Raw genomic sequence first — 55102 nt, 5'->3', positions numbered from 1 at the left:
GAGAGCTATCGCGAGGTGCGCAATCATCTCGCCGAGCTTATCCAGAACCGTCTATTAGACCGAAGTGGTATCGCCGCGCAGTCCGCATGAAACAAATAAAGGAAACGCGATCAATTTGGTTCACAAACCCCCGTTGATTGTGTAGTTTCCGCCCAAATTTTGAGGCGGCCCCAATCTTGGCCAATGCCGCCATCTCAACCGACAGGAAGAAAACACCTATATGCCTAAAGAAGAAGTCCTCGAGTTCCCGGGTATCGTCACCGAACTTTTGCCGAATGCGACGTTCCGCGTGAAGCTCGAAAACGAGCACGAGATCATCGCCCACACGGCCGGCCGCATGCGCAAGAACCGTATCCGCGTTCTCGCCGGCGACAAGGTTCTTGTGGAAATGACGCCATACGACCTGACCAAGGGCCGTATCACCTACCGCTTCAAGTAAGCTTGATCCGAAAGCCCTAAGGCTTTCGCGTCCGTCTGCCCGGTAGTCGAGGTTCCATGGCGCTCAAATACAAGCTCATTCTGGCTTCGGGTTCCCCCCGCCGCGTTGACCTGCTCAACCAGGCAGGGATCGAGCCCTCGCGCCTGATGCCGATGGATATCGACGAGACGCCGAAGAAGTCGGAGCACCCGCGCTCGCTGGCGCGCCGCCTGTCGACGGAAAAGGCCGAAGCAGCGCTCGCCGCCATCAAGGGCGACATGACCTGGAAGGGCAGCTACATCCTGGCCGCCGATACCGTTGTCGCCGTCGGCCGCCGCATTCTCGGCAAGGCCGAGTTCGCAGACGAGGCTTCGGCCTCGCTCTATTTGCTCTCCGGCCGCAGCCATTGGGTCTACACCGGCGTCTGCCTGGTGACGCCCGATCGCAAGATCCGCCAGAAGATCGTGGAAACCAAGGTGCGCTTCAAGCGTTTGTCCGGTTTCGAGGTCGAAAACTACCTGGCCTCCGGTCAGTGGCGCGGCAAGGCGGGTGCCTACGGCATCCAGGGGCTGGCCGGCACCTTCGTGCAGAAGATGGTCGGCTCCTACACCAACGTCGTCGGCCTGCCGCTGTACGAGACCATTTTGCTTCTGACCGGCGAGGGCTTCGACGTCCACAGCCGGTGGCCCGAGGCTTGAAGCCAGCGGGCCGAAAACCCGAAGGAATGACCATGCCCGATGAAACCAGACAGAGCGCCAAGATCGAACCGCTGCGCAAGGCGCACCCGTGCCCGGAGTGCGGCACGCCCTCGCAGCGCGAGCACTATCCTTTCTGCTCGAACCGTTGCCGCGAAGTCGATCTTTCGCGCTGGCTGACCGGCTCATACGCCATTCCCGTTGCCGAAGATGAGACGAAGGCCGAGTACCCGGACGAAAACTGATCGCGTTTCCCGCTCGGGAAGCTGTTCAATTTGTTCAATAATTCGGAAAATTCACAGGCCTGTCAAAAAACTCTCATTTGGCGCTTGCCATGGCCGAACAAGATGTTATAACCCCGCTCGCTTCCGGGGAAAACCAAGCCCCTACAGCTCTCGGAAACGAGAGATGTGCCGAAGCAGGAATGCCCAGATAGCTCAGTTGGTAGAGCAGCGGATTGAAAATCCGCGTGTCCGTGGTTCAAATCCGCGTCTGGGCACCACTCTTTCTCCCAAGCAATAAAACTCTTCCTTTCGTGTCTGCTGCCGAAGCCATCTTTTGATTTGGCGGCAAACGATCGGGCTGCTACAGCGATCCATCCCGCAGGACCAGCAGAGAGTGACATGGCCAAGACAAAAGAACCGAAGCTCGAGCATTCCGAACTCGCCGGCGAGTTTACCGATGATGGCGTGACCGTTCTGGTCGATATCTTCCGCCCTGCCGGCACCAATGGCGACTGGAAGATGGAAGTCGTGACGCAGGACGACGACCTGATCGAATGGGAAGAGGGCTTCGAGACCGATCGCGACGCTTTCGACGAGTTTCTGGCCACGGTCGAGCGCGACGGCATCCGCACCTTCCTTGATGATGCGGACGAACCGTCGGTTCACTAGGCGCCGGCCAGGCAGACTTTGACGCCGTGACACTGCTGTGACTGTCGTTTTCAGACTGGAAAATGTCGCTTGCGGAGACCCTTCAAAATAAACCGAAACTAAAGTGGGCCACTCCGAAAGATAAGTGCGCATAAAGCGCGCCGGGAACAGCAAACATGAAAGCTTTGGAATACAGAGCCGCTCTGGCGGTCCTGGGATTGACCACTGCTGGAGTGGAAAATCTCTTTGGAGTCGATCAGATCACCAGCCGCCGGTGGGCGACGGGAGAGCAGGATGTGCCGCGCGCTGTGGCACTATGCCTGCTCCTGATGGCGTCGCATAACCTGTCGGTCGCCCAGGCGCAGATCCTGGCCGACAGCGTCGACGTGCCGCTGGCGAAATCCGCCTGACAACTGGGCCTTACAACTGAGGATTTGGCGAAAGCCCTCAGGCTGCCGGCTGCTGAATCATCTTTTTCAGAACATCGAGAAGCTGTTTGGCGTCGTCATTGGCACCGAGCACGCGCAGGCGCTCTTCCGCGAGGCTGATGATTGCCTCCATGCTTTCGCGCTCGCTCCAGCCGGAAGCGACACAGGCGCGCGTCAGATCCTCGAACGCGAATTGCATCGCGTCCTGGCAGCGCACATCCCGATCGGGATCGTCACTGGTGACAAACGGCCTGTAGATCTCCCGCATCTCACTTCTCCGCAACTCATTCGCACGCGCCATGCTATTCCGCAGGCTTTAACGAAGTATTCATGACGATATCCGGCAATCTGGGCGGAAATTCGTGACACATCCGATTTCTCTGAGAAACGACGCAAGTTGTCTCGCCGCGCATGTCGCAACCTACTGATAAGGGCGTCGTTCTCAACTCGCCTCTGCAGTGGTAATATTACCCTTGCCGAAAAGAGGGGAGATTCACATGCCACGCATCTCGCATCTATATTTCAAGACGGCCGTTCTGTTCCTGATCCTTGGTATCGGAATGGGCCTGAACATGGCAATCTCGCAGGATCACAGCGTGATCGGCGCTCATGCACACTGTAATCTCTTGGGTTGGGTGACGATGGCGCTCTTCGGAGGCTATTACGCGCTCAACCCGCGCAAGGCCGAACGTCGCATTGCGATGATCCAGTACGGCATCTATACCGCGGGCGTCACGCTGATGGTCCCGAGCCTCTATCTGATGTTGCTCGGCAACATGGCGATGGAACCCGTCGTGGCAATCGCCTCGATCATCACATTCATCGGCGTCCTGTTGTTCGCCTTCGTCATCTTCTCCGGCGAACAGGTGGCCATGACGCCATCGACGCCGTCCTATCGCTGAGTCTTCTCTTGCACCCGCGGCGCTCGTTCTTGGGGACGGGCGCCGTGGAAGCTTTGTCAGTGAACAACCTGAACGCGGATATGCTCTTTGGCTGCATAGGAATGGCAGTCGATCGGCGCATCGCCGACGAAGATCACATCGCCATCCTGGTCGAACAGGCCCCAACAGGCTTCATCATCGACATAGACCTTGCGGACGTAACCGAACGGCGCGCTTTCGAAGACGACGTTGGGTGCAACAGCAACTGTCTCAAGTTCTCGCATGGATCACTCCGATAGTCATTTCTGTTTTAGTGCGACATCATATTGCATTGCGAGGCGGATGCCGGGCTATCCCTAGAAATGGGGATGTCTAACTCAGCTTGACGTTTCGCCTCTCAGGGTGTGCCGAATCGGTATTTCATGCCGATTTCCTTCCTTGGTTGCAGCGCGTCGTGCCTTTGTGGATTGCGATTGCATCAGCGGCGAAAAGCGCGTTGCGCCGGCCAGTCGAAGCTCCTATCTACAGGCACGAATCATCTCCGAGGAATAACTCATGGCCGACCTAAAGGTTCGCACTCGTCCCGTTGGCGCCAGCGCCGTTCTCGGCCGCACCGGCTTCCCGCATGTCACCTCCGCCACAGGCGGTGAGATCGACATCGTCACCAGCCCGTCGCAGCCCGGTTTCAACCCGCTGGACCTTCTCTATTCCTCGCTCTCGGCCTGCCTTGTCTTGAGCGCCCGCATGGCGGCGAGCCAGCTCGGCGTTCTCGATCGCATCACCGAACTCAAGGCCGACGTCACCGGCGAGAAGGCCACCGAAGGCCTGTCGCGGGTCAAGACCTTCAACATCGTCTTCTCCATCAAGGGCGACATCGACGAGGAAACCCGCCAGAAGATCGCCCACGCCGCTGAAGACGAGATCTGTACGGTCAGCAACACCATCCGCGGCAATCCGGAATTCTCGACGGTCATCTCCGGCTGACCCTTTACGTTGGTGCCGGTGTAGCGCGAGCCACGCCGGCGACGATATCGACCGCGCCTGTCGTTCCCGGGCTATTCTCAGGCCACCGCTTCTGCTACTTGCGGTGCATGATGGCGCCGCTCGATCGCACCCGACGCCGCAAGCACGGTACGCCATGTCGCAAGTCTCCACCGCCCTCCCGCAGTCCGCTCCCTCGCACCGTTTCGCGCTTGCCGCGCTGATCCTCGGTGGCGCCGCGATCGGCGGCTCGCCGATCTTCGTGCGGCTGTCGGAAGTGGGGCCGATGGCAACCGGCTTCTGGCGCGTGGCGCTGGCTTTCTTCCCGATCTACATCTTCTCGCTCATCAAGGGTGGCGCGACCGGGCCGAAGCCCGAGACCTGGACAGATCGCGGCCTGCTCATCCTTCCCGGCGTCATTCTCGCCGTCGACCTAATCACCTGGCACCTGTCGATCACGATCACATCCGTCGCCAATGCGACGCTGCTTGCCAACCTCGCGCCGGTCTTCGTCACCATCATCGGCGTGCTCTTCATGGGGGCTGCCGTCACGCGCGTATTCGTGGTCGGGCTGGTGCTGGCGATCGTCGGCGTTGTTGTTCTCAAGGGCGGTCCGGCCGCACTCGGCCAGGGCGATCTGCGCGGTGATGGCGGCGCCGTTCTCGCTGCAGTCGCCTACGCGCTATACATCCTCGCCATCGGCAGGCTGCGCACGCGCTTCGACACGGTTCGCATCATGCTGTGGAGCACGGCGTCGGCCGCGGTCTGCCTGTTTCCATTCGGCTTCTTCGTCGAAGGCCATCTCTTGCCCGCGACGGCCTACGGCTGGGCCATGGTCTTCGGTCTCGCCTTCATCAGCCATGCCAGCGGGCAGGTGGCGATCACCTATGCGCTGGCCTATCTGCCCGCCGCCTTCTCGTCGCTGACGCTGCTCCTGCAGCCGGTCGTGGCCGCCATCCTCGCATGGATCCTGCTCAGCGAGCCGATCGGCCCGATGCAGGCGATCGGTAGTCTGGTGGTCCTCGCCGGGATCATGATCGCCCGGCGAGGCTAATTGCCTTAGGCGACAGCGGCCTGCTTCTGCATGCGCCGTGCGTCGAGAATATCAAGCGCCTCGTCGACGGTCGCCGCCAGTTCCGCCTTCTCCGTGTTGCAGGTGTTCCAGGCATCGATGAAGCTGCTGGTCTTACCGTAGCTGTTGTCGAGCACGCAATGGTCGGCGCCGATCAGCACGCACATGATGTGCCCGTGCATGCGGTCGGTGATGACCTGCCGTGCCGAGCCGAGCAGCGCCACGCCGCGGTCAAAGCGCTGCTGCGCGCGCTCGCGGTAGGCGAGTTCCGTCATACGGGCGCGACCGCCGATCTTGCCTGAGAGCAACCCCTTCAGGATTGCCGCGTGCTTGGTCTGCTTCTGGAAATCGGCGGGCTCATCCGGCCAATCCGACTTCACCGTGCCCGGGCGCTGCGTCGCTGCCGTCAGGTCCTGCGGCGTGCCGACTTCCTGGTCTTCGCGCAGGTTGAGGAGCAGTTCATGCTGCGGCACCGGCTTTGCGACCGGGCCGATGCAGAAGGCCATGTCGGGGCACAGGCGCGTCTCGCACTGGAACCAGCGCTGGGCAAACGCAAGGCTCTTCTTGTCGCGGACCAGAAGCGTGAACTGGCCGTGCTTCTCAATCGCCCGCGCCGTGCTGTCGACGTTGGCCTGATCCTTGAAATGGATGGTCTGCGGCAGCTGCACGATCGGCCGCCCCTTATGCCGCTCCAGCATGTTCTCGCGGAACTGGCGGTAGCCCGCCCAGATGTCCCCGAAATTGCCGCCGCCATGCAGGAAGATCCGGCCGTCGCCAATGGCGCCGAGCATGCGGTCCTCGTCGAAGGTCGGGATTTCGGTCACATAGGACGGGCGCGAGCGCTTCTTGTCGAAGTATGCAAGCTCACCCAGCCAGATCGCGCTGTCGCCGATATTGTAGTGGTTCGGAAAGTCGAGAAGCGCATAACGCTCCGAGGGGTCGAAAACGTCCGACAGGTTCTTCTCGATCACGCCCTGCAGGCGGTTGATGATCGTCAGGTTAGATTCCATTGAAGGCTCCTTGTTTTAGGGACAAGAGGTCCGAAAGTTATTGCGCGGGCTCAGGCCTGCGCATGTTTGCGAAACGGATTGAGCGACATTGCAAGCGCGATGTAGGGGCGAATGACCGACCGGCCGAAGATCGGCAGGAAGGCGAGGTAGATCACCGCGCCGAGGCCGATGCTGAGGCCGAGCGACAGCCAGCGGTTCTGGATATGCTCGACGATGACAGGATGAGCGAGCCAGACGCCGGCGGCCATCAGCAGCGAACCGCAGAGCGGCAGCGCCACGGCCTTCAGCGTGCTCATCGCATCGATGCTGGCGAAGCGCGCCAGCACGTACTGCTGGTAGGGCAGCGTCAGCCAGGCGCGCAGCGTATAGCCGGCCGCAACGGCAACCACGCCGTAGGGCACGAGCAGCCAGGTGAGCACCAGCGTCGCGGCAAGCTGCAGGGCAGCCACCGAGAGGATCGATTCCGCGCGGTTGACGGCGGACAGCGCCGACGAGGCGAAGAAGTTCATCACGAAGGGCACGGCCATCAGCACGAGCACCGTGGCGATATCGCCGGCATTGCCCCACTTGTCGCCGAACAGCATGGCGATCATGTCGTTGGACAGAGCGCCGAAGCCGAGTAGCAGCGGAATGGTGCCGAGTGCGGCGGCGCCGACGATCTTGTTATAGGCGTTGCGGAAGGCGACGCGGTCGTTCTGCAGCCGCGATAGCGTCACCAGCGCGACACTGCCGATCGGCGCCAGCACCGCCTGTCCGATCAGCTCGATCAGCCGCCAGGCAATACGATAGCGGCCGACTTCGACCGGGCCGTACCAGCGCGAGATGAAGATGTCCTGCACGCGGGCAAGCAGCATCCACATCAGCTGCGTGACGACAAGGCTGATGCTGAACAGGAAAACCGAGCGGAACAGCGGCACGTTGAAGCGGAACTTCGGCATCCAGGGATAGGCGACCCAGCCGAGCAGCACCGTGACGACGGCGTTGACGGCGGTCTGGGCGACCAGCGCCCACACGCCCCAGCCCATGAAGGCGCAGGCGACGGCGGTGATGCCGGAAAGCAGGCTGGCGGCGATCGCCTGAGCCGCGAGGTTCTTGTGGCCGAATTCGCGTGCCAGCCGCGCATTGTGGATGACCGCGAGCGACGACACCGGCAGCAGTGGCGCCAGCCAGCGCAGGATCTCGGCGACTTTCGGGTCGCGGACAAGATCGCCGTAATAGGGCGCGAAGACGAAGACGACGGCGGCGACAATGGCGCTGAAGGCAATGGTCGCCCAGAAGGCGGTATCGGCCAGTTCCTCGTCGAGATCGAGCTGCCGCGTCACCGCGTCACCCAGGCCGGCATAGGCAAGCACCCGGCCGATCTCGACGAACAGGCTTGCGAGCGCGAAGGTGCCGAAGTCGCCGGGGCCTAGAATGCGCGCGAGAATGACGAAGATCACGAAGGTCGCAATCGTGCTCCACGCAACGCGAATGACCGACCAGAGGACGGAAAGCGCGGTCTTCTTCTTCAGCTCGGCGTGGCCAATTGCCGTATCTGTCATTCAGTATCCAATCGATTGGGCGCTGAGGCGCAATGCTTCCGGGGCTCGGGACCGCTCAAGCGGCCCGGCCCGTCTTCTGGCCGCGCCAATAGGCGACCATGCCGGTGAAATTGTCTCTGAGCTGGCTGCGATAGGTGAGCCCCAGCTCGTCGCTGAGCTTGCGGCGGCCCATTGCCTCCAGCACCGCCTGGCGAATGTCCCAGCGCAGCATGCCGCGCATGTTGGAGCGGCGGTCGAAGAGGTATTTGGCGTAGAGCGCGCCGTTGCCGAAGGCATAGCCGCTCTGCAGCTTCTTCACGTCGCCGAGTTCCCGGCGCCCATGAAAATGCTTCACGGCGAAATCGGGGATGTATTCAACGCGGATCCCGGAATTGAAGGCGCGGTGCACGTAATCTGTGTCCTCGCCGGAGCGGAAGGGCGAGCCGGCGCCAAAGCGGGTGTCGAACAGACCGACCTTGTCGATCAGCGCGCGTGGAAACGCCATGTTGGCGCCATGGATGAACCCGCCGGCATGCAGCTCGTTGGTCAGCACGGCAGGCTCAAGCTCGGGCTTGATCGTGACAGGCAGATCGCGCACGTCGCCAAGCTCGATGCGGCCACCGCGCATGACGATGTCGGTGTCGGCGGCAAAGAGCGCTGCAATCACCCTGAAATAATCGGGAAACACTTCGCAATCATCATCCGTGAAGGCGATGATCCGGCCCGTGGCGGCAGCCAGTCCGCTATTGCGCGCAACCGAAAGACCGGGCTTCGCTTCGTAAACGAGATTGGTGCTGATCGGCGCGGTCTTTGCCCATTCGCTGACGATCGCGGACGTGTTGTCGGTGGAACCATTGTCGACGAAGACGAGTTCCAGGCTCAGATCGCTGGCCTGGCGCGCGGCATTCGATACGGCATCCAGGCAGTTCGTCAGTCCATAAGCCCGATTTCTCGACGAGATGATCAGGCTGATGTCCACGGGCTGAGGAGGCATTCGGGTTCCCTTCTGCAGTCGATGTCGGGGAAAGGGTAGGGCGCTCCCCCAACCTCGGCAAGAAACATTTTGCGTTGCAGCAAACCAATACAGTTTGCTGAAAAACCAAAACAATGTGGTGATTTCTTGCTGGTATATTATTAATCGCAGATGGGTGATATTAATGCGATATTATTTCCGGAATGAAGAAAAGTAATTGTAATAATTCGTGTTTATTTAATATTCACGAAGTCGAAATTCTGTTTGTTTGCTTCTGATTGTTGTAGAAATAAATCCGATTTAAGCATTGCGAATATAAAAATATATAGAATTGCAATAAAGTTGCTTGCGTCGTTTTCTCATGGCCGCATTGCGCTTCTTCGCACTGGCGAAATGGCTGAGAGGTAAAAGACAGCTGTTCTCGCCGGGCCAATATCGACCAAGAAGACCGGCCGGATCGGACGTTTTCGCAAGAGAAAAACCCGCCGCATGACTTGGAAGAATGCGATGGGTCCGAGTAGAAATTGCAGAATACGACCAGCGGGTGTGCCGTGGCGGCAGTGGATGAAGCTCCGCTGGCCAAGCCGCTGACGCGCTACTCCTCGTGCGTCAGCCACTTCTGAATGACCGGAACATCGTCGTCGCCAAGCAGGTGCCCTGTCGGGATGACGGTCGAATCGACGGTTGCGCCCGATGTCTTCAACCGTGTTTCGAGGTCGCTTGCATATTTCCCATAGGCGTCCGTCTTGCCGCTGATGACAAGCAGATCGGTGCCCTTCAGGTCCGCATGCGGAAATTCGCTGAGCACCGGCATGGAGCGCAGTAGAACCGCTTTGTGCACCAGGTTCGGGTGCAGGTAGAGAAGCGAGTTCAGGAGATTGGCGCCGTTGGAGTAGCCGACATAGACGAGCTTCTTCGGATCGAGCCCATAGGATTTGACCGCGCCGTCGATGAAGGCGGCGAAGGCCTCGGCCTCGTTCTTGATGTCCTGCTGGTCGAAGGAGAACGGCGTGATGCGCTTGTACCAGCGCGGAATGCCCTCTTCCGTCGCGCGCCCGCGCACGCCAAGCAGCGTTGCGCGTGGCGCCACCTTGTGCAGCAGCGGCATCAGCGTCGTCTCGTTGCCACCCGAGCCATGCAGCAGCACCAGAACCGTGCCGTCAGGGTTCGGCGGCGTATAGAAGCGGTGCACGAAGGGCAGCTCGCGATAATTGACCCGAGGTTCGCCCGGCATCGAGAACTGCGGCAGAACCACTTTCAGGTCCTTGAGATCGGTAATCGGGTCCTTCGGCACGAACAGCTTTTCGCCAAGCGTCGCCGCCGGCTCGTCCACCGTCATGCCCGGCTTGTCAGTCGCAAGCTCGATCAGCGTGCCACCAGGCTCGCGCACGTAGAGCGAGCGGAAGTATTTGCGGTCGTGCACGTTGATATCAGACGCGCTAGCGCCCTCACTCTTCAGCGCATCATGAACCTTTGAAAGCGCCGCGTCGTCCTCCGCGCGGAAGGCGACGTGGTCAAAGGTGCCGGTCCCCGGCGCGCTCGACCAGAACCCCTTGGCGTTCCGGATGTCGACGATATCGCCGGACTGTGAAGCCAGCCGGTCGATATTGCCGCGGTTCTCCTGGAAGCGGTATCCGAAGTGGCTCTCGATGAAGGCGCGGCTCTTCTCCGGCTCCTCGGTCAGCATCGTCGTCCCGCGCACGCGTTGCACGGCATGCTCGACCGGAATTCCGGCGCCATGCCAGGGAGCAGGCGATTTCAGCGCCGGCGTACCGGCCAGCTTGACGATTATGTTGTCGGGATCCTTCAGGCGCAGCACCGGCTCGCCAAATTCGTCGGCCGGACCTTCCGTGCGGACGCCGAAGCTCATCGCCCGCGTCAGCCAGTAGCCGATGCTGGAAGGGTCGATCGCGAGCGCCAGTTCGCTGAGCTGCCCGAAGCCGGCACGGCCAGGCGCGCCATCTTCCCAGACAAGGAATGTCACGAGCGAGCCCGGCGTGGCTTCCGCGTCACCATAGAAGAGGTGCAACTGCGTCGCGTCTTCGAAGCCGGCGGTCTGCTTGACCAGCCGCATGCCGAGAAAGCCGGCGTAGAAGTCGACGTTCGCCTGCACCTTTCGGGTCAGCAGCGTGATGTGGTGTATGCCTGAAGCCATTGAGGGGAGCCCGGATTGCATTGGGTACAGAAGGAGCGCGGAGATGAAGGTGAGGATAACAGTCATATCGTTGCGTTTGCTTGGTGCCTTGTTTGCTCTCCATAAAGAATTAGGGCATCTCCGCAAGGCTGCAAATCCAAAGTCTGAACATCCCGCAGCGCAAGTTCCAGCTGCTGGCGCGTCGGCGGCTTGACCATATAGGCCCGCGCGCCAAGCGTTTTGGCGCGCTGCATATCGTCCTCATCGCTTGATGTGCTTAGGATGAAGGCCGGTATCGTCTTCAGCCGCGCGTCACGCGAAAGTGCCTCCAGAACCTCGAAGCCATCCATGATCGGCATGTTGATATCGAGCAGGATGAGGTCGATCAAAGGATCGTGACCACCGGTTGCCCGCTCCTGAAGCAGCCGCATCGCCTCAAGGCCGTTCGAAGCGAGATGCAGGTTGAACGTCACCTTCTCGCGCCTCATCAGCTTGATCTTCAGAAGCTGCACATCTGCGGGGCTGTCTTCGACCAGCAGAACCTCGGCCACCCGGCCGATCCTATCGGCGCGCTGCTCTTCTTGCCGTGGGCTTGCCGCCCCCTTGGGCGCCCTGTCCGCCTCACTCAAGGCCAGCGGCAGCTCCATTATGAAGGTGGTGCCGCCGCCATCGGCATCCTCGCACCAGATGGCGCCGCCATGCAGCTGCGCGATCCGCCGGCAGATCGCCAGCCCGAGCCCTGTTCCCTCGATGCCCCGCCCGACCAGCCGCTTGAAGGGCTGGAAGATCAGCTCGCGATGATCGCGCGCGATCCCGGGCCCGTTGTCGCTGACGGCGATCCGGCAGAGCGTGCCTTCGCCTTGTGCCGAGATCCGCACGCGTGGCACCCCGGCCTCGCAATATTTGATGGCGTTGGAGATGATGTTCTGCAGCATCTGCACCAGAAGCGTCCCGTCGCCCATCACCTGGGGCAAGGGGCCGCGCTCGATCTCGGCGCCACGGCTGCTGATCTGTTCGCGCAGATTGCGCTCCACCTGGTCGACGATCGCCGACAGCGACACCGGCTTGGCCTCGAGATCGCCGGAGGCCTCAAGCTTCGAGAAGCCCGACACCTTGACGATCAGCTCCTCCATGTGGTCGGCGGCGCTGAGCACGTAGCCGAGCAGATCGTGATCGTCATGTGCGAGCGAGGGCGATGCCTGCAGCAGCCTGCTGAACGACTTGATCGTCCGCAGCGGCTCCTTCAGGTCGTGGGCCATGGCGCGGGTGAAGATCTCGAGCGATTGCTGCTTCTGCTCCAGCCTGGCCGCGAGATCGCCGTGCATGATGGCGCTCTGGATGCAGCGGTGCAGCGTCTCCGGCGAAAGCGTATCCTTGGTGAGATAATCCCGCGCGCCGCCCTTCATCACCTCGACGGCGATCGTCTCGCTTCCCTGGCCGGTCAGCATGATCACGTTGGCGGAGGGATCAAGCTTCAAGATCTCCTCAAGCACGCCAACGCCGTCGCGACCCGGCAGTGAGTAGTCGAGCAACACGCAATCCGGCCGCTTCTGCGCGTTGAGCGCTATGCCCTCGTCTCCGTTTTCAGCTTCGTAGACCACGTAGTTGGCGCCCGGCACGCGCGCCAGCATTCGCCGGTAAACCTCGCGGTCGTCGATATTGTCGTCGATAACAAGTACCGCGCTGCCCTCGGCCATGCTCACCCCTCCAGAGGCAATATGGCGATCTCGAACCAGTATTCCTTCAGCCTCTGGATCGCCGCGAACAGACCGTCGAGATCGACAGGCTTCTGGACATAGGTGTTGGCGCCGAGCGCGTAGCAGCCCTCGATATCGCGCTCGTCGTCCGACGTGGTCAGGATGACCACCGGGATTTTTCGCCAAGCCGGGTTGGACTTGATCGCCTCCAGCGTCTTGCGCCCATCGAGTCCCGGCATGTTGAGGTCGAGCAGGATGAGGCCCGGCCGCGTTTCCATCGTCGCCAGCAGATCCAGCGCCTGCTGGCCCGATGGCGCCCATTGCACCGGGTTCTTGAGCTTGGCGCGCTTGAAGGCGCGGATCGTTGCTTCGTAATCGTCCTCGCTGTCCTCGACGATCAGGATCGGCTGTGATTCACGGTGCTGCATGCTGCCCCTCGCGCTTGTGACCCAATGTAAAATAGAAGGTTGTGCCCTGGCCGACTTCTGACTCCAGCCAGACGTCGCCCTCGTGACGGCCGATGATTTTGCGCACGAAGGTCAGCCCGGCGCCGGTGCCGTCGTCCGATTCCTGCGTCTTTTCCAGACGCTTGAAGATGCGGAAGATATCCTCGTAAAACTCGCGGGGAATGCCCTTGCCATTATCGCGCACGAAATAGACGTCGCTCGTCCGGCGCCCGTCTTCGCCGACAAGCTCGCCGATGTGGCCGACGGTCACGACCGGCTCGGCCTTGTCGTTATATTTCACGGCATTGGTGATCAGGTTGCGGTAAACCTCCGTCAGCCGCAGCGAATCGCAGACGACGTCGGGAAGCTGGCCCTCGACCAGCACCTTCGCCCGCCGCTCTTCCAGATAAAGCTCCATGGTCGAGACCACGTCCTTGACGATCGCATGAACGTCTGTGCGTTTCACCGCCAGCTGCTGGCGCCCGATGCGCGAGAAGTAGAGCAGGTCGTTGACCAGCTTCTCCATGCGCTGGCTGAGCCGGACGATGCGGTTGATGCGGCGCACGCCGTCCTCATCGAGCACCGTCTCGTAATCCTCGAGCAGAAAGCGGGAATGATTGTGCATCCCGCGCAGCGGTTCCTTCAGGTCATGCGAGGCGATATAGGCGAATTCGTCGAGATCGGAATTGCTGCGCTCCAGATCGGCGGTATAGGCCTGAAGCTGGCGGAACATCGTCCGCAGCTGTTCCTCCTGCTGCACCCGCAGGCTGATGTCGCGCAAAATGGCGACGAAGGTGACCGTTGTCCCAGTCCGGAAGGCGCTGAGCGATACGTCGAGCGGGAAGGTCTCGCCATTGCGCCGGATGCCCGAGATCGTACCCGTCGTGCCGGTCCCGCCCTCCTCACTCAAGAGCAGCGATCGCCGGAAATAGTCGTCGAGCCCCGCATGAAAGGTCTCCGGCAGCAGGATGTGGACGCTCTCTCCGATCGCCTCCCTCGACGTCCGGCCGAACATCTCCTCGGCCGCCGGATTGAACAGCGAAATCTTGCCCTGCGGGTCCATGGCGACAATCGCGTTTGGCGTATTGCGCGTCACCGTGTCGAAACGGATTCGCTCGGCATCCAGGCTGTCGCTCTTGCGCTGGAAGAAAAACACGAAGGTTGCAACCAACCAGAGCATGCCGACGGTGATGGCGCGGTTCGTCGCCTCGTAGCCATAGCCTTCGCCATGCCGGTCGACCGCCAGAAAGCCGAGCAGGATCAGGATCGAGCAGACGAAGGCCAGGTTGAACGGCGCCGTGCGGCTGTTGAACCACAGCGAGGTCAGGATCAGCGGCACATAGATCATGCCGTTCACCACCCCGAGCGGGGTGTAGAGATCGATCATCAGGCCTATGAAGCACAGCGCGCCGGGCAGCCAGACGGGCATGCCGCCATGATGATCCGGCTGCAGCCACCAGGACCGCACCAGCATAGCCGAGCCGAGCAGCGTCACGCCGGCCGCTGTATGCACCGCCATGCCGATATTCGATCCCCAGCGATAGATGTGCTCGGTATGCATCGCGTATCCGGCAAGTGCCGCGATGCCGAGGCCGATCACCACATAGCCGACAAGCTCCTCGAACAGCCGCGCCTTGCCGGCCCGGTCTGGGGGCGTCAGCGCCAGCGAGAGGTTGGAGAAGAACATGATCACGGCGGTGTTCAGCGCCATGCCGCCGCCGATACGGCCAAAGAATGCCGGATCGACGAGAATGCCGGCGAGAAAGCGCTCCATGATCTGCGGCTGCCGTCCGACGAATGTCAGCTCGATCAGCCGGACCCCGCTCATCGCGGCGGCAAGCGAAAACAGCAGGAAAGCGGCGAGCCGCGCATTGGCGCCGGTGTAGACCGAGATGACGAGCGCAATCCCGGTCAGGCAGAAGCAGATCGCCGTGTTGATCGCCATCGCCGGCGAATCCGGGATGAGGAAAAGAAGAGGCTCGATCTGCCGCATCCAGGCGAGAAGGATCGCTGCACCCAGCATGAGCAGCAGCACGCCGAGCACGATCGTGGTCAAACGGTGTCGTTCCTGGCGCCAGGGGGCACTCGTCCTTCGACCAATGATCGGCTTCACCACGCGTTGCTCTCCCGTCCGGCGGTTACTATTTCCAGAATTGAAAATTATTCAATATACATCTGCCGCGATAGTTGCGGCTTCGGCACCGACCGGCAATATGCCTGACATGGATGCTGTGCCCTGCGGTCGGATGGAGCGCTGGCGCGAGCGCGGAAGGGTGGCAATGCCGGCGGTATTTTATGTGGACGACAGCCGCGACGACCTGTTTTACGCGCAATATGTCTGCCGCAAGGAGCGCGCCGACATCGCTCTTTCCTGCTTCCAGACCGCCGATGCCGCCTTCGAAGCGCTCTGTCGATGCGCCGCGGAAGGCGCGACGCTGCCCGCGCTCCTGATCGTCGATCTCTACATGCCTGTCGACAGCGGCATCGGTCTCGTCACGCGCCTGCGCGCCGATCGACGCTTCGCATCGATGCGAATCGCTGTCTGTTCCGGCTCGGACGCGACGGCGGATCGAGAGCGGGCCTTGGCCTGCGGGGCGGATCTATACGTCGAAAAACCGATCGACCTCAGTGCACTCGTGGGTCTCGGCCAATAGTCCATCAAAGACAATCGACTTTCTTAGGTATTTATGACGCAATGGTTGCAAGTCTCATTGACACGACTTTGGCTACATTTCACACTATACGCATGAAGCAGTGTGAGACGATGCTGGGGAGAGCCGTTTGACTTTGTTGACGAAACAACCCTGGAAAAATCCGCAACCGAAGTCTGTCGTCTCGCTGGTGCGCGAAACGCATGGCTGACGGCATGGGAATAGGCGGAAACAGAGCCCGCATGCCGATTTTGTGATCGGCGTGTCGCGGCGGTTTCCCTCGAAACTCCGCACTCGGTCATTAACTGTATCAGTCTGGCGCGTGTCTCCAGAGGTCGGAGATGCCGCCTAACCGGTAACCACAGGCACGTAGGAGCCAAGAAGCAGGAATGCGGAATGAGTAGCGCGATGGCACTTCCATTTCACGCCGGCCCGGAATTGGGGCGGGCGATCAACCGCACGGATTTCTTTCGACTTCTGAAGGCGGCCGCGCATCACTATGCTTTCGACAGCTTCGCGCTCGCCCGCATCTCTGAGGCGTCGCAGCCCTTCGGCGCCCGCGATATCATCATCACCAATGTCGCCGAGCGCCAGACCGGCTTCTTCGTCTACGCCATGGGCCGCGCGCTCGGCTTCATCAAGTCCAAGGCCGCGCAGTTCTTGGCGACCCCCATGAGCGGCAAAGCCAACAATCTGGAGGGCTATCCTCCCGATCTCGTTCTCAACGAGTTCGACACAAACAGCTTTCTGCTCATCCCGCTTTTCACGCCCGAGGGCCGCCGCTACTGTGTCGCCTTCAGCGGCAAGCGCCAGCAGCCTGACCAGGGCGAAGTCGCCGATATCCTGCTCGATACCATGCGGATTTTCGACAAGTTCTACGAGGAAATCCTGGTCAACGAAATGTCAGGCCGTTTGACCCAACGGGAGAGTGAAGTGGTTCGCTGGACCAGTGAAGGCAAGACATCGGCGGAAATCGCCATCATCCTCGGCCTGTCGGAACACACCGTCAATTCGCACATCGCGGCGTCGGTGAGGAAGCTCGGCGCGGTCAATCGCGTCCACATGGTGGCGATGGCGTTGCGCATGGGACTTGTTTCGTGACCGAAAACGCTGACGTGAAACCAGAGACGGCTCGCGGCGAGGCGGTCAAGATCCTGTTCGTCGATGACGAATTCATCGAATTCCGCTCCCTGAAGAAGACCGTCGCGGCACTCACCGAACCGAAGGTCGAGATGGACTACGCGCAATCGGTCAGCGATGCGCTGGCAAAGCTCGGCAGCGACAGGTTCGACCTGATCCTGCTCGACAACCGCCTGCTCCCGAACGCGGATTTTCGCGAGACCGTGCCGAAGCTGCGCGCCGCGAGCTACACCGGCCCGATCGGCGTCATCTCGATGGACGTGTCGGACAGCTACTTCCAGCAGTTCCAGGAATACGGCGTCGATTTCCGCATCGGCAAGGACGAGATCGACGTCGAGACGCTGCAGCACATCATCCGCGAATATGTTCGCTATGACATGCCCGACGTCTGGAAGGACGATTACAACATCTGACGTGCCATCAAACCGGCAGCCGGATCGTGAACCTGCTTCCCGTCTCAGTCGGTGATGTGAGTGAGATCGTGCCGCCAAGCGCGGTCACCAGCTCGCGCGCGGCCGCCAACCCCAGGCCCGGCCTTTTCGCGGCGCCCTCCGGCAGCAGGCTCCAGAAGGCCGTGAATACGCTCTCCTGATGCTCGGGCGCGATGCCCGGGCCGTTGTCTGAAATATGGATCGTCCAATGCGTGGCATCGACTTCCGCCTCGACCGTCAGGCGGCACGCCTCGTCAGCATCCGTGCGATGCATCAGCCCGTTCGCCATCACGTTCTTCAGCACGAGCCCCAGGATTCCCGCATCGGTCCGGATGCCGGGCAGGTCGCCTGTCTCGATCGTGGCCTTGGGCGCATCGACCTCGAACCGCAGCTCCGCCCAGATTTGCGTCACGAGCACCTTCGTGTCGACATCGCTGATCACAAGTCGCGGCGCGCCGGAGGCGAAGCTGATCAGCCCCTTCGTCAGCTCCTGCGCTGCCTGTGTCTTGGCGAGAATGGTGTTGAGGTATTCCAGGTGCTCGGCATCGATCCTGTCGCCGATCTCGTCGATCAGGATCTCCGCATACATCGCGATGTGCCTGAGCGGCGATTGCAGGTCGTGCGAGGCAATGGCGTGAAAGCGCTTGATGCGCGTTTCGTCGGTCTCTGTCGTCGATGGTGACATGTCTCGTCCGCCGGATTTAAGCCCGGGCGGAGAATAGAAAGCGGGCGCCGGTTCTGCAACCGGCGCCCGCATCAATTTCACGAAAGCAACCTGAAAAGGTCGATCCTTTATCAGCCGGCCGACTTGCGCGAGCTCGGCGGAATGATGTCGACCTTGTCGTCGTTGCTCGAAACCGCGGCGCGGTGGCGCGTGCGCCAGTCGCCGAGGAAGAGCAGGATCGGCGCCGCGATGAACACAGACGATGCGGCGGCGACGAGAATGCCGAACACCATCGGGATCGCGAAGCTTTCGACCGCGCTGCCGCCCCAGATTGCCATCGGCAGCAGGGCGAGAAAGGCGGTGACGTTGGTGTAAATGCTTCGGGCGAGCGTTTCGTTGATCGACTTGTCGATCAGTTCGCGCAGCGGCATCGACTTGTAGAGACGCATGTTTTCACGCATGCGGTCGTAGACGACGACCTTGTCGTTCACCGAGTAGCCGACCAGCGTCAGGATCGCCGCGATGGCGGTGAGGTTGAAGTCGAGCCCCGTCAGCGCGAAGAAGCCGATGCACTTGGTCACGTCGAGAATAAGCGTGACGATGGCGCCGACCGCGAACGGCCATTCGAAGCGGTACCAGATATAGAGCAGCATCGCGAGGCTGGCGATGACGACGGACAGGATACCCGCCCATGCAAGCTCGCCGCTGACCTTGGGGCCGATGACGTCGGTGCCGGTCACGGTTGCCGACGGATCGATCTTGACGATCTCGTCCTTCAGCTTGGTGACGGCAGCCGTCTGCGCCTCTTCACCGCCGTCCTGGCGCTGAGCGCGAACGGCCATGGTGTTGTTGTCGCCATAGGACTGCAGCGAGACTTCGCCGAGGCCGAGGCTGTTCAGGCCTTCGCGGAACTTGGCGAGATCGGCTGCTTCCTGCGTCTTCACCGACATCTGGATACCACCACGGAAGTCGACGCCGTAGTTGAGGCCAGGATGGAAGAAGAGCACGACCGATGCGACCGACAGCAGTGCCGAGACGGTCACGCCGAAGAAGCGAGCCTTCATGAACTGGATGTGCTTGTCGTAGGGGTAGAAGACCGGCAGCAGCGGCTTGATGTTGATGGTCTTCAGCTTGAAGCGACGGGTGATCTCGATCATCGAAACGCGAACGAAGGCGACCGAGGTGAACATCGAGATGATCAGGCCGAGCGCCATGGTGACGGCGAAGCCGCGAACCGGGCCGGTGCCGAACCAGAACAGGATGGCGGCGGCGATTAGCGCCGTCATGTTGCCGTCGATAATGGTCGAGTAGGCACGGCGGAATCCGGTGTCGATGGCCGCGAAGGAGCCCTTGCCCTTGCGGGTTTCTTCACGGATGCGCTCGTTGATCAGAACGTTGGCGTCAACCGCGAGACCGATGCCGAGCACGACGCCGGCGATGCCGGGCAGTGTCAGCGTGGCGCCGACAAGCGTCAGTGCCGAGAAGGTCAGGATCGTGTGGATGAGCAGCGCGACGTTGGCGAGAATGCCCCAGGTTCCATAGAGCAGGAAGATGAAGGCCGCGACGAGGACGAAGCCGACGAGACCGGAATAGATACCCATCTGGATCGCATCGGCGCCGAGGTCGGCACCGACAGTGCGTTCTTCGATGACGGTGAGCTTGGCGGGCAGGGCGCCGGCGCGCAGCATGGCGGCAAGCGTGTTGGCCGTGTCGGTCGAGAAGTTGCCGGAAATCTGGCCGGAACCGCCGGTGATCGGCTCGCGGATGACAGGAGCGCTCAGCACCTTGTCATCGAGAACGATGGCGAAGGGATTGCCGACGTTCTGGCGGGTGATGTCTGCGAAGCGGGTCGCGCCGGCGCTGTCGAAGCGGAAGCTGACGACGGGCTGCTGGCTCTGGTCGAAGCTGACGCGGGCGTCGGACAGGCGGTCGCCGGAGATTTCGACGCGGTCGAGAACCGGATAGGTGTTGCCCTCATCATCCTTCAGCATCGTCACGCCGGGGCCGGGAGCATTGTTCGGCGCGAGCATGTGGAAGGACATCTTGGCAGTCGAGCCGAGGAGCTGGCGCAGGCGGGTCGGATCCTGTGCGCCCGGAAGCTGCACGAGAACGCGGTTGCCGCCGATACGCTGGATCGTCGGTTCGGCGACGCCGACCTGGTCGACGCGCTGGCGAATGACTTCAAGGCTCTGCTGGACGGCACTGTCGACGTTGCTGGAGATACCGGCGGCCGAGAAGGCAACGATGATGTTGCCGCCGCTGGTCGTGACCGACAGGTCCGACTGGCCGGCGGAAATGCCGGTTGCGATCGTGTTGCCCAGCGTGCGCAGCTGGGTCACGGCTTCGTCGGTCTGCGCCTGGTCGTTCAGCGTCACGACGATCTGGTTCTGGTTGCGAACGACCGACTTCGGCTGGATGTTCTTTTCGCGCAGCACGCGGCGCGCGTCCTGCAGAAGCGACTGCAGACGCTCGCGCGTCAGGTCGGCTTCATCGACTTCGAGAACGAGGTGCGAGCCGCCGCGAAGGTCGAGGCCGAGCGAGACCTGCTGGTGCGGGAGCCACGAGGGAAGGCGCTGCAATGTGGATTGCGGCAGGACATTCGGCAGTGCGATCAGAATGCCGAGGAGAATGATCACCGTATAGGTGGCCACCAGCCATGGTGAGGTGCGCATAGTGTTGTCTATCCTTGATAACGCTGGAACCTGCGCTTCGGGCGCAGGCAGGCGTGTCGTAAATGCAATGGGAGGCGCCGAGGCGCGTGTCGTCAGGCCGCGAAAGCGGGCGGTCCATGCGAATCGTAGGGCTTCGCGTCAGCCGCGTAGAACGCAGGCGAAGTCGATTGCGAAAGCTTGATGAAGCCGGGCGATAAGCGCTCGAAGACTTGCAGGTCAGCGGTAGCCGCGTCGCCGGAAGCATAGCTCGCGTATTTCTGCGCGACCTTCCGGTCGGCTGCCAGCACGCCGCGCACGACGTCGCGCGCGCTCAGCTGCAGCGGCTGGCTATCCTTGCTCGAAGAAGAGAATGCGTTGTTGGGGCCGCGCGTGGGGCCGAGCACGAGATTGCCGCCGAACAACAGGCCGAGATAGGCGAAGATCGCGACGGCCAGAGACACGGCAACGCGACCGGTCATGCGGCGCGTATCGAACCTCATCTGGTCGTCCTGCGGATTTTCAATCTCGAACCGGCTCAACGGCGCAAAGTTCTCTCATTGCTTCTCGGGAGAAGGCGTTTCCTCGGCCGCGCTTATACCAGCCTCGGTCTCGACTTCATAGGGTGAACTGTCATGATGCACTTGAGAGAGACGGTCAAGCATACCCATGGCGATTTCGCGCTCGCCCATGATGACGGTATCAGCACCATATTGCTTGAGTTCCTCGACCTCTGCGTCCGAATGCGCACGCGCCACGATCAGCACGCCGGGATTGACCTCGCGCCCCTGTTCGGCCACGCGGCAAGCCTCGAATGCGTTGGGAATCGCAATCACCAGGCTTCGCGCACCCTTGAGATTGGCGAGATCGAGCGCTTCGCGCGTGACCGCGTTGCCACCGATCACTTCGATGCCCTGGTCGCGAAGGGCGGCGATCCGGTGGTCGGAATCCTCTATGACGAGGAAGGGCGTGCCCGAGGATTTCAGGTTCTGCCCGACAATGCTGCCGACCCGGCCGTAGCCGACGAGAATGGCGTGGCCCGAAAGCTTGGTCGCATGCACTTCGTCCGCCACGACCGGCGGCTCTTCCACCACTTCGGTCGTGGTCTCCGCAGCCGGCTCGGGTTGAGGCTCCTCGCGCTTCGGCTCCAGCAGCGGCCGCAGTTTTTCGCAGGCATAGAAGAGGAGCGGATTGAGGATGATCGATATGATGGCGCCGGCAAGGATCAGGTCGCGGCCTTCTTCCGGCAGCAGCCCGAGATCTACGCCAAGGGCTGCGAGAATGAAGGAGAATTCACCGATCTGGCCAAGGCTTGCCGAAATGGTCAGCGCCGTTCCCACGGGCTTGCGGAACAATTGCACGATGAGGAAGGCGGCGACCGACTTGCCGATGACGATGATGAAGATGGTGGCGATCAGCGGGATCGGCTTTTCTACCAGGATGTTCGGATCGAACAGCATGCCGACGGAAACGAAGAACAGCACCGCGAAGGCGTCGCGAAGTGGCAGGCTTTCCTGCGCCGCCCGATGGCTGAGTTCGCTTTCGGCAAGAACCATGCCGGCGAAGAAGGCGCCGAGCGCCAGCGACACGCCGAACAGCTTCGATGCCCCGAAGGCGACGCCGAGCGCGATTGCCAGGACGCCGAGGCGGAAGAGTTCGCGAGACCCCGTGTGGGCGATGCGGTGCATCGTCCAGGGAATGACGCGCCGGCCGAAGACCAGCATCACGCCGACGAACAGCGCCACCTTGACCAGTGTCATGCCGATGATGCCGCCGATGCCCATATCGAGGCCGAATATGCGGTTCACCGCAGCCGACAGCGGCTCGACGGTCCCGTGGCCGCTGCCGATGCTGGCGGCCGCCGGAATGAGGACGAGCGCCAGTACCATGGCAAGGTCTTCAACGATCAGCCAGCCGACCGCGATCTTGCCCCGTTCCGTCTCGACGAGCCGCCGCTCCTGCAAAGCCTTCAGGAGCACGACGGTGGACGCGACGGAAAGAGCCAGTCCGAAGACGAGACTCCCGCCCGTCGGCCAGCCCATCAGCGCGCCCAACCCCCAGCCGAGGAGCGTGGCAAAACCGATCTGCACGATGGCGCCCGGCACGGCGATCCCGCGTACCGAAAGAAGGTCCTTCAGCGAAAAGTGCAGCCCGACGCCGAACATCAGCAGGATGACGCCGATCTCGGCAAGCTCGGGTGCGAGGTTCTGATCCGCTACATAGCCCGGCGTGTGCGGCCCCACCAGAATGCCGGCGATGAGATAGCCGACCAGGGGCGGCAGTTTGAGCCGGTTGGCGAAGGCGCCGAGGATGAACGCAAGCACGAGACCCCCGACGATTGTCGAAATCAAAGGTGTATCGTGCGGCATAAGCGGTCTCCCCGACTGGAAATCCTGATTAAATTATGACATATATGGCTGATATCAACCAATATGGGTGGTTTGACATTATGGGTCAAGGCGCGAAGGAAACAATTCTCACCCCCGCTTTGTGCCGTGCGGCAAGGGGTCTGCTGGATTGGACGCAGGTCGACCTCGCCGACCATGCCGCCGTTTCCCGCAGCACGATCCGCGACTATGAAGGCAAGCACCACGAGCTGCACCGCGCCACCGAAGCGCAACTGCGGCTGGCCTTCGAAAATGGCGGCGTTGCCTTCATCGAGGTCGAAGGCAAGGGCACCTGTATCTGCCTGCGGCCTGTAAGCGAATGATACGCTATTTCGCCGCTGCCAGGCAGCTGGCCTTCACCTTGTAGGCGTAGATCATATTTCCGCGATAATAACCTTCGCTCGGCTGCCATGACTTGATGGTCTGCGGCGTCTCCGCGCATTCGAAGGGCTGCGTGGTCACGAACAATACGTCGTCGCTGACAGTATTGGGCAGCGCGAAGGTCTGCTCATAATAGTTGTCGGGCGCTTCCGCCGGCGGCCGCGCATAGATCTTCAAGGGTTCGTTTCTGAGCGTATGGTACATGTCCGCCAGGATATCGCGGCTGTCGCTGACGATGATCGCGGTACCCGCCTGCCGCGCCAGGTCGCCGGCTTCGCGGCTGACGGCGCTGCGGCCGAGATAACGCTTCATCACCTCGTTTCCATTCGGCAGCACCAGCTGGTGCGCGAAGATGGCAGCGAGCGGAAAGAGCACGCTGGCCGTGCCGTTGATCGCGAACGACACGCGCAGGCCCTTGGGCCAGACCCGGTGAAGCAGCCAGACGGCGAGGATCGTGCCGGCGACATAGGCCGTCACCGCCCAGTTGGCATAGGCCTTGGCGATCAGCGCCTGAAAGGTGATCAGGAGCACGACAGGCACGGAAAGCCAGATCAGCAACTTCTCGATCGGGCCGCCTTGCCCTCTCAAAGCCCGGTACACCGCCCAGAGGATCGCGAAGAACACGATCGGGCCGACGACGCCGAACTGCGCGGCGAAGAACTCGATCCCGTGGCCGACATTGAGGCTCAGCCCGCTCCAGTGGGCGATGCTGGTCGTGTGCTTGATCGTCGTTGCGTCATGGGTGGCGTTCCACCAGACGTTCGGCGCCGCCACCACGATGGCAGTTGCGGCCGAAATGAAGAAGTCGCGCCATCCGATCCGTGCCATCGGCAGAAGCAGCAGGGCGATCAGGCCGCCGGGGACGACGAACAGGATGGCGTACTTGGATAGAAACGCGCAGCCGAAGGCCACGCCCATCAATAGCGCCAGTGCGATCGAGCGCTGGCGGGTCAGGCCGAAATAGGCAAACAGCGCGACAGCCAGGAAGAAGAGCAGGATGACGTCGGTCGAAAAGAAGACGGAAGACAGCGCGACGCCGGGCAGCGTGATGTAGGTGACCCCCGTCCAGCCCTCGATCTCAGGGCTGACGAAGCGCTTGGCGAGCTTCATCAGCACGAAAGCGGTCGCCATGTGAACAAGGGGGCCGCAAAGCCGGATCCAGAAGATCGCTGTCGATCCCGAAAGCTCGGTCATCGCGCGGATCACCCAGGCGATCATCGGCGGCTTCGAATAATAGCCGAAGTCGAGATTCTGCGACCAGAACCAGTATTGCGCCTCATCGACGAACAAATCCGTCGTGTCGAAGTGCAAGGTGACGATGCGCCAAAGCGTCACGCCGATAATGATGAGGATACCGAGGCGTGGGGACATGCGTCTGATTTCCGTAACTGGACAAACCATCGTCGGCCAAAGCGCAACACTTCGCCGGCTCAGTGGTTAAACACGTCCATTACTGTTGTTTTATGACGGGAATTCAAAGCACCCGCAGAGGCATGGCGACACGGCCCGCTTCAATACGGTCGAGAAGTGCGACGGCCGTGAGAACAGACACGGCAAGAAAACATGCACCCAAACCCAGAACAATCATTGCTCAATCCCTATGACGTCATGTCGTGATTTGGCGGGGATATAACACGAAGCTTGCTTCGAACTTGTAGCAGCGGCGCAACGTCACACCAGTATTTCATGGATGGTTATTCGCGTTGCTCCGAAAGCCCACATTCATAAAATGGGTATTAACCTTCAGGCAAGGAATTAACCATAAACATTGCAATACACGTCGGAATGGGAAAATTTTAGCGTTCCTAGCAGGCATGACGCCGAACCGCCGTACCGGCTTAATCCGGTATCGATCTCTCAAGTAGCTCTAAGATAGTCCGCATTGATCGCGACAGGTCCGACCGCCGGCGTTAGCCCGCGTCAGGTCCGCACGCATCCGTGTTGGTGTCAGGAGGCTTGATTTCTCTTCGGGCGATATGCCCGGGCATCGGTTGGGGACAGGCGTGGGGCAGAATATGCCATCGGATCAGGATCGTGGAGCACAGGCGGGCAGCCTGCGTGACCGCCTGCGCTTTGCCGGCCTTGATGCCGAGCAGTGCGAGATGGTACGGCGCTATCGCCCGGCGCTCCAGCAGCACCTGACCGCGGGCCTTCGCGATCTTTTCCAGCGTTTCCAGTCTTTCCCCGATGCCGCCCGCAATTTCGAGAGCGAGCGTCAGGTCGATCGGCTCCATGATCTGCAGACGTCGCACTGGGATGTGCTGACCGATGCCCGCTTCGACAGCCTCTACGCCGAGCGCGTCAAGGTCCTGTCGGACTCCGAAAGCAAGATGGGACTGGACCCTCGCTGGCATGTCGCCGGCCACGGCGTCGTCCTCGAACATGTCATTGCCGGCCTCGCCGATGAGCTCGCCGGCTCCTCCTTCCTGCCAAGCGTCAAGCGCCGCAAGCGCGAGATAGCCGATCTCATGACCGCGCTCATCCGCCTCGTGATGGTCGATGTCGAGATCGCCGTGTCGCTGCGCTTCAATTCCCTGCGTGCCTCGCAGCAGCGCCAGATCGCCGATCAGCGAAGCAGCGACAAGGCCGAGGTCGCCCGCGTATTCTCCGACGTCATCGAAGGTCTGGCCGCCCGCGACCTGACGGCCCGCGCCGTCGTCACCGAGGACGGTCCGCACAATGATGTCGCCCTGGCGCTGAACGGTGCGCTGGAAGTATTGCAGACCGAATTCGGCGCGATCAGCGAACGCACCTTGAAGGCCGAGGCATCGGTGCAGGTGCTTGGCCAGTCCGCCCGCAATCTCTCCGGCCACGCCTCCGGTCACGCCGAGCAGCTGCTGGCGTCGGCCGCGACACTCGCCGATCTCTCCGAAAACGTGCGTCGCAGCGTCGCGGGCAGCCGCGCGGCTGAAGATGCCGCCGCATCGACGCGCGCGGCAGCCGAAGCAAGCGGTGAGGTCGTTGGCCGCGCCATCTCCGCTATGGCTGATATCGAGCAGTCCGCCGAGCGCATCGGCCAGATCATCGGCGCCATCGACGAAATCGCTTTCCAGACCAATCTGCTGGCGCTCAACGCCGGCATCGAAGCCGCCCGCGCCGGTGATTCCGGCCGTGGTTTTGCCGTCGTCGCGCAGGAAGTCCGTGCGCTGGCGCAACGCTCGGCCGATGCCGCCCGCGAAATCAAGACGCTGGTCACCACCACCAAGTCGCAGGTGGATGCCGGCGTGCAGATGGTTGGCCGTACGCAGGATTCGATCGGCAGCATCGTGCGCCAGGTCACCGATATCAACGCCGCCATCGCCTCCGTCGCCAGCCAGACCAGCGACAACGCCTCCGTGCTCGACGCCGTCACCACCGACGTCAAGGGCCTTGGCGCACGCGTCGCCGAAAGTGCCGGCGTCGCATCGCATGCAGCCGACGGCGCCGACGATCTCCACACCGTCATCGTTGAGCTTGGCCGCACGGTCCGCGAATTCCGCATCGCCCGCAATCGCGCCGAGGCGGCCGAGCGTCGCCCTGTGCGCGCCGTCGATGTCCAGCCCGCCCGCCGGGTTGTTGAGGAGGCCGACGCGCCATTCGATTTCAACCCTCCGCTCGCAAGTCTCGGAGGCGGACGAAATGCTTACTGAAGCACTGAATTATGACGGCGGCTCACATTCGTTGGGCGCCAATCAGCAGATAGGGAAAGTCTGATGGCAGCAAAAAAGAGTGGGAAGACGCTGAACTTGGCGGCGACCATTGACCTCAACGAAGCCGCCGCCCTGCGCGACAAGTTTCTGTCGATGCGCGGCAGCGCCGTGTCGATCGATGCATCGGCCGTCGAGCGCGTCGGCGCCCTCGGCGCGCAGGTGCTGATGTCCGCCGCCAAGACCTGGGATCAAGACAAGCATGCGTTCACCTTCACCAAGGTTTCGGACGCGTTTCAGAAAACCATGCAGCTGATCGGTGTGGATGTTCACCCGCTGCTCGCCAAGGAGATTTAGTAATGAAGAAAAGAGTGCTGACCGTGGATGATTCACGGACGATCCGCAACATGCTTCTCGTGACCCTCAACAATGCGGGCTTCGAGACGATCCAGGCGGAAGACGGCGTCGAAGGTCTCGAGGTTCTGGAGACATCCCACCCCGACGTCATCGTCACCGACATCAACATGCCGCGTCTCGATGGCTTCGGCTTCATTGAAGGCGTTCGTCGCAACGACAAGTACCGCGCCATTCCGATCCTGGTCCTGACGACCGAAAGCGATGCCGAGAAGAAGAATCGCGCACGCCAGGCCGGCGCCACCGGCTGGATCGTCAAGCCTTTCGACCCTGCCAAGCTGATCGATGCCATTGAGCGCGTAACCGCTTAAACTCAGGAATTTCTTTTATGGATATGAACGAAATCAAAGAGATCTTTTTCCAGGAATGCGAGGAACAGCTCGCGGAACTGGAATCCGGTCTTCTGAAAATGAATGATGGCGATCGTGATCCGGAAACCGTCAACGCGGTATTTCGCGCCGTTCACTCGATCAAGGGCGGCGCTGGCGCCTTCGGTCTGGACGATCTCGTCGCCTTCGCCCATGTGTTCGAGACCACACTTGATTGCGTTCGTTCCAACAAGCTAGAGCCGACCCAGGACGTCCTGAAGGTCATGCTCAAGTCGGCCGACGTGCTCGCGGACCTGACGAACGCCGCCCGCGACGGCGGCAGCGTCGACGAGAGCCGCAGCCGTGGCCTCGTCAAGGAGCTGGAAGCGCTTGCCAACGGCGAACTCCCATCGCCGTCCGCCGCTTCCGAAGCGCCTGCAGCCGCCCCAGTGCCGGTCGCAGCAGCACCCGTCAAGCCGACCGACGAGAGCGGCTTCGAGCCGATCCCGTTCTCGTTCGACGACTTCAGCGACGACGAGACCTTCGAGATCACCTTCAAGCCGCGCTTCGAGCTCTATTCCAAGGGCAACGACGCGACGCTCCTGCTGCGCGATCTGAGCCGCCTCGGCGAGATGAGCATCTATTGCAACATGGATGCGCTGCCGGGCCTCGACGAGCTCGATCCCGAAGCCGCCTATTTCTACTGGAACATCACGCTCAAGACCGACAAGGGCGAAGACGCGATCCGCGCTGTCTTCGAATTTGCCGAGTGGGATTGTGAACTGACCATCACCACGGTTGCCGCCGAAACCGAAGCCGCTCCGGCCGAGGAATTGCCGATGGTGCCGGTACCCTTCGACCTGTCGGCGCTGGATGACGGCACCGATGCGCCGGCTCCGGAAAAGACGGAAGCTGCCGTTGCGGTTGCCGCTGCGGAAACGGCTTCGAACGTGACGCAGATTGCGTCCGCCGCTGCCCGCGTCGAAAAGAAGGAATCGGCTGCTGCCGCCAATGCAGCCGCTGCCGCTGCCGCCCAGAACAATGCCGCCGCCAACAGCGCCGGCCAGACCATCCGCGTCGATCTCGATCGCGTTGACCGCCTGATCAACCTTGTCGGCGAGCTCGTCATCAACCAGGCGATGCTCTCCCAGAGCGTCATCGAAAATGACACGACCGGCACGTCCTCGATCAACATGGGCCTCGAGGAGCTGCAGCAGCTCACCCGCGAGATCCAGGATTCGGTCATGGCTATCCGCGCGCAGCCGGTGAAGCCTGTCTTCCAGCGCATGTCGCGTATCGTCCGCGAAGTCGCCGACATGGTCGGCAAGTCGATCCGCCTTGTTACCGAAGGTGAAAACACCGAAGTCGACAAGACCGTTATCGACAAGCTTGCCGAACCGCTGACCCACATGATCCGCAATGCCGTCGACCACGGCATCGAAAGCCCGGAAAAGCGCACCGCCGCCGGCAAGGATCCCGAGGGCACGATCAAGCTCTCCGCCAAGCATCGTTCGGGCCGCATCCTGATCGAACTGCAGGACGACGGCGCGGGTATCAACCGCGAACGCGTCAAGCAGAAGGCAATCGACAACGACCTGATCTCGCCGGACGCCAACCTGACGGACGAGGAAATCGACAACCTGATCTTCGCGCCGGGCTTCTCCACGGCCGACAAGATCTCCGACATCTCCGGTCGCGGCGTCGGCATGGACGTCGTCAAGCGCTCGATCCAGGCGCTCGGTGGTCGTATCAACATCACCTCGCGACCCGGCCAGGGCTCCGTCTTCACCATGAGCCTGCCGCTGACGCTCGCCGTCCTCGACGGCATGGTCGTCACGGTCGCCGGCCAGACGCTCGTCGTTCCGCTGACGGCGATCGTCGAAACGCTGCAGCCGGAGGCGTCCGCCATCCACTCCTTCGGCGCCAGCCATCGCCTGATCTCGATCCGCAACTCCTTCTGCCCGCTGGTCGATGTCGGTCGCATCCTGAACTTCCGCGCCACCCAGGCCAATCCGGTCGAAGGTGTTGCCCTGCTCGTCGAATCCGAAGGCGGCGGTCAGCGGGCGCTGATGGTCGATGCGATCCAGGGCCAGCGTCAGGTTGTCATCAAGAGCCTCGAGGCGAACTACACCCACGTTCCGGGCATTGCCGCGGCAACCATCCTCGGCGACGGTCGCGTCGCGCTCATTCTCGATGTCGATGCAGTCGTGGGCGCTTCGCGCGGCCAGGCGCTGAGACAGGAAGTATCCTTGGCGGCGGCGGGTTAAGTCATGTCCTATATCGTGAAAAATCTGAGCGAAGGGCACCGCGAGCTGATCGCGTTCCGCGTCGGCGATCAGGAGTTTTGCGTCAATGTCATGTCGGTTCGCGAGATCCGCGGCTGGACGCCGGCAACGGCCATGCCGCACTCGCCTTCCTACATGAAAGGGGTCATCAACCTGCGTGGCGCCGTGCTGCCGATCATCGATCTCTCGGCCCGTCTCGGCATGAAGCCGACCGAGCCGACGCAGCGCCATGTCATTATTGTGGCCCAAGTTCACCGAAAAGTAGTTGGTCTGCTTGTAGATGCGGTGTCGGATATACTGACTGTTAGTGAAGACAACGTACAGCCAACGCCCGAGATCGCGTCCGAACTGCAGCGTCAGTTCGCGCGCGGGATCATGGCGATCGAGAAACGTCTGATCTGCCTGTTGGAACTGGAAGCCATATTCCCTGACGCGGAAAGCGAAGCTGCATGAGTGTCTTGAGTGCAAAAGATGTAAGACCGGGGAGCCCCGATGAGGTTCTGGCGAGCGGCGAATACCCGCTGACGCGCCGCGACCTCACGGAAATCGCCGCGATGATCTACTCGGATGCGGGCATCTTCCTCAACGAGACCAAGGCATCGCTGGTCTATTCGCGTCTTTCCAAGCACATTCGCAATCTCGGCCTCTCCGGCTTCCGCGAATACTGTTCGCTGGTGTCTTCGCAGGCGGGTGCCGGGCCGCGCCGCGAAATGCTGTCGCATCTGACCACCAATTTCACGCGCTTCTTTCGTGAAAATCATCACTTCGAGCATATGCGCGATCACGTGCTGCCGGAACTGTTGCAGCGTGCCAAGTCCGGCGGTCGCGTCCGCATCTGGTCGGCAGCCTCGTCGGATGGCCAGGAGCCCTATTCGATCGCGCTGACGGTGCTGTCGATGATGCCGAATGTCGCCGACTACGATTTCAAGATCCTCGCGACCGATATCGATCCGAAGATCCTCGCCATCGCCCGCGCCGGCGCCTACGACGAAAGTGCGCTCGAAACCGTTTCGCCCGCCATGCGCAAGCAGTGGTTCAGCGAAGTCAATATCGACGGGCGCCGCAAGTTCCAGGTCGATGACCGCGTCAAGCGGCTGATCACCTATAACGAGCTTAACCTGATGGCCCAGTGGCCGTTCAAGGGCAAGTTCGACGTCATCTTCTGCCGCAACGTCGTGATCTATTTCGATGAGCCGACTCAGATGAAGATCTGGTCGCGCTTCGCCGAGCTCATGCCCGAGGGCGGTCATCTCTATATCGGCCACTCCGAGCGGGTGTCCGGCGATTCCAAGCATGTCTTCGACAATATCGGTATCACCACGTACCGCTATACGACCAAGGGCCTTGGGAGGAAGGGATGAGCATGGCGGCACGTGTTCTCGTTGTTGACGATTCTCCCACCATGCGCGGTCTCATCACCGCGGTGCTGCAGTCCGACCCTGACGTCGATGTCATCGGCCAGGCCGGCGACGCCATGGAAGCGCGCGAGGCGATCAAGAAGCTCAATCCCGATGTCGTGACGCTCGATATCGAGATGCCGAACATGAACGGCCTCGATTTTCTCGAGAAGATCATGCGTCTTCGCCCGATGCCCGTCATCATGGTGTCGACGCTGACGCATCGCGGCACCAACGCGACGCTCGCGGCATTGGAGATCGGCGCGTTCGATTGCGTGAGCAAGCCGCAGCCTGGCGACATGCGCCCCTTCGCCGACCTCGCCGAAAAGGTGAAGGCCGCCGCCCGTTCGCAGCGCCGCCCCGTCATGGCTCCGCAGCCCGTAACACCGCCGCCCGCGGTTGCCGATTATCGCGTCGGCCGCAAGGTGGTCGCGATCGGTTCCTCGACCGGTGGCGTGGAAGCGCTGATCACCGTGCTGCAGAAATTCCCGGCCAACTGCCCGCCGACCGTGATTACGCAGCATATGCCGTCGACCTTCACCAAGAGCTTCGCGGAGCGGCTGAACCGCCTCTGCGCTCCTGTCGTGCAGGAAGCGACGGATGGCGCGCGGCTCGAAATCGGCAAGATCTATCTGGCCCCCGGCGGCGAGCGGCATCTGCAGGTGGTCAATCCATCCGCGCCCTGCTGCCGCCTTCTCGAGCGCGAGCCGGTAAATGGTCACCGGCCCTCGGTCGATGTTCTCTTTGATTCCGTCGCCGAGCTTGCGGGTCGCAATGCTGTCGGCGTGATCCTGACCGGAATGGGTCGCGACGGCGCCGCCGGTCTCCTGAAAATGCGCCATGCAGGCGCCCGTACCCTCGGACAGAACGAAAAGACCTCGGTGGTCTACGGGATGCCGCGGGTAGCTTTCGAACTCGGGGCTGTCGAACAGCAGCTGCCGCTTAATGCCATTGGCGAGGAAATCTTGAAGATGACCGCCCGTAAGGAAGGAACTGACTAATGTCACTCGCAGAGAAAATCAAAGTTCTGATCGTCGACGATCAGGTCACCAGCCGCCTGCTGCTCAGCGACGCGCTGACCCAGCTCGGCTTCAAGCAGATCACTGCCGCTGGCGATGGCGTGCAGGGCATGAAGATCATGGCCCAGCAGCCACACCACCTGGTCATCTCGGACTTCAACATGCCTAACATGGATGGCCTCGGCTTCTTGCAGGCCGTCCGCAGCAATCCGACGACCAAGAAGGCAGCCTTCATCATCCTGACCGCGCAGGGCGACCGCGCGCTGGTCACCAAGGCGGCGGCCCTCGGCGCCAACAACGTCCTGGCCAAGCCCTTCACCATCGAAAAGATGAAGGCGGCGATTGAAGCCGTATTTGGAGCGCTGAAATGACAGTCGAGGTTGCGGCCCGCCGTGTTCATATCATTCAGGGCGAATGGAAGGTCCTGAATGATCCGAACGCGGTCTTGACGACCATACTTGGCTCGTGCGTGGCTGCATGCCTACGGGATCCCGTGGCCGGCGTTGGGGGGATGAACCACTTCCTTCTGCCGGGCAACGCCACGACGCCCATGACGGGGGGAGATGCGACGCGCTATGGCGTGCATCTCATGGAACTGCTGATCAACGGTCTCTTGAAGCAGGGCGCGCGTCGCGACCGCCTGGAAGCCAAGATCTTCGGAGGAGCGAAGACGATCTCGACATTCTCGAATGTCGGGGAACAGAATGCCGCTTTTGCCACGCAGTTTCTGAAGGATGAAGGCATCCCCATCGTCGGTTCCAGCACCGGCGGCGATCACGGGCGCAAGCTCGAGTTCTGGCCGGTCTCCGGTCGCGCTCGACAGTACCCGCTCACAGGTGCCGAAACCCAGAAGACCGTCGCGCTCGAACAGCGTCCGGTTGCCCCGCAGAAGCCAGTTGAAACCAGTATCGAATTCTTCTGAGCCGAGGTCCTAATGAACGTGAATGCACAGGCGGATCAACCGTCGCCGGTCGAAGCTCTGCCCGATATCCTGATGCGGGTCGTGTCCGAACTGCACGACATCGCCTATCTGATCGAACGGATCGAACCGCAGCTTCTTGAGATCGGCGGCGAAAATCTGCTGAACGCGCCCGAAAGCATGAAGGTGCTCCAGGGTATCGACCTTGCCGTGCAGAAGGCACGCGGGATCGCCGAGTTCATCGACACGATAACCGGCGAGATCTCCAATGAGTGGATGGTCGACGTCGCAACGGCGCTCAGCCTCGTGAAGCTCAGCGAAATGCAGCGGGCACTGGGCGGTGGCGGCATGCGCCATGGTCATTCCCAGCCGATCAACAAGGCTGCGGGCGACTTCGATTTCTTTTAGAGCATGTCGCGCGCAAAAGCGTGCAGCGGTTTGCGATGCCGACACGCGATAAAACAATGGCTTGAAGCGTGGCGCGCAAATCCGAAGGATCGCTGCACGCTCTAGCCGGCATTCTTACTTAAACGTCAATACGAAACGCTCGCACAAGTTTCGGCTTTTATAGGTCAAATTAGGCGATAGGCCTGCTTTGTCTGTAAAGATCGTGCGAGAACAGAATGAATCTGTTAAATCAATTAGTTCCGATTATTAGGAACTTTAGTTCCCTTGGGCGGAATCGCCTGCTGGCGTTGGCCGGCATCGGGGTTGTTTCCGTGGCGCTCATTCTCGGCGCCGCTCTATTCGTTAACAAACCTGCTCAGGAAACGCTTTATGTCGGACTTGATTCGTCCGATCTGAACCAGATCAGCATTGCGCTCGCCGAAGCCAATATTGCATTTCAGGTCGGCTCCGACGGTTCGAGCATCACAGTGCCCGCCGGCATGACCGGCAAGTCGCGTCTGCTGCTCGCCGAAAAGGGCCTGCCCAACAGCAACAACGCTGGCTACGAACTCTTCGACAAGGTCGGCTCGCTCGGCCTGACCTCCTTCATGCAGGAAGTGACCCGCGTTCGCGCGCTGGAAGGTGAGATTGGCCGCACGATCCAATCGATCTCCGGCGTATCGGCGGCGCGCGTGCACATCGTCATGCCCGAGGTCGGCAACTTCCGCCGTGCCGAGCAGAAGCCGACGGCATCCGTCATGCTTCGAGCGAGTGCCTCGACCGGCCGCGCTGCGGCAAGCTCCATCCGTCACCTTGTCGCCTCGGCCGTGCCGGGGCTTGATGTCGGTGATGTGACCATTCTCGATTCCGCCGGCCAACTGCTCGCCTCTGGCGACGAGGCCAGCAACAGCAACCTCAACCGCTCGCTCGGTATCGTCCAGAACGTCCAGGATGAAGTCGAATCCAACATCGACAAGGCGCTCGCCCCGTTCCTCGGCATGGACAACTTCCGCTCCAGCGTTACCGCCGACCTGAACACGGACGCGCAGCAGATCCAGGAAACCGTCTACGATCCGGAATCCAAGGTCGAACGCTCCATCCGCACGACCAAGGAAGCGGCCCAGTCCCAGCAGACTGCGAACGACAACGCCACCACGGTTCAGCAGAACGTTCCGCAGGCGGCTCCTCCAACCGGTGGCTCGAACGGTCCGGCCTCGCAGGACAAGTCCGACAAGAAGGAAGAGCAGACCAACTACGAGATCAACAGCAAGACCACGGCGACGACCCGCAACAGCTACAAGGTTGAAAAGCTCTCGATCGCGGTTGTCGTCAACAAGGGTCGCATCGCAAAGATGGTCGGCGAGCCTGCCGACCAGACGAAGATCGACGCTTACCTCGCCGAGATGCAGAAGATCGTTGCCTCGGCTGCAGGTATCCGCACCGATCGCGGCGACGTGGTCACCGTCACGGCCATGGACTTCCTCGAAAACCAGCTCCTCGAGGAAACCGGTTCCGGCGTCCGCGTCATGGACATGCTGAGCCGCAACCTCGCCGGCATCATCAACTCGCTCGCCTTCGTGGTCGTGGCCTTCCTGGTCATCTGGATGGGTGTCCGTCCGATGGTCCGCAGCATGACCGGTGGCGGCACGGCGATCGGTGGGGACACGTCGATCGAAAGCGCCGGCCTCGAACTTCCGGACTTCGCTCCGGCAGGCGACGCAGGCGGCGGGGCACTTATGGATGGCTTCGGCTCGGACTTCGGCTTCGACAGCACCGAGGATCTCCTCAGCCTCGGCGACGACGACGGCAGCTTCAATCGCCGCGTCAAGGAAGGGCCGGAGCGCAAGCTCGCCCGAATGGTCGAGATCAACGAGGAACGCGCTGCGAAAATCCTCAGGAAATGGGCGGTCGACAACGCCGCATAACAAAAGGGCCGGGAAACCGGCCCTTATCTTTTTTGGCACATCGGAAACACGAAAACGGTGCATGACTCGCGTTTGACGCGAATCGTATTGCCATATGGCCTCGAATCATCTTAGCTTACTATAACTTCTAAGAGATGAATTCCTTGTGCGAATCGGTGCACAGTTCGTAACGAAAGTAAATCCCCAGAACTCGGAGATGGTGGTTTGCTCTCATTGACGTACCTTTTGGATGATTCGCGGAGAAGGTGCATTTCGTTGCTGACAGACGTGATCAAGCTTTTTTCGTGATAAGTTCTCAGCCTCAGGAATTGCCAATGGACATGCATATATTGCAAGCTCTCAAGAGCGAAACGAGGACAGGGAACTTCGTCGGGATTGCTGCGACCAACCTGTCATCGCGCTCGGAACTCATTGCCCAGCTGTGTGAGATAGCGGGCACGGGAAGGTTGCAGCCGGGGCTGCGCATCCTGACCGATTACGTGGGGGCTTCGCACTATCTCCTGGCGCGCGCTGATCTCTTGCAGGAAGCAGGCCTCGATTTCGTGGTCTCGTCCGATTGGCCCTTTGATCTCGTCACCAATCTCGCAGAGGCGTTCGTCGGCGGTTTCGGTCGTGCCACAGAGCTTGAGAAGTGCATGCAGCTCTTCCAGCCGCACTTCGCCGTCTTGCCAGACACGGCTGACGTTCCCGATGGCGCAAGCCGCCAGTATTGCTCGCTGATGTTCAATATCGGGCGCTCGCGCCTGGCGCTGATGTTCCTGTTCGATGATGGCTTCATCCTCTCGCAGGAGCGCCTGAGGGATGTCGGACTGCTGACGGCCTATTACACGAGCCTGCTGCAGTACAGCGGCACCAAGTCCGATCGCGACTTCGAACTGACCGATCGCGAACTCGAGTGTCTATTCTGGATCGCCGAAGGCAAGACCAGCGATGAAATCGCGATGATCCTCGGCATCTCGCGAAACACGATCAACAACTACATTACCAGCGTCATGCGCAAGACGGCGACGAAGACACGTTCCGAAGCCATCGCATTCGCTGTCAGAAATAACCTGGTGTAAGGAGGACGCGCTCATGGCATATGCATCGGGCCGGTCGATCAGCAGCTCCGACACCATCTCGCGCTCCACGCGCGCCAATAGGGTCAGCAGCCGATCCGATCTTTTCCCACGCCTCGTCGCCATGCAGAAGCTGGCCGATGCGCAGAACTTTGCGGTCTATCGTTTGTCGGGCTCCGGCCTGCCGGCCAAGCAGCGCCTGATCTGCGAGCTGGAAAACTGGGGTTCTGCCAACGCTTCGCTGCACAAGGCCTTTGTCGATGCTTACGGCGATGCGCTGATCGAGCATGTCGAGAAGTCGCTCCTGCCGCTCGCCTGGGCCGGCAGCCACGATCGCAGCTTCCCGGGCGCCATCGGCATGGCGCCGTTCGTCGTGCGGCTTCCAGATGGCCTCGTGCCGTTCTCAGGCCTCGCTTTCCCCGTTCGCCTCGGCGCGATCGGCAATGGCTTCGTTGTCTTCACGGGCGATGATCTCGATCCGCCGAACGACATGGTCGTCGAACTGCACGGTCGCGCCTGCCAGGTGATGATCGACCTGCTCTCGCTTGACGAACGTCGCGTGGCCGCCGCCGAAGCGCTGAGCGAACGCGAGATCGCCTGCCTGCAGCTCGCCGGCGATGGCCGCATCAGCGAAGAAATCGCCGACAAGCTCGGTCTGTCCGTGCACACCGTCAACGCCTATCTGGGCTCGGCGACGATCAAGCTCGATTCGGTCAACCGCATCCAGGCGATCGCCAAGGCAATCCGGCTCGGTTACATTAGCTGAGAAATAATACTTAGCTGGCGAGCGCCTGAAGCGGCGGTACGTTGTAGCGCGCCTGATTGAGGCTCTGCTCGAGAAACGCCGTGTTTTCGTGCGGATTCGCCGAAGGGTTCTCGAAAGCGATGTGGTTGATCTCGATGCCGGCATGTTCGGCGGCGAGGGTAAGCTGCGCGTATACGGTTACGCCGCGTGGCTTGATCTCGAGGTCGATGACGACCTCCGGTTTGCCACCCCATTCCAGCGTATAGCTGCCGCCATGACCGAAATTGACGGTGCCGGGATGGAAGAACATCTCGGCTGCCGAGGAAACGAGGTCTGAAAGATTGCCGTAATACTCAAATCGCAGGATCGAAATCAGGTCCGAAGCATCAAGCAACCGCAATTCGGTGGCGACTGGGCTGATTGCTTCGGCAAGAATCTTCTCGCGCTGGGCAGAGTAGGGGCATTTTTTCATTCGTTTATCTTACCCGGTTGTTCTTGGCCTGCGCCGCGTACACCCGATGAATGAGCTCCGCGACGGCCTTGTAGAATACTGACGGGATGACACTATCCACCGAGACTTGCGCAAACATGGAGCGCGCAAGCGGCGGATCTTCGAAAACCGGTATTCCGTTCGTCTCGGCGATCTCTCTGATTTTTAACGCAATTAGGTCCTGGCCCTTGGCAACGACGATAGGCGCGTCGTTTTCCTCGCGCACGTAGCGCAGGGCAACCGCAAAGTGGGTCGGGTTGGCGATGACCATGGTCGCGCGCGGCACGTTGGCGATCATGCGGCGCCTTGCGCGGTCGCGCATCAGCGCGCGCTGGCGGCCCTTCACAAACGGGTCACCCTGCGATTGCTTGTTTTCTTCCTTGATTTCGTGGCGCGACATCTTCAGTTCGGTGAACCAGTGATAGCGCGTCCAGAAGAAGTCGACGATCGCCACCAGCGCGGTCGCGACCAGGACGACGAGCGTGATCTTCTGCATGGCCGACATCATGCGGGTGAAGATCGTTCGCGGATCGGAGAATAGCGCGTCGATAGACGCGAAGTAGTCGCTGCGCAGCAAAAGCACCATCACGACGCCGACGATGACGATCTTCGTCAGCGATTTGCCGAACTCGATGAGGCCCTGGAGGCTGAAGAGCCGCGACCAGCCCTTGGCGGGCGATATGCGCGACCATTGCGGCCTGATGCGCTCGAGCACCGGCACGGGCAGGTTCTGGCCGATCGAAGCGGCAACGCCGAAGACCATGAAGAGAATCATCGCCGGCGCGAGCAGCTGCGCGCTCACCCAGCCAAGATGGACGAAGAGCGACAGCACGTCGGTGCCGGTGTCGATCTTCCACTGGTCCGGCTGCTCGAAAATATCCTTGAGCGATGCCCCGACCACGCTGAGCCCGTTCGGCAGAAAGAAGATGAGATAGATGTAGGTGGCGAGAACCGTGGCGAAGAGAGGCAGTTCGCGCGAGAAGGGGGTATTACCTTTCTCTGCCGCGTCGCTTTGCTTTTTCGCGGTAGGCGCTTCTGTTTTACTGTCCTTGTCGTCGTCCGCCACGGTCGCGACTCCTGGTCAAAAAGAAAAGGCCGCGCCAGCGCGCGACCTTTGCTTTTGTAGTCCCCGTGGATGCCGTGATCAATCGCGGCGTTCGTCTCGGGCCTATCTGTACACAGTAACAGCGGCTTAGGCGGCAGCCGCACCCTCTGCTTCGCCTTCCTTGAGCTGGATCTGGCCGGAATTGGCCAGGCGAATCGCTTCCTGCGCGATGGCGCGGCGTGCGATTGCGATCTCGCGCGGGTTGATACCCGTCGTACCACTCTGCAGGTCGGATTCGATCATGCGGCGCTGACGCGGGCTGATCGAGGCGAGAACGGCTTCCTTCATCTCCGAAGAGGAGCCGCGTAGCGCCATGGTCAGGATATCCGCGGAAATGTCGTTCAGCAGCATGACGCGGCTGCGCTGCGGCATGATCATCAGGTCTTCGAACAGGAAGATCTTCGGACGAACCTTGTTGACCGATTCGCGGCTGATCGATTCGAGCGACGTGAGCAGGGTATCGACCTGCGGCTTGTCCATCTCGTTCATCAGCTCGGCAACCTTCGTCGAGCCGATCGAATTCTTCTCGGCGTCGATCTCGGCGAGCAGCGTCATGACCTGCTTTTCGATGATCTGTGCCGCCTTCGGGCTCACGGATTTCAGGTTGACGGTACGGTTCATGATGTCGGCGCGGCGGCCGTCGGGAATCTGCATCAGCACCTTGGCGCCGAAGGAAGAGGGCATCATGGACAGGATGTAGGCAACCGTCTGCGGGTGTTCGCGCAGCAGGAACTTGCCGATGAAGGCGGGATCGCCTTCGCCCAGCCGGTCCCAGATGGAGGTTTCATAGGCCTGGAACGCCGTGCGGCGGCCAAGCAGGCTGTCGACTTCGTCGGGCGTCAGCCCTTCTTCGAGGATGCTTTCGATCGCCTTGGCGTTGTCCATCAGACCTGCACCTTCGGTGAACAGATCCTCGAACTCGGCCACGAGGCCGAGCAGCTCATCCGGCGGGATCGCGCGCAGAGCCTGCGCGGATCCGATAATCGTCTGCAGTTCGGCCTGCGTGAAATACTTCAACAGTCTGCCAGCAACCCCTTTCCCCATCGCGAGGAGAACGGCCGCTGCTTTCTCAGCCTGGGTCAACGGTTTCTCGGCAAGAGCGCCGCCGAAATCGTCAAAGTCCATCATGGTCTAACCTCTCCGTCCCTACAGCGGGATCAGGCTTTCTTAGTACCTAAAACTTCTATCAGTTTTACGCCAAAACGTGTGTCGTCATTTTCGAGAACGGTGATCTCGCCGCGCGCGATCTTGCGGCCATTCACCATGATTTCGACCGGCTCGCCGATCTTCTTGTCCAGCGCGATCGTCGCGCCTTCGTTGAGGTTCATCAGGCCTGAGACCTGCATACGGCTGCTGCCGAGCATGATCTGAACATCGATCGGGATGTCCATGATCAGATCCATGTTCGACTGCATCGCGCTGCCGAGCGGGGCTGCGACGCCAGGGGTCGCCGAGCTGTCGCCAAAATCGGACATGCCGCCGAAGTCCGTGGAGCCGCCGAAATCGCCGCCGCCGAAGTCCGTGTCGGTGCCGGTTTCCAGATCGCCGCCAAAGGCCGACAGATCGGTACCGCCGCCAAACGCGTCGAGACTATCGCCGCCGAAATCGGGCATGCCGCCTTCCGCGTCGGTTTTCAGAACGCCACGCAGATCATCGATAGCCTGATCAAGCTCGGCTTCGTTGCCTGGTTGCTCGAGATCCGTGCTCTTTGTTTTTTTCGTCGCCATGAAATCACTATTCCAGTTGAAACTTGCCTCAACCTGCCTTTGGGGCAGGGGCCGAAATCCGTTAATTCATTAAGTAGCGGATGAGGTCGTCATCCGAGTTGATCGTATCCTTCACCCGGACGGTATAATTCTCGCCCGAGCGTCCCAACTCGCACACGTAAAGCTCTTTGCTGTTGGCGCTGACATCGACGCGGACGTCGCCGCTGTCGAGGAAGGGAATAACATCGCCAGCGGCGAGCTTGGAGATGGTGCGCAGCGTCAGCTCCTGAAGATGGATCTTCGCTTCCAGTGTCACCTGCGAGCGCCGAACCTGCTCGCTCATCTGCTCCGTCCATTCCGACGAATTGGCCGATGCGTTCTTGGCGCGCGGCGCGACCACGGTCGTCTTCAACAGCGCTGCCTGGGGAACGATCAGCGAGAATTCCGATGTGATGCCTGACAGCGTGATCGACATGTTGATCGCCGCGGCGAATTCATCCGGCTTGTCGTCGGGAGCCTTCGGCCGCGTCTCGGCGGCGTGCGGAGGCTCAAGGCTAGGCTCGAACCCGCCAGGCGCGTTGACCGCCGAGCGCAGGACGTTGGCGATCTTCTCGAACACGGTGACGGCAAGTTCCAGCTCGATGATCGAGAGCAGGCGATCCGCCGGCTGCTCGACCGTCTCGGGCGATGCGCCAAGCAGATGCTCCATCAGCGTGATGACGAAGCCGTTGCCGCAGGAAAGCGTGAAGTCGGGCGACCAGTTGCGAAGCGATCCGTCGACCAGCGTAACGCTGTCTCCGAGATCGGCGACCAGGTCATGCTTGTAGCCGGCGTGGCAACCGAGATAGTTGACCTGCACGTCGAGGTCGGTCTCGCTCTTGATGACATCGGGGAGAAACACCCGGTAGACGTCGCCGAACGCGGCACAGAGCTTTTCAACCGTCGCCTTGTCGCCCAGCCGGCCTGTCAGCTTCGCGAGCAGGGCGTCGTCCATGACTGGTTTCTGGAGTTGAGCGTTCATGTCCGTTTAGGCCGCCTTGTTCTCACCACCGGGGTTCATCATTTCCTGCTCGACGGCATCGATCGAAGGACGCTCGTAGGCCGAGATCGTCTTGCGGCCATATTCGAGAGCAACCTGCGGAACCGAGCCGTTCATGTAGGCAAGCAGCGTCTGCTTGACGATGACGTAGAGGCGGTGCTGCTTCGAGCGCACGATCTTGATCTGCGAGGTGATTGGCGAGCACACGCAATAGGAAAGCAGAATGCCGAGGAAGGTACCGACGAGCGCCGAGCCGATCAGGTGACCGAGAACTTCCGGCGAATCGTTGATGTGCGCCATGGCCTTGATGACGCCGAGAACGGCCGCGACGATACCGATCGCCGGGAAGGCGTCGCCCATCGTCTGGATGGCGTGGTAGGGCTTCATCTTGTCGTGAAGGATCGTGTTGATCTCTTCGTCCATCAGGGCTTCGATCTCGTGGCTGCGAGCATTGCCGATGATGATCAGGCGAACGTAGTCACAGATGAACGCGGTGATTTCCTTGTTCTTCAGGATGGTCGGCGCGGACTGGAAGATCGACGATTCGGCCGGGTTGTCGATGTGGGCTTCGATCTCGTTGCGCGACTTTGTGCGCAGGTCGCGCATCAGCGAGTAGAGAACGCCGAGCGTGTCGAGATAGTTACGTTCCTTCGGAACCGAATGCTTGAAGGCTTCGCCGAGCGCCTTGCCCGAGTCTTTCACGACCTTCATGGGGTTGGCCATGATGAAGCTGCCGATGCCGGCGCCGCCGATGATGACGAGCTCGAAGGGCTGCCAGAGCGCGTCGATGTGACCGCCCATGGCCATGAAGCTGCCGACGATACAGCCGCAGACAATCACAAATCCGATAATGATATTCATCGCCAGTCCAAACCTGATCGTTATTTTCAACCGAAGGGATAGGAGGGCTAACTTGCGTGAGGCTGATCCTCGCCTTGACGATTAAGCTTTCCGGCAAGCTTTTTGCCAAGCATTTTAGATGCCAGCTTCGCGCAAGGATTTGCTGACAATCTACAGGTGACGAATGGGCCACCATGCCCATGTCTGAGATGCCGCCTCAGCGGAATCGGGGTCGAACACACCACAAATGCCCGGGTTTCGTAACGTTCATCGCCAATGCCAGGAGCCTACCCCGATGCAATCCGGTCTTTATGTTTCTCTGTCGTCGCAGATGGCACTTATGCGTCGCCTCGACACCATCGCGGACAACCTGGCAAACGTGAACACAACAGGCTTTCGTGGCACCGAGGTCAAGTTCAATCAGCTGATCGGCGATACCGATAACAAGCTCAACGCGAAGATCGCATATGTTTCGCAGGGCAACGACTACCTGTCCGCCGACAATGGTGAAATGAACCACACCGGCAACATGCTCGATTTCGCGATCAAGGGCGATGCCTGGTTCTCGCTCGACACGCCGGCCGGCCGGGTTCTGACCAAGGATGGCCGCTTCACGCTGACCGATAACGGTGAGCTGGTCTCGGTGCGCGGATATCCGGTGCTCGACACCGGCGGCGGGCCGATCATGCTCGATAGAAATGCTGGCGAGCCGAAGGTCGGCGCCGACGGCATGATCTACCAGAACAACCGGCAGGTCGCTTCGCTGGGCCTCTTCGAGGCCGATATCTCCAAGGGTTACCTTCGCTACGAAAACAGCGGCATCATGACCACCCAGACGCCGACCGCCGTCACCGACCGCTTCAATGTCGGCGTCCAGCAGGGCTATCTCGAAAATTCGAACGTCAACGCGATGCGCGAAATCACCCAGCTGATCGAGGTCAACCGTGCCTTCGAAAGCATGACCTCGCTCACCAAGGACAGCGAATCTTCCTTCGGCGAAGCCATCAAGACGCTTGGCGGCAGCCGCTAAGCGGAAGGTTTGATCCATGGGCAATGAACAGCTGACCGAGGCGGCGCTTTCCAAGAAGCTCACCCATCTCGAAGCGCTTTCCGCACGCTACGCCAATCCCGATTTCATGATCGCGCCCGGCGGCCATGTGCAGACGATCGCGACCGGTCACTACACGGTCACGGGCCTCTCGCGCCATCTGCGGCTCGGGGAGTTCGTCGCCCACAAGTCTTCAACGGGCGTGCATCTCGGTGAAGTCGTTCGCGTCGAGCCGGATCTTGCCTATGTCTGCCCCATCGAGCCGGGCGAACCGATCGGTATTCATGACACCGTCATCCGCAAGGGTGCCTTCCGCATCGCGCCATCGGACAGCTGGTGCGGCCGCACCATCAGCTCGCTGTGCGAGCCGATCGACGGAAAGGGACCCGTTGTCGAGGGACTGAAGCGCCGCTCGATCTCCAACACCGCGCCGCCCTCGATGACACGCCAGCGTGTCGAGAAGGGGTTCAAGACCGGCGTGCGCGCGATCGACATCTTCTCTCCGCTCTGCTTGGGCCAACGCCTCGGCATTTTCGCCGGCTCGGGCGTCGGCAAGTCGACACTGCTCTCCATGCTTGCGCGCGCGGACGCTTTCGACAAGGTCGTGATCGCGCTGGTTGGCGAACGTGGCCGCGAGGTGCGCGAATTCATCGAGGATACGCTCGGCGCCGACATGCAGAAATCCGTCGTGGTGGTTGCGACCAGCGACGAAAGCCCGATGCTGCGCAAGATGGCGCCGCTGACGGCGATCACCATCGCCGAGCATTTCCGCGACCAGGGCGACAACGTGCTCCTGATCGTCGACAGCGTCACGCGTTTCGCCCACGCGATCCGCGAAGTCGCGACCGCCTCCGGCGAGCCGCCGATCGCGCGCGGCTATCCGGCGTCCGTCTTCACCGAACTGCCGCGCTTGCTCGAGCGCGCCGGCCCCGGCCCGGAAGGCACCGGCACCATCACCGCCATCATCTCGATCCTCGTCGATGGCGATAATCACAACGATCCGATCGCCGACTCCACCCGCGGCATTCTCGACGGCCACCTCGTGCTCCAGCGAAGCCTCGCCGATGAAGGCCGCTATCCGCCGATCGATCCTCTCGCATCGATCTCGCGTCTGGCCCGCAAGGCCTGGACACCGGATCAGGAGAAGCTCGTCTCACGCCTCAAGGCGCTTGTGCATCGCTACGAGGAAACCCGCGATCTTCGCCTGATCGGCGGTTACCGACAGGGTGCCGATCCGGATCTCGACATGGCGGTCAAGCAGGTGCCCGTGATTTACGACGTACTGAAGCAATCCCCCGGCGATCAACCATCCCCGGATTCCTTTGCCGATCTGGCCGGAGCCCTGAAGGCGGCCGCCGGCATCGGCAATCAGCCGGTGCGCAGATAGCCGGACGCCCGAAGATAGCCGACGATTGAAGATAGAAAGACTAGATGTGACCGATTTCGACGATGACGAAAAGATTCCGCCGCTGAAGCCACAGGGCCGCCGCAGGTCGACGTTCAACGATCGCGTGCTCACGATCACCGGCCTGCTGCTCGCCGGCGCGTCCGCGATCTTTCCGTGGTACGTCTTCTTCAACGAAAACAAGTTCGGCATCAATGTCGCCGAGGGTGACCGCACGCGCGACCTGCCGAACTGGCCGGCGCGCAATGTCTTCAGCGTTTCACCGCTGGCCATGGCCAACAAGAACCCGCCGGAAGTAAAGCCGGAGGTCCCCGTCGACCCGCTGACGACGGCCACGGTCTCCTCCATCGGCAAGGAAGACAACAAGGGCGCGCCTGCAGAAGATCAGCCATTCCCCGGAAAGTCGGCCTTTCGCCTGCTGCATGTCGCCAACGGCCGCGCGCTGATCGAGGATACATCGGGCATGTATGTCGTTCGCGTGGGCTCGATCCTGCCGGATGAAAGCCGCCTCGCCACGCTGGAACAGCGCGACGGCAAGTGGGTGATCATCACGTCCAAAGGCGAAGTCTACTGACGTAACCCACGTCGGGAACACACGAGGTCTTGGGGCTCCTTCGCACCGCGGGGGAGCCTTTTTGGTATCTCCCCATCCAGCCCGCCCTTATGAAGCAAGAACGCATTCTCCGTAAGTCTGACGCAAGATTACCGACCTAGGTTCACGGCAGTAAAAAGGAGAGTTCCATGCAACCGATTCAACTGTTCGACTTGGCCTCGCGGCAGGCGGAATGGCTGACGATTCGTCAGGAAGTCGTTGCCGGCAACATCGCGAACGCGAACACGCCAAAGTATCGCGCCAAGGACATCACGCCTTTCCAGGCCGTTCTCGACCATTCGGACGTGGCGATGGCGCGGACCAATGCCGCGCATCTGAGCGGCAACGATCTCAGCACCAAGAACGACATCGACGTCAAGGATGCCGCTCTCGACGAAGAGATGGGCGTACAGGAATCGGGCAACACGGTTGGTCTCGCCGAGGAGCTCTCCAAGGCTGGCGAAATCAAGCGACAGTATGAGCTGAACACCTCGCTCGTCGGATCTTTCAACCGCTTGATGCTTATGACTGTGAAGAGCTAAGAACATGGATCCTTTGTCAGCCGCTTCCAAAATCGCAGCCTCCGGTCTCGAGGCGCAGTCGACGCGTCTTCGCATCGTCTCCGAAAACATCGCAAACTCGCGCTCCACGGGGGATACCCCAGGCGCCGATCCTTACCGTCGCAAGACCATAACCTTCGGCGAAGCCATGGATCGCGCAACGGGCGTGACGACGGTCAACGTCAAGAAGCTGGGCGTCGATGAATCGAAGTTCAGCACCGAATTCGATCCCAACAATCCTGCTGCGGACGCCCAGGGCGTGGTCAAGCTTCCGAACGTCAACATGCTGGTCGAGATGGCCGACATGCGCGAAGCCAACCGCTCCTACGACGCCAACCTGCAGGTCATCAAGCAGACCCGCGATCTCGTTTCATCGACAATCGACCTTCTGAAGAGCCAATAATGATTAACAGCATAAACAGCCTCAGCTCCCTGTCGGTAACGCGCGATCTGAGCGGCGTCGATCTCGGCAAATCCCAGGCCTCCTCGTCCGCCCAGAGCGCCACCAACGACGCCAGCTTCGCTTCCGTCCTCGGCAATGCGGCAACTAGCGCCGTCAATTCGATCAAGGGCGCCGAGAACATGTCGTTCGAAGCCATCAAGGGCACCGCGACGACACGTGAAGTCGTCGATGCCGTGATGCAGGCACAGCAGACCCTTCAAACCGCCATTGCCATTCGAGACAAGGTCGTTTCGGCCTTTCTCGAAGTGACCAAGATGCAGATGTAGTTGATTTTGAGGATTGAGCCATGAGAGCGCTTGCCATTGCAGCAACGGGCATGGATGCCCAGCAGACCAACCTTGAGGTCATCGCGAACAACATCGCGAACATCAATACCACAGGCTTCAAGCGCGCCCGCGCCGAGTTTACGGATCTGCTCTACCAGACCGAACGCGCACAGGGCGTCTCCAACCGCGCCAACCAGGCAATCGTGCCCGAGGGCGCCAACATCGGTCTCGGTGTCCAGACCTCGGCTGTCCGCAACCTGCACATCCAGGGCGAACTCGCCCAGACCGGCAACGACCTCGACGTGGCCCTCATCGGCCGTGGCTTCTTCCAGATCCAGGCGCCCGACGGCACGACGCTCTACACCCGCGCCGGCGCGTTCAACAAGAACGAGACCGGCCAGATCGTCACCGTCGACGGCTACACCGTCGCGCCGAACATCACCATTCCCGTCGGTTCGACGCAGCTTACCATCAGCCGCTCCGGTGAAGTCACCGCGGTGTTGCCGGGCCAGACAACGCCCACGACCCTCGGACAGCTGCAGATCGCCGACTTCGTCAATGAAGCAGGTCTGAAGCCGCTCGGCGACAACCTCTTCCAGGAAACGCCCGCTTCCGGCCAGCCGGTCGTCGGCACGCCTGACGATCCGGGCTACGGCTATCTCAAGCAGAGCTACCTGGAATCGTCCAACGTCGACCCGGTGAAGGAAATCACCGAGCTGATCTCGGCACAGCGCGCTTACGAAATGAACTCCAAAGTCATCACAACCGCCGACGAAATGGCCTCCATCGTCAGCAAGAACCTGAAGTAACAGGGAAGGGCCGAAACATGACGTTTTGCCGGGTAGAACATCTTCGTGGATGGGCGAAAGCCGCACTCGTTGCGGCCATGACCCTTTCGGCGCCGACGGCTTTTGCCGCCGCCGACATGGGTTACGCGGTCATTCCGACCACCATCATCTATCCCGGCGAAACGATCTCCAGCGCCCAGCTGCAGGAAGTCGAGGTCACCAATCCCAATCTGCAGGGCGATTACGCCAAGTCCATTCACGAGGTGGACGGCATGATTTCCAAGCGTACCCTGCTTCCCGGCCAGTCGATTTCCGTCTCGGCGCTGCGCGAACCCTATACCGTTACACGCGGTTCTTCGATCCGCCTGGTCTTCACGGTTGGCGCGATGGCGATCTCGGCCGCCGGCTCCCCGCTTGAAGACGGCATGACCGGCCAGATGGTCCGTGTCCGCAACATGGACTCCGGCGTAATCGTCAGCGGCACCGTGCTCGCGAATGGCACCATACACGTGGCTGCAAAATGAAGATTCTATTCCGCCTTTTCATCGCACTCGCAATGCTCGCGCCAAACGTCCTGGCTGTCACGCCGGCGGCGGCAATGAGCTCGCGCATCAAGGATATCGCCTCGTTGCAGGCGGGTCGCGACAACCAGCTGATAGGCTACGGCCTCATCGTCGGTCTCCAGGGGACCGGCGATGGCTTCCGTGCATCGCCCTTCACCGAGCAGTCGATGCGCGCGATGCTGCAGAACCTCGGCATCTCCACGCAGGGCGGCCAGTCGAACGCCAAGAACACCGCGGCCGTCATGGTCACCGCCAACCTGCCGCCATTCGCAAGCCCCGGCAGCCGGCTCGACGTCAACGTCAGCTCGCTGGGTGATGCCACGTCGCTGCGCGGCGGAACGCTGATCATGACCTCGCTGTCGGGCGCCGATGGCCAGATTTACGCCGTCGCCCAGGGCTCGGTGGTCGTCTCCGGCTTCACGGCACAGGGCCAGGCTGCAACGGTTACCGAAGGCGTGACGACGGCCGGTCGCGTCCCAAGTGGCGCCATCATCGAGCGTGAACTTCCCTCGCGCTTCAAGGATTCGGTCAACCTCGTCCTGCAACTGCGCAATCCGGATTTCTCGACCGCCGTGCGCATCGCCGACGTGGTCAACGGCTACGCCCGCGCTCGTTTCGGCGGCCCGGTTGCCGAGCCGAAGGACGCGCAGGAAGTGATCGTCCAGAAGCCGCGCGAAGCGGACCTGACGCGCCTGATGGCCGATATCGAAAATCTCGCTGTCGAAACCGATACGCCGGCCAAGGTCGTGATCAACGAGCGGACGGGCACGATCGTCATCGGCGCCGACGTCAGGGTCTCACCGGTCGCCGTCAGCTATGGCACGCTCACCGTGCAGGTCACCGAAACGCCACAGGTCATTCAGCCGGAACCCTTCTCGCGCGGCGTCACAGCCGTCCAGCCGCAGACCGATATCCAAGCCCAGCAGACGGGTGGCAATGTCGCCCTGCTTGATGGGCCCGATCTGAAAACGCTGGTGGCCGGCCTCAACAACATCGGCGTCAAGCCCGATGGCATCATCGCCATCCTCCAGGGCATCAAGTCGGCCGGTGCGCTGCAAGCGGAGCTTGTCCTGCAATGACGAAGACCTCTTTTGCGAACATGACGGTTTCGGAACTGGCGAAGCACCTGGTCTTGCCCACGGCTGCTGTCGTCATGCTGACCATCCCTGGCGCCTTCGCGCAGGAGGCACGCACCTCGGCGGGCGGCGAGCTGACCTCCGAGGAAGAAATCAAGCAGTTCTGCAGCAACATCGCCGAGCCCGCGCGCGACCAGCGCTATCTGCTGCAGAAGCAGGAACTCGACAAGCTCAGGGCCGACGTTGATAGCCGCATGGCCGAAATGACGAAGCGCCGCGACGAGTATCAGGACTGGCTGAAGCGTCGGAACGACTTCCTGAAGCAGGCCGAGGCCGGACTGACCGATATCTACAAGAAGATGAAGCCGGACGCCGCGGCGCAGCAGCTTCAGGAAGTGAAGATCGAAGTGGCGGCCGCCGTGATCATGCGGCTGAACGCCACGCAGTCGAGCCTGATCCTGAACGAGATGGACCCGCAGAAGGCAGCGGTCATCGCCAACATCATCGCCAGCGCGTCCGATCCCAATACGTCGAAGGACCCCTCATGAAGAAGCGTTTCCCGGTCGCGATTGCCGCTGTAGCCATTCTGGCCGGCTGCCAATCCCCGCAGGCGATCAACGAGATCGGCCGTGCGCCCGCCATGAGCCCGATCGGCAGCGGTCTCGCCTATGGCCAGACACAGCAGATGTCGATGTATCCGAAGCAGCCGCGCCAGGTCGCCCAAGGCTATTCGCTCTGGAGCGATTCCAAGGCCGCTCTGTTCAAGGACGCACGCGCGCTCAACGTCGGCGATATCCTGACCGTCAACATCTCGATCAACGACAAGGGCTCGTTCGAAAACAACAGCAAGCGCAGTCGCGAGAACAGCAGTGGGTTGAACTGGGACGCGCAGGCCAACATCCTCGGCTGGAACCCGTCGTCGAAAACCGACGTGACCTATGGCTCCGACACGAGCACGGATGGTAAGGGCAAGATCGAACGCACCGACAAGCTGAACCTGATGGTCGCGGCCGTCGTCACCGGCATCCTCGAAAACGGCAATCTTGTTGTCAGCGGCTCGCAGGAAGTGCGCCTTAACCAGGAACTGCGCATCTTGAACGTCGCCGGTATCGTGCGTCCGCAGGACGTGACCGCCGACAACGAAATCTCCTACGACAGGATCGCCGAAGCGCGCATCTCCTATGGTGGCCGCGGCCGCCTGATGGAAGTGCAGCAGCCCCCGCGCGGCCAGCAGGCCGTCGATATCCTCTCGCCACTCTAAGGTCCGGCAAAATGGCAGACGCAGAAGGCACCGAGGGCCAGCCGAAGAAGAAGTCGGCGATGATGATGACGATCATCGGCCTCGCCGTCCTGACACTCCTTGGCGGCGGCGGTGGCTGGGTCGTTGGTGGCATGATCGCGCCCAGCGTGAAATCCGCAAAAGAGGCGGAACAGCCCGCCGAGGCGGCCGAGAAGGCGAAGGCCGGCGAGACCGGACTCCAGAAGATCTCGACGGAAGCCAACAACGTCGTTCAGCTCGAGCCGATCACCTCGAATCTTGCCTATCCCTCGGAGAACTGGGTGCGCCTCGAAGTGGCGCTGCTCTTCTCCGGCCCGCCGGATGTGAAGCTCGCCGAGGATATCCATCAGGACATCATGGCCTATATCCGGACTGTTTCGCTGCAGCAGATCGAGGGCCCGCGCGGCTTCGAATATCTTAGGGATGACATCCAGGAGCGTGTTGACCTTCGGGCGCAGGGACGCGTATCGAAAGTCATGTTCAGGACCTTCGTCATCGAATGATTCGATTCCTAGTGATCTTGGCTGCCATGATGGCGGTCCCGGAGCTGGCGCATGCGCAGCAGCTCCCGTCGAACCTGCTCAACCTGCCGGTGGACGGTTCGGTTGCGGCGTGGATCATCCGCACCTTCGGTCTCTTGACCGTTCTGTCGGTCGCGCCCGGCATTCTGATCATGGTGACGAGCTTCCCGCGCTTCGTCATCGCCTTCTCCATTCTGCGCACCGGCCTCGGCCTCGCCTCCACTCCCTCGAACATGATCTTGCTGTCGCTGTCGCTGTTCATGACCTTCTATGTCATGCAGCCGACCTTCGATCAGGCATGGAAGGATGGGGTTCAGCCGCTCTTGGCGAACCAGATCAACGAGCAGCAGGCTGTCGAACGCATCGCTGAACCGTTCCGCACCTTCATGACGCGCAATACCCGCGACAAGGATCTGGCGCTCTTCGTCGATCTCGCCCGTGAGCGCGGCCAGACGGTCGATACCGGCGCCACGATCGATTATCGCGTACTTGTTCCCGCTTTCATGATCTCGGAAATCCGGCGCGGCTTTGAAATCGGCTTCCTGGTCGTCCTTCCCTTCCTCGTCATCGACCTGATCGTCGCGACCATCACCATGGCCATGGGCATGATGATGCTGCCGCCGACATCGATCTCCCTGCCGTTCAAGATCCTGTTCTTCGTCCTGATCGACGGCTGGAACCTGCTTGTCGGCAGTCTGGTTCGTTCCTTCAACTGACGCGCTGCACAGGCAGCGCTTCTCGATCTTCCAAAACAAAAGGCCGGCGATCAGATCGCCGGCCTTTTGTTTTGATGTTAGCGGAAGGTCGCGAACCCGTCGCGGCCCAAGTCAGAACGGTGAGGTTCTGACGGGCAGGGCGGGCACGTCGAGATGGTCAGGCCCCAGCCCCTGCTTGGCGCGCTCGACTGCCATCTCGTAGGCTGTCTCGAGGTGCCGGCAGAAGCGTTCCGCGTCGAACAGCGGCTTGATCATCTTGTTGTCGTCGATCGTTTGCTTGAACGCGGCGATCCGCTCCGGATTCTCGTAGAGAGCAACAGCCATGTCTTCGTAGGCCTGCGCATCGTCGGCTACCAGCTCGGGCAGCCCGATCGCATTCAGCAGGCTCTCGGTCACGCGCGAGGCGAAGTTGGTGCCCTTCAGCGTCAGCACAGGCAAGCCACCCCAGAGCTGCTCCGACGTCGTGGTGTGGCCGTTGTACGGCCAGGTGTCGAGCGCAAGATCGGCCGCCTGCTGCCTGTCGATATGGCTGCGATAATCCGCATGCCCGCAGAAGACGAGACGCTTGGCGGGAATTCCCCGGCTTTTGAAATATTCGCGGAGATTGGCCTCCGTCTGCTTCGAGACCGCCATCATCCACAGTACGCTGTTCGGCGCGCGGCGAAGCACGTTGCACCAGACGTCGACCGTCTCCGGCGTGATCTTACGGCTGGCATTGAACGATGCGAAAACGAATTTGTCGTCGGGCAGGCCGAATTCACCGCGATCCACGAAGCCGGGCGTCGGCCGGTGGAAGGGATCGTTCGGCTGGTAGGTGTCCGGCAAACGGATGAATTTTTCGTGATAATGCGGGCGCGAGGAATCGGGCAGAACGAACCGGTCGCCGATAATGTAGTCGACATCGGTGTTCGTCGCGCTGCCCGGAAAGCCGAGCCAGGAAATCTGGATCGGCGCGGGGCCCTTGTTCAGAACGTGATAGCGCGTTTCGAATGTCGGGCCCTTGAGATCAACGAGAATATCGATCCCATCGGCCCGCATCCGCTCGGCCATCGCCGCGTCGGATAGATCACCCACCTCGACGACCCGACCCCAGAGGCTTCGGTCGAAGGTGTTGTGCTCGAGGTTCGAAGCGCGCGAATGGCAATAGAGCGTGATCTCGAAACGCTCCCTGTCGTGGAGCTCCAGAACACGGCCCATCAGCTTCATGGTCGCGTGCTGCTCGAAGAGGTCGTTGGAGAGATAGCCGACCCGAATCTTGTCCGCCCACTGATGCGGTCGCGTCCGTCGTGCGTTTGTCTGCTCGACGGTCACGGCATTGTTCATGCTCGAGGTCAGGCGATTCAGCGCTTCGTCGCCACACCACTGGAGATTATAAAATTCGCTCTCATGGTGCAGGAACGCGGTCTGGCCATTGGCGATCAACTCGTCGATGATCTGCTTGTGCAGCTTGATGCTGGTGAGATCGCTGACATGCCGGGCGAACATCAGATAGAGGAAACGCAGCGGCACCAGCTTGGGGAAGCGCTTGAACAGGTTGCGGATCAGGAGTGCCTGGGTTTCGTCGCTCGGGTCGTTCTTGAGCAATCGGATCGCAAGCAGCGTGTGATCGCTGTTGCTGCTTTCGGCGAGCACCTTGACGAAAGGGCTGAGCAGCTCGTCTTGTCCGCGTTTCTTGTAGATGGAGGCCAGCGCGTAAGCCAGCTCGGCATCGAGACTGTGGTTCAGCATGTGCCGCAGGCCGAGCCTGATTGCCTCGTCGTGATTGCCCACCTCGAAATAAAGCAGCGCTGCCTTGCGGGAAAATTCCGATCCGCTTTGTCCCGCCTTCTCGCCGGCCACGGCAAATGCCATCGCCGCATCGGCCTTCATTCCCAGCTGCGACAGGGTACGGGCCAGCAAGGCGTAGGTCTTCGCGTCCTGCTGTGTCTCGAGCAACGCATTCAGCGTCTCCAACGACTTGGTATAGCGCCCGCTTTGATAGTCTTTTGACGCTGCGGAAAACGAAACCACACGATTCACGGTCAAACCTCGTTCAGTTCTTTACGCGGCAAACATCGGGTCCCGCGGGTATGTTCGCCACGGACCCAATGAGGCCATTATGGCGCAGAATGACACGTGAACCTTGCCTGAGGCAGGAAACAGTAACCGTCTCCACTGAGGTCGAAAATGACGTTCGCCTGTTTAAGCTCTCCTTTAACGACTAGTTAACCATTTGTATTCGTTTGAGAAACGGGAGAGGGTCATTAATTAGTCCGCAAGGTTTTGCTGCGAAAGTCATCCTCGACATGACGGGTTTGGTCCCAATGCAGAATGACCAAGTGGCATGAAGCCGAACCGTCATTGCCGGTACATAAGTCCGGTAATGTCCTCCATTGGTATCGAATTTCGGGGACGGATCCATGACAAGCATTAACACCAACAACTCCGCAATGGCAGCTCTTCAGACGCTGCGTAACGTCAACAACAACCTTTCGTCCACGCAGAGCGCTGTGTCGTCCGGTCTTCGCGTTGGCAAGGCTTCTGACAACGCTGCTTACTGGTCGATCGCAACGACCATGAAGTCTGACAACGGCGCTCTTTCGGCTGTTTCCGACGCACTCGGCATGGGTGCAGCAAAGATCGACACGGCTTACACCGCCGTTCAGAGCTCGATCGACGTCGTAACCGAAATCAAGGCCAAGCTTGTTGCCGCAACGGAAGACGGCGTCGACAAGGGCAAGATCAACGACGAAATCAAGCAGCTCCAGCAGCAGCTGACGAGCATTTCCGCTTCGGCTTCGTTCAACGGTGAAAACTGGGTTTCCAGCTCCGGCGCTGGCAAGACCATGTCGGTCGTTTCGTCCTTCATCCGCACCGCAGGCGGCGTCAGCGTATCGACGGCCGGCTACACCTCGACGGCAGACGACCTGCTGTTCGCTGGCGGCGCTGGTATCCTCGATCGTGACGGCAGCGGCACGGTCAGCGCCTCGATCTCTGAATTCTCGATCAGCTCGTCCAACACCAAGGGCGACATCGACAGCCTGATCACCGACGCGGAAACTGCCCTGAAGGGCATGACCTCGCTCGGCTCCAAGCTCGGTTCGCTCCAGAAGGGCATCGACCTGCAGAGCGACTTCGTTTCGAAGCTCAGCGA

The 55102-nt window shown here is 61.0% G+C and carries 61 protein-coding genes and 1 tRNA gene (2 of these 62 only partly in view); 41 read left to right on the top strand and 21 right to left on the bottom strand.

Going from position 1 to position 55102, the window contains the following annotated elements:
* The 7 genes from B3605_RS09560 to B3605_RS09530 form a co-directional block, all read left to right on the top strand.
* A protein-coding gene (locus B3605_RS09560; RefSeq protein WP_047507317.1) for a low molecular weight phosphatase family protein crosses the window boundary here: on the top strand, nt 1–90 show its final stretch. 387 nt of this gene lie to the left of the window's left edge; 90 of the gene's 477 nt are visible here — the last part of the coding sequence; its start codon lies beyond the left edge, outside the window; it ends in the stop codon at nt 88–90.
* Between the two features lie 130 nt (nt 91–220).
* On the top strand, nt 221–439 hold the full coding sequence (infA, locus tag B3605_RS09555; protein ID WP_003545338.1) for a translation initiation factor IF-1: 219 nt from the start codon (nt 221–223) through the stop codon (nt 437–439).
* Nucleotides 440–495: 56 nt separating this feature from the next.
* A complete protein-coding gene (locus B3605_RS09550) occupies nt 496–1116 on the top strand; it encodes a Maf-like protein (RefSeq protein ID WP_018898379.1) in 621 nt (206 codons plus the stop codon).
* Between the two features lie 32 nt (nt 1117–1148).
* Nucleotides 1149–1358 (top strand): DNA gyrase inhibitor YacG, encoded by a 210-nt coding sequence (gene yacG, locus B3605_RS09545; protein ID WP_047507557.1) that lies wholly within the window; start codon nt 1149–1151, stop codon nt 1356–1358.
* Between the two features lie 181 nt (nt 1359–1539).
* Nucleotides 1540–1615 (top strand) — tRNA-Phe (locus B3605_RS09540).
* Nucleotides 1616–1736: 121 nt separating this feature from the next.
* Nucleotides 1737–2006: a hypothetical protein gene (locus tag B3605_RS09535; protein ID WP_047507331.1), complete on the top strand. Its 270-nt coding sequence runs from the start codon at nt 1737–1739 to the stop codon at nt 2004–2006.
* Nucleotides 2007–2161: 155 nt separating this feature from the next.
* Nucleotides 2162–2395: a hypothetical protein gene (locus tag B3605_RS09530; protein ID WP_111561685.1), complete on the top strand. Its 234-nt coding sequence runs from the start codon at nt 2162–2164 to the stop codon at nt 2393–2395.
* A gap of 37 nt (nt 2396–2432) precedes the next feature.
* Here the strand turns inward: B3605_RS09530 and B3605_RS09525 are convergent, their stop codons facing one another.
* Nucleotides 2433–2681 carry a hypothetical protein gene (locus B3605_RS09525; protein WP_018898384.1) on the bottom strand — a complete coding sequence of 83 codons (249 nt, stop codon included), beginning with the start codon at nt 2679–2681 and terminating at the stop codon, nt 2433–2435.
* A 229-nt stretch (nt 2682–2910) separates the two neighbouring features.
* On the opposite strand from B3605_RS09525, the gene B3605_RS09520 reads away from it, so the two are divergent.
* Nucleotides 2911–3315 carry a hypothetical protein gene (locus tag B3605_RS09520; RefSeq protein ID WP_018898385.1) on the top strand — a complete coding sequence of 135 codons (405 nt, stop codon included), beginning with the start codon at nt 2911–2913 and terminating at the stop codon, nt 3313–3315.
* Between the two features lie 56 nt (nt 3316–3371).
* On the opposite strand, the gene B3605_RS09515 is transcribed toward B3605_RS09520, so the two are convergent.
* A complete protein-coding gene (locus tag B3605_RS09515) occupies nt 3372–3578 on the bottom strand; it encodes a hypothetical protein (protein ID WP_047507335.1) in 207 nt (68 codons plus the stop codon).
* A gap of 271 nt (nt 3579–3849) precedes the next feature.
* Between B3605_RS09515 and B3605_RS09510 the strand changes: the two genes are divergently transcribed.
* Both B3605_RS09510 and B3605_RS09505 read left to right on the top strand, forming a co-directional pair.
* Entirely contained in the window at nt 3850–4278 is a 429-nt protein-coding gene (locus B3605_RS09510; protein ID WP_018898387.1) for an OsmC family protein, read from the top strand.
* Between the two features lie 154 nt (nt 4279–4432).
* Nucleotides 4433–5329: a DMT family transporter gene (locus tag B3605_RS09505; RefSeq protein ID WP_112942806.1), complete on the top strand. Its 897-nt coding sequence runs from the start codon at nt 4433–4435 to the stop codon at nt 5327–5329.
* 5 nt (nt 5330–5334) lie between these two features.
* Here B3605_RS09505 and B3605_RS09500 read toward each other — a convergent pair whose 3' ends face one another.
* From B3605_RS09500 to B3605_RS09470, 7 genes are all read right to left on the bottom strand, one after another.
* Nucleotides 5335–6357 (bottom strand): polysaccharide pyruvyl transferase family protein, encoded by a 1023-nt coding sequence (locus B3605_RS09500; RefSeq protein WP_112942805.1) that lies wholly within the window; start codon nt 6355–6357, stop codon nt 5335–5337.
* Nucleotides 6358–6407: 50 nt separating this feature from the next.
* On the bottom strand, nt 6408–7898 hold the full coding sequence (locus B3605_RS09495) for a lipopolysaccharide biosynthesis protein (protein WP_112942804.1): 1491 nt from the start codon (nt 7896–7898) through the stop codon (nt 6408–6410).
* 55 nt (nt 7899–7953) lie between these two features.
* The gene (locus B3605_RS09490; protein ID WP_112942803.1) at nt 7954–8871 is read right to left on the bottom strand and encodes a glycosyltransferase family 2 protein; all 918 of its coding nucleotides are present in this window, start codon (nt 8869–8871) and stop codon (nt 7954–7956) included.
* A 574-nt stretch (nt 8872–9445) separates the two neighbouring features.
* Complete coding sequence (locus B3605_RS09485) at nt 9446–11005, bottom strand: VOC family protein (protein ID WP_112973717.1); 1560 nt, start codon at nt 11003–11005, stop codon at nt 9446–9448.
* 62 nt (nt 11006–11067) lie between these two features.
* Nucleotides 11068–12681, bottom strand: coding sequence for a response regulator (locus B3605_RS09480; RefSeq protein WP_112942802.1), 1614 nt, complete (start codon nt 12679–12681; stop codon nt 11068–11070).
* Between the two features lie 2 nt (nt 12682–12683).
* Entirely contained in the window at nt 12684–13109 is a 426-nt protein-coding gene (locus B3605_RS09475) for a response regulator (RefSeq protein ID WP_018898394.1), read from the bottom strand.
* The gene (locus B3605_RS09470) at nt 13096–15150 is read right to left on the bottom strand and encodes a sensor histidine kinase (RefSeq protein ID WP_409457181.1); all 2055 of its coding nucleotides are present in this window, start codon (nt 15148–15150) and stop codon (nt 13096–13098) included. The genes B3605_RS09475 and B3605_RS09470 overlap by 14 nt, the downstream gene beginning before the upstream one ends.
* Before the next feature lie 256 nt (nt 15151–15406).
* Here B3605_RS09470 and B3605_RS09465 point away from each other — a divergent pair, with 256 nt between their 5' ends.
* The 3 genes from B3605_RS09465 (at nt 15407) to B3605_RS09455 (ending at nt 17331) form a co-directional block, all read left to right on the top strand.
* Nucleotides 15407–15781 carry a response regulator gene (locus B3605_RS09465; RefSeq protein ID WP_112942800.1) on the top strand — a complete coding sequence of 125 codons (375 nt, stop codon included), beginning with the start codon at nt 15407–15409 and terminating at the stop codon, nt 15779–15781.
* Nucleotides 15782–16174: 393 nt separating this feature from the next.
* A complete protein-coding gene (locus B3605_RS09460; RefSeq protein WP_047507352.1) occupies nt 16175–16879 on the top strand; it encodes a response regulator transcription factor in 705 nt (234 codons plus the stop codon).
* Between the two features lie 14 nt (nt 16880–16893).
* Complete coding sequence (locus B3605_RS09455) at nt 16894–17331, top strand: response regulator (protein ID WP_112942871.1); 438 nt, start codon at nt 16894–16896, stop codon at nt 17329–17331.
* A 7-nt stretch (nt 17332–17338) separates the two neighbouring features.
* On the opposite strand, the gene B3605_RS09450 is transcribed toward B3605_RS09455, so the two are convergent.
* The 4 genes from B3605_RS09450 to ybaL all read right to left on the bottom strand — a co-directional run bounded on the left by B3605_RS09450 (nt 17339) and on the right by ybaL (nt 23030).
* Complete coding sequence (locus B3605_RS09450) at nt 17339–18034, bottom strand: sensor histidine kinase (protein ID WP_296433557.1); 696 nt, start codon at nt 18032–18034, stop codon at nt 17339–17341.
* A 110-nt stretch (nt 18035–18144) separates the two neighbouring features.
* Nucleotides 18145–20685 (bottom strand): protein translocase subunit SecD, encoded by a 2541-nt coding sequence (secD, locus tag B3605_RS09445; protein WP_112973714.1) that lies wholly within the window; start codon nt 20683–20685, stop codon nt 18145–18147.
* Between the two features lie 92 nt (nt 20686–20777).
* Nucleotides 20778–21164, bottom strand: a complete 387-nt coding sequence (locus B3605_RS09440; protein WP_112942870.1) for a hypothetical protein — start codon at nt 21162–21164, stop codon at nt 20778–20780.
* Between the two features lie 54 nt (nt 21165–21218).
* Nucleotides 21219–23030, bottom strand: coding sequence for a YbaL family putative K(+) efflux transporter (gene ybaL / locus B3605_RS09435; protein WP_112942797.1), 1812 nt, complete (start codon nt 23028–23030; stop codon nt 21219–21221).
* 35 nt (nt 23031–23065) lie between these two features.
* On the opposite strand from ybaL, the gene B3605_RS09430 reads away from it, so the two are divergent.
* Complete coding sequence (locus B3605_RS09430; protein WP_112942796.1) at nt 23066–23371, top strand: transcriptional regulator; 306 nt, start codon at nt 23066–23068, stop codon at nt 23369–23371.
* 4 nt (nt 23372–23375) lie between these two features.
* Here the strand turns inward: B3605_RS09430 and B3605_RS09425 are convergent, their stop codons facing one another.
* Complete coding sequence (locus B3605_RS09425) at nt 23376–24800, bottom strand: ArnT family glycosyltransferase (protein ID WP_112942795.1); 1425 nt, start codon at nt 24798–24800, stop codon at nt 23376–23378.
* 644 nt (nt 24801–25444) lie between these two features.
* On the opposite strand from B3605_RS09425, the gene B3605_RS09420 reads away from it, so the two are divergent.
* The 13 genes from B3605_RS09420 (at nt 25445) to visR (ending at nt 37533) form a co-directional block, all read left to right on the top strand.
* Entirely contained in the window at nt 25445–27058 is a 1614-nt protein-coding gene (locus tag B3605_RS09420; RefSeq protein WP_112942794.1) for a globin-coupled sensor protein, read from the top strand.
* A 63-nt stretch (nt 27059–27121) separates the two neighbouring features.
* Nucleotides 27122–27412 carry an STAS domain-containing protein gene (locus tag B3605_RS09415; RefSeq protein ID WP_018898406.1) on the top strand — a complete coding sequence of 97 codons (291 nt, stop codon included), beginning with the start codon at nt 27122–27124 and terminating at the stop codon, nt 27410–27412.
* A 2-nt stretch (nt 27413–27414) separates the two neighbouring features.
* A complete protein-coding gene (gene cheY1 / locus B3605_RS09410) occupies nt 27415–27780 on the top strand; it encodes a chemotaxis response regulator CheY1 (protein WP_018898407.1) in 366 nt (121 codons plus the stop codon).
* A gap of 17 nt (nt 27781–27797) precedes the next feature.
* On the top strand, nt 27798–30044 hold the full coding sequence (locus B3605_RS09405) for a chemotaxis protein CheA (RefSeq protein ID WP_112942793.1): 2247 nt from the start codon (nt 27798–27800) through the stop codon (nt 30042–30044).
* A gap of 3 nt (nt 30045–30047) precedes the next feature.
* On the top strand, nt 30048–30515 hold the full coding sequence (locus tag B3605_RS09400) for a chemotaxis protein CheW (protein WP_018898409.1): 468 nt from the start codon (nt 30048–30050) through the stop codon (nt 30513–30515).
* Complete coding sequence (gene cheR, locus B3605_RS09395) at nt 30512–31423, top strand: protein-glutamate O-methyltransferase CheR (protein WP_112942792.1); 912 nt, start codon at nt 30512–30514, stop codon at nt 31421–31423. Before B3605_RS09400 ends, cheR begins: the two co-directional genes overlap by 4 nt.
* Nucleotides 31420–32460 (top strand): protein-glutamate O-methylesterase CheB, encoded by a 1041-nt coding sequence (gene cheB / locus B3605_RS09390; RefSeq protein ID WP_112942791.1) that lies wholly within the window; start codon nt 31420–31422, stop codon nt 32458–32460. The genes cheR and cheB overlap by 4 nt, the downstream gene beginning before the upstream one ends.
* Complete coding sequence (locus B3605_RS09385) at nt 32460–32849, top strand: response regulator (protein WP_018898412.1); 390 nt, start codon at nt 32460–32462, stop codon at nt 32847–32849. The genes cheB and B3605_RS09385 overlap by 1 nt, the downstream gene beginning before the upstream one ends.
* A complete protein-coding gene (gene cheD / locus B3605_RS09380; RefSeq protein WP_112942790.1) occupies nt 32846–33400 on the top strand; it encodes a chemoreceptor glutamine deamidase CheD in 555 nt (184 codons plus the stop codon). Before B3605_RS09385 ends, cheD begins: the two co-directional genes overlap by 4 nt.
* A 12-nt stretch (nt 33401–33412) precedes the next feature.
* Nucleotides 33413–33805 carry a chemotaxis protein CheT gene (gene cheT / locus B3605_RS09375; protein WP_112942789.1) on the top strand — a complete coding sequence of 131 codons (393 nt, stop codon included), beginning with the start codon at nt 33413–33415 and terminating at the stop codon, nt 33803–33805.
* A 215-nt stretch (nt 33806–34020) separates the two neighbouring features.
* Nucleotides 34021–35709, top strand: a complete 1689-nt coding sequence (fliF, locus tag B3605_RS09370; RefSeq protein ID WP_112942788.1) for a flagellar basal-body MS-ring/collar protein FliF — start codon at nt 34021–34023, stop codon at nt 35707–35709.
* 314 nt (nt 35710–36023) lie between these two features.
* Complete coding sequence (gene visN / locus B3605_RS09365; protein ID WP_018898416.1) at nt 36024–36770, top strand: transcriptional regulator VisN; 747 nt, start codon at nt 36024–36026, stop codon at nt 36768–36770.
* Between the two features lie 13 nt (nt 36771–36783).
* Nucleotides 36784–37533, top strand: a complete 750-nt coding sequence (gene visR, locus B3605_RS09360; protein WP_018898417.1) for a transcriptional regulator VisR — start codon at nt 36784–36786, stop codon at nt 37531–37533.
* Between the two features lie 10 nt (nt 37534–37543).
* On the opposite strand, the gene B3605_RS09355 is transcribed toward visR, so the two are convergent.
* The 6 genes from B3605_RS09355 to motA form a co-directional block, all read right to left on the bottom strand.
* Entirely contained in the window at nt 37544–37984 is a 441-nt protein-coding gene (locus tag B3605_RS09355; protein ID WP_112942786.1) for a hypothetical protein, read from the bottom strand.
* Nucleotides 37985–37988: 4 nt separating this feature from the next.
* Nucleotides 37989–39068: a flagellar biosynthesis protein FlhB gene (flhB, locus tag B3605_RS09350; RefSeq protein ID WP_112942785.1), complete on the bottom strand. Its 1080-nt coding sequence runs from the start codon at nt 39066–39068 to the stop codon at nt 37989–37991.
* Nucleotides 39069–39194: 126 nt separating this feature from the next.
* Nucleotides 39195–40235, bottom strand: a complete 1041-nt coding sequence (fliG, locus tag B3605_RS09345; protein ID WP_018898420.1) for a flagellar motor switch protein FliG — start codon at nt 40233–40235, stop codon at nt 39195–39197.
* Between the two features lie 29 nt (nt 40236–40264).
* Nucleotides 40265–40834 (bottom strand): flagellar motor switch protein FliN, encoded by a 570-nt coding sequence (gene fliN / locus B3605_RS09340; RefSeq protein ID WP_112942784.1) that lies wholly within the window; start codon nt 40832–40834, stop codon nt 40265–40267.
* Nucleotides 40835–40895: 61 nt separating this feature from the next.
* Nucleotides 40896–41834, bottom strand: coding sequence for a FliM/FliN family flagellar motor switch protein (locus tag B3605_RS09335; RefSeq protein WP_112942783.1), 939 nt, complete (start codon nt 41832–41834; stop codon nt 40896–40898).
* 6 nt (nt 41835–41840) lie between these two features.
* Nucleotides 41841–42713, bottom strand: coding sequence for a flagellar motor stator protein MotA (gene motA, locus B3605_RS09330; RefSeq protein WP_018898423.1), 873 nt, complete (start codon nt 42711–42713; stop codon nt 41841–41843).
* Nucleotides 42714–42987: 274 nt separating this feature from the next.
* Between motA and flgF the strand changes: the two genes are divergently transcribed.
* The 13 genes from flgF to fliP all read left to right on the top strand — a co-directional run bounded on the left by flgF (nt 42988) and on the right by fliP (nt 51969).
* The gene (flgF, locus tag B3605_RS09325; RefSeq protein ID WP_112942782.1) at nt 42988–43722 is read left to right on the top strand and encodes a flagellar basal-body rod protein FlgF; all 735 of its coding nucleotides are present in this window, start codon (nt 42988–42990) and stop codon (nt 43720–43722) included.
* Nucleotides 43723–43738: 16 nt separating this feature from the next.
* On the top strand, nt 43739–45127 hold the full coding sequence (fliI, locus tag B3605_RS09320; protein WP_112942781.1) for a flagellar protein export ATPase FliI: 1389 nt from the start codon (nt 43739–43741) through the stop codon (nt 45125–45127).
* A 46-nt stretch (nt 45128–45173) separates the two neighbouring features.
* Nucleotides 45174–45719 (top strand): flagellar protein, encoded by a 546-nt coding sequence (locus B3605_RS09315; RefSeq protein WP_112942780.1) that lies wholly within the window; start codon nt 45174–45176, stop codon nt 45717–45719.
* Nucleotides 45720–45886: 167 nt separating this feature from the next.
* A complete protein-coding gene (gene flgB, locus B3605_RS09310; RefSeq protein WP_112942779.1) occupies nt 45887–46279 on the top strand; it encodes a flagellar basal body rod protein FlgB in 393 nt (130 codons plus the stop codon).
* A gap of 4 nt (nt 46280–46283) precedes the next feature.
* Nucleotides 46284–46700, top strand: coding sequence for a flagellar basal body rod protein FlgC (flgC, locus tag B3605_RS09305; protein ID WP_112942778.1), 417 nt, complete (start codon nt 46284–46286; stop codon nt 46698–46700).
* Nucleotides 46700–47026 (top strand): flagellar hook-basal body complex protein FliE, encoded by a 327-nt coding sequence (locus B3605_RS09300; protein ID WP_112942777.1) that lies wholly within the window; start codon nt 46700–46702, stop codon nt 47024–47026. Before flgC ends, B3605_RS09300 begins: the two co-directional genes overlap by 1 nt.
* 20 nt (nt 47027–47046) lie before the next feature.
* On the top strand, nt 47047–47835 hold the full coding sequence (gene flgG, locus B3605_RS09295) for a flagellar basal-body rod protein FlgG (protein WP_112942776.1): 789 nt from the start codon (nt 47047–47049) through the stop codon (nt 47833–47835).
* Nucleotides 47836–47852: 17 nt separating this feature from the next.
* Nucleotides 47853–48338 (top strand): flagellar basal body P-ring formation chaperone FlgA, encoded by a 486-nt coding sequence (gene flgA, locus B3605_RS09290; RefSeq protein ID WP_112942775.1) that lies wholly within the window; start codon nt 47853–47855, stop codon nt 48336–48338.
* Nucleotides 48335–49456: a flagellar basal body P-ring protein FlgI gene (locus B3605_RS09285; RefSeq protein WP_112942774.1), complete on the top strand. Its 1122-nt coding sequence runs from the start codon at nt 48335–48337 to the stop codon at nt 49454–49456. The genes flgA and B3605_RS09285 overlap by 4 nt, the downstream gene beginning before the upstream one ends.
* Nucleotides 49453–50001 carry a MotE family protein gene (locus B3605_RS09280; RefSeq protein ID WP_112942773.1) on the top strand — a complete coding sequence of 183 codons (549 nt, stop codon included), beginning with the start codon at nt 49453–49455 and terminating at the stop codon, nt 49999–50001. The genes B3605_RS09285 and B3605_RS09280 overlap by 4 nt, the downstream gene beginning before the upstream one ends.
* Nucleotides 49998–50714 carry a flagellar basal body L-ring protein FlgH gene (flgH, locus tag B3605_RS09275; RefSeq protein ID WP_112942772.1) on the top strand — a complete coding sequence of 239 codons (717 nt, stop codon included), beginning with the start codon at nt 49998–50000 and terminating at the stop codon, nt 50712–50714. Before B3605_RS09280 ends, flgH begins: the two co-directional genes overlap by 4 nt.
* A gap of 11 nt (nt 50715–50725) precedes the next feature.
* Nucleotides 50726–51235, top strand: a complete 510-nt coding sequence (locus B3605_RS09270; protein ID WP_112942771.1) for a flagellar basal body-associated FliL family protein — start codon at nt 50726–50728, stop codon at nt 51233–51235.
* The gene (gene fliP, locus B3605_RS09265) at nt 51232–51969 is read left to right on the top strand and encodes a flagellar type III secretion system pore protein FliP (protein ID WP_112942770.1); all 738 of its coding nucleotides are present in this window, start codon (nt 51232–51234) and stop codon (nt 51967–51969) included. Before B3605_RS09270 ends, fliP begins: the two co-directional genes overlap by 4 nt.
* A 111-nt stretch (nt 51970–52080) precedes the next feature.
* Here fliP and B3605_RS09260 read toward each other — a convergent pair whose 3' ends face one another.
* Nucleotides 52081–53988, bottom strand: coding sequence for a glycosyl transferase (locus tag B3605_RS09260; RefSeq protein ID WP_112942869.1), 1908 nt, complete (start codon nt 53986–53988; stop codon nt 52081–52083).
* A 380-nt stretch (nt 53989–54368) separates the two neighbouring features.
* Between B3605_RS09260 and B3605_RS09255 the strand changes: the two genes are divergently transcribed.
* A protein-coding gene (locus tag B3605_RS09255; protein ID WP_112942769.1) for a flagellin crosses the window boundary here: on the top strand, nt 54369–55102 show its 5' portion. 154 nt of this gene lie beyond the right edge of the window; 734 of the gene's 888 nt are visible here — the first part of the coding sequence; its start codon is at nt 54369–54371; its stop codon lies beyond the right edge, outside the window.

Source organism: Rhizobium sp. UBA1881 (assembly GCF_002338015.1).
Lineage (GTDB): Bacteria > Pseudomonadota > Alphaproteobacteria > Rhizobiales > Rhizobiaceae > Rhizobium.
This window is presented reverse-complemented; position numbering and strand designations above follow the sequence as displayed.

Coding starts and splice junctions, on each gene's coding strand:
- visN (WP_018898416.1), top strand. CDS start 36,024: ATGGACATGCATATATTGCAAGCTCTCAAGAGCGAAACGAGGACAGGG.
- B3605_RS09475 (WP_018898394.1), bottom strand. CDS start 13,109: ATGCAGCACCGTGAATCACAGCCGATCCTGATCGTCGAGGACAGCGAG.
- B3605_RS09300 (WP_112942777.1), top strand. CDS start 46,700: ATGATTAACAGCATAAACAGCCTCAGCTCCCTGTCGGTAACGCGCGAT.
- secD (WP_112973714.1), bottom strand. CDS start 20,685: ATGCGCACCTCACCATGGCTGGTGGCCACCTATACGGTGATCATTCTC.
- B3605_RS09550 (WP_018898379.1), top strand. CDS start 496: ATGGCGCTCAAATACAAGCTCATTCTGGCTTCGGGTTCCCCCCGCCGC.
- B3605_RS09510 (WP_018898387.1), top strand. CDS start 3,850: ATGGCCGACCTAAAGGTTCGCACTCGTCCCGTTGGCGCCAGCGCCGTT.
- ybaL (WP_112942797.1), bottom strand. CDS start 23,030: ATGCCGCACGATACACCTTTGATTTCGACAATCGTCGGGGGTCTCGTG.
- fliG (WP_018898420.1), bottom strand. CDS start 40,235: ATGATGGACTTTGACGATTTCGGCGGCGCTCTTGCCGAGAAACCGTTG.
- visR (WP_018898417.1), top strand. CDS start 36,784: ATGGCATATGCATCGGGCCGGTCGATCAGCAGCTCCGACACCATCTCG.
- B3605_RS09415 (WP_018898406.1), top strand. CDS start 27,122: ATGGCAGCAAAAAAGAGTGGGAAGACGCTGAACTTGGCGGCGACCATT.
- fliN (WP_112942784.1), bottom strand. CDS start 40,834: ATGGCGACGAAAAAAACAAAGAGCACGGATCTCGAGCAACCAGGCAAC.
- cheR (WP_112942792.1), top strand. CDS start 30,512: ATGAGTGTCTTGAGTGCAAAAGATGTAAGACCGGGGAGCCCCGATGAG.
- B3605_RS09285 (WP_112942774.1), top strand. CDS start 48,335: ATGAAGATTCTATTCCGCCTTTTCATCGCACTCGCAATGCTCGCGCCA.
- B3605_RS09355 (WP_112942786.1), bottom strand. CDS start 37,984: ATGAAAAAATGCCCCTACTCTGCCCAGCGCGAGAAGATTCTTGCCGAA.
- fliI (WP_112942781.1), top strand. CDS start 43,739: ATGGGCAATGAACAGCTGACCGAGGCGGCGCTTTCCAAGAAGCTCACC.
- B3605_RS09465 (WP_112942800.1), top strand. CDS start 15,407: ATGCCGGCGGTATTTTATGTGGACGACAGCCGCGACGACCTGTTTTAC.
- B3605_RS09485 (WP_112973717.1), bottom strand. CDS start 11,005: ATGGCTTCAGGCATACACCACATCACGCTGCTGACCCGAAAGGTGCAG.
- B3605_RS09505 (WP_112942806.1), top strand. CDS start 4,433: ATGTCGCAAGTCTCCACCGCCCTCCCGCAGTCCGCTCCCTCGCACCGT.
- B3605_RS09440 (WP_112942870.1), bottom strand. CDS start 21,164: ATGAGGTTCGATACGCGCCGCATGACCGGTCGCGTTGCCGTGTCTCTG.
- flgG (WP_112942776.1), top strand. CDS start 47,047: ATGAGAGCGCTTGCCATTGCAGCAACGGGCATGGATGCCCAGCAGACC.
- B3605_RS09490 (WP_112942803.1), bottom strand. CDS start 8,871: ATGCCTCCTCAGCCCGTGGACATCAGCCTGATCATCTCGTCGAGAAAT.
- flgC (WP_112942778.1), top strand. CDS start 46,284: ATGGATCCTTTGTCAGCCGCTTCCAAAATCGCAGCCTCCGGTCTCGAG.
- B3605_RS09400 (WP_018898409.1), top strand. CDS start 30,048: ATGTCCTATATCGTGAAAAATCTGAGCGAAGGGCACCGCGAGCTGATC.
- B3605_RS09520 (WP_018898385.1), top strand. CDS start 2,911: ATGCCACGCATCTCGCATCTATATTTCAAGACGGCCGTTCTGTTCCTG.
- B3605_RS09535 (WP_047507331.1), top strand. CDS start 1,737: ATGGCCAAGACAAAAGAACCGAAGCTCGAGCATTCCGAACTCGCCGGC.
- B3605_RS09425 (WP_112942795.1), bottom strand. CDS start 24,800: ATGTCCCCACGCCTCGGTATCCTCATCATTATCGGCGTGACGCTTTGG.
- B3605_RS09385 (WP_018898412.1), top strand. CDS start 32,460: ATGTCACTCGCAGAGAAAATCAAAGTTCTGATCGTCGACGATCAGGTC.
- B3605_RS09280 (WP_112942773.1), top strand. CDS start 49,453: ATGACGAAGACCTCTTTTGCGAACATGACGGTTTCGGAACTGGCGAAG.
- cheT (WP_112942789.1), top strand. CDS start 33,413: ATGAACGTGAATGCACAGGCGGATCAACCGTCGCCGGTCGAAGCTCTG.
- B3605_RS09525 (WP_018898384.1), bottom strand. CDS start 2,681: ATGCGGGAGATCTACAGGCCGTTTGTCACCAGTGACGATCCCGATCGG.
- flgA (WP_112942775.1), top strand. CDS start 47,853: ATGACGTTTTGCCGGGTAGAACATCTTCGTGGATGGGCGAAAGCCGCA.
- B3605_RS09270 (WP_112942771.1), top strand. CDS start 50,726: ATGGCAGACGCAGAAGGCACCGAGGGCCAGCCGAAGAAGAAGTCGGCG.
- infA (WP_003545338.1), top strand. CDS start 221: ATGCCTAAAGAAGAAGTCCTCGAGTTCCCGGGTATCGTCACCGAACTT.
- B3605_RS09405 (WP_112942793.1), top strand. CDS start 27,798: ATGGATATGAACGAAATCAAAGAGATCTTTTTCCAGGAATGCGAGGAA.
- flgB (WP_112942779.1), top strand. CDS start 45,887: ATGCAACCGATTCAACTGTTCGACTTGGCCTCGCGGCAGGCGGAATGG.
- B3605_RS09480 (WP_112942802.1), bottom strand. CDS start 12,681: ATGGCCGAGGGCAGCGCGGTACTTGTTATCGACGACAATATCGACGAC.
- cheY1 (WP_018898407.1), top strand. CDS start 27,415: ATGAAGAAAAGAGTGCTGACCGTGGATGATTCACGGACGATCCGCAAC.
- B3605_RS09495 (WP_112942804.1), bottom strand. CDS start 7,898: ATGACAGATACGGCAATTGGCCACGCCGAGCTGAAGAAGAAGACCGCG.
- cheB (WP_112942791.1), top strand. CDS start 31,420: ATGAGCATGGCGGCACGTGTTCTCGTTGTTGACGATTCTCCCACCATG.
- B3605_RS09500 (WP_112942805.1), bottom strand. CDS start 6,357: ATGGAATCTAACCTGACGATCATCAACCGCCTGCAGGGCGTGATCGAG.
- B3605_RS09470 (WP_409457181.1), bottom strand. CDS start 15,150: ATGCTGGGTGCAGCGATCCTTCTCGCCTGGATGCGGCAGATCGAGCCT.
- yacG (WP_047507557.1), top strand. CDS start 1,149: ATGCCCGATGAAACCAGACAGAGCGCCAAGATCGAACCGCTGCGCAAG.
- B3605_RS09515 (WP_047507335.1), bottom strand. CDS start 3,578: ATGCGAGAACTTGAGACAGTTGCTGTTGCACCCAACGTCGTCTTCGAA.
- cheD (WP_112942790.1), top strand. CDS start 32,846: ATGACAGTCGAGGTTGCGGCCCGCCGTGTTCATATCATTCAGGGCGAA.
- fliF (WP_112942788.1), top strand. CDS start 34,021: ATGAATCTGTTAAATCAATTAGTTCCGATTATTAGGAACTTTAGTTCC.
- B3605_RS09335 (WP_112942783.1), bottom strand. CDS start 41,834: ATGAACGCTCAACTCCAGAAACCAGTCATGGACGACGCCCTGCTCGCG.
- B3605_RS09530 (WP_111561685.1), top strand. CDS start 2,162: ATGAAAGCTTTGGAATACAGAGCCGCTCTGGCGGTCCTGGGATTGACC.
- B3605_RS09420 (WP_112942794.1), top strand. CDS start 25,445: ATGCCATCGGATCAGGATCGTGGAGCACAGGCGGGCAGCCTGCGTGAC.
- B3605_RS09450 (WP_296433557.1), bottom strand. CDS start 18,034: ATGTCACCATCGACGACAGAGACCGACGAAACGCGCATCAAGCGCTTT.
- flgF (WP_112942782.1), top strand. CDS start 42,988: ATGCAATCCGGTCTTTATGTTTCTCTGTCGTCGCAGATGGCACTTATG.
- fliP (WP_112942770.1), top strand. CDS start 51,232: ATGATTCGATTCCTAGTGATCTTGGCTGCCATGATGGCGGTCCCGGAG.
- B3605_RS09460 (WP_047507352.1), top strand. CDS start 16,175: ATGAGTAGCGCGATGGCACTTCCATTTCACGCCGGCCCGGAATTGGGG.
- motA (WP_018898423.1), bottom strand. CDS start 42,713: ATGAATATCATTATCGGATTTGTGATTGTCTGCGGCTGTATCGTCGGC.
- flgH (WP_112942772.1), top strand. CDS start 49,998: ATGAAGAAGCGTTTCCCGGTCGCGATTGCCGCTGTAGCCATTCTGGCC.
- B3605_RS09430 (WP_112942796.1), top strand. CDS start 23,066: ATGACATATATGGCTGATATCAACCAATATGGGTGGTTTGACATTATG.